Raw genomic sequence first — 56,331 nt, forward strand, 5'->3', positions numbered from 1 at the left:
TTTCCTCGCGTCGATGTTTCGCCCCCTGTCCAAGGATGGCCAGAATGACGACCGTGACGTCCCGATCCATCCCCCCGGGCTCGCGAGAGACCGTCAAGCGCAAGGAGCTCGTCGCGCGGCTGGACCCGCTGTGCCTGCGCGCCTTTTCCGACGCGGCCCGGAACGCCAAGACGCGCGGCAACCCCTATGTCGAACTCGCCCATTTCATCGCGGCGCTGGCCGACCGGCAGGACTCGGACCTGTCCCTGATCGGGGCGGCCGCGGGTCTGGATGCGGCGCGGCTCGAGGGCGATCTCGCCCGCGCGCTGGACGCACTGCCGCGCGGGGCCACGGCGGTCGAGGAATTCTCGGACCACATCTTCCATGCGATCCAGGAGGGCTGGACCCGCGCCGCGCTGGAACGCGGCACGGATCAGGTGCGATCCGGCGATATCCTGATCGCCTGCCTGAAGACCCCGGTGCTGGAAGGGCTGCTGCTGCGCATCAGCCCCGAATTCGGCCGCATCGATCCCGACCGGATGGCGCCGGACCTGCCCGACATCCTCGCGTCCTCGGCCGAGGCCGAGGCCGTGCCCGGGGCCGCCCTCGCCGCCGATGCGCCGGTCGGATCCGCCCAGGCACGGCCGGCCGACGGCGCTCTTGCGAGATACGCGACCAACCTGACTGAACGCGCGCGCGCCGGCCGGATCGACCCGGTGGTCGGCCGCGACCCGGAAATCCGGCAGATCATCGACATCCTGATGCGCCGGCGCCAGAACAACCCGATCCTCACCGGCGAGGCGGGGGTCGGCAAGACCGCAGTGGTCGAGGGGTTTGCCCTGCGGCTGGCCCAGGGGGACGTGCCGCCGCAGCTGGCGGCCGTCGACCTGTGGCTGCTGGACATCGGGCTGATGCAGGCCGGCGCCAGCGTCAAGGGCGAGTTCGAAAAGCGCCTGAAGGCGGTGATCGACGAGGTCCAGTCCTCGGCCAAGCCCGTCATCCTGTTCATCGACGAGGCCCATACCCTGATCGGCGCGGGGGGCGCGGCCGGCACCGGCGACGCCGCCAACCTGCTGAAGCCCGCGCTGGCGCGTGGCGAGCTGCGCACCGTCGCCGCGACCACCTGGGCCGAATACAAGCAGCATATCGAAAAGGACCCGGCGCTTACCCGCCGCTTTCAGGTGGTGAAGATCGAGGAACCGTCCGAGGCGGCCGCCGTCGAGATGTTGCGCGGGATGGCGGGCGTGCTGGAAAAGCACCACCGCGTCGAGATCCTCGACGAGGCGATCGGCGCCGCGGTGGCGCTGTCGCACCGCTACATCCCGGCGCGGCAGCTGCCCGACAAGGCGATCAGCCTGCTCGATACCGCCTGCGCCCGCGTCGCCGTCAGCCAGCACGCCACCCCCGCCGAGCTGGAGGATCTGCAGCGCCGCCTGCAGGCGCTGGAGATCGAGGCCGGAATCATCGGGCGGGAGGCGGCGATCGGCATCGACACCGCGAAACGGCAGGACGCCAACGACACGGCCCGCGCCGCCGCGGCGGCGGACCATGCCGCCGCGCTGGACCGGTGGGAGGCGGAAAAGACGCTTGTCGCCGAGATCCTGCAGCTGCGCGCCGAGCTGCGCGGCGAGGGCGTGGCGCTGGACGAGGCCACTGCGGATCAGGCGGCCGAGTCAGGCCCGGCACCGCCCGCGGAGGATGACGCAGCCGACCCGGCGGCAGCGACGGCGGATCTCGGCGTGGAAAGCGCGAGCGAGGATCCACCCGGGCTCGCCGCGCCAGACCCCGCCCCGCTTCTGGCGCGCCTGCGTGCGAAGATGGCCGAGCTGTCCGGAATGCAGGGCGAGCGGCCGCTGATCCTGCCGTCCGTGGACCGTCTGGCGGTGGGGGCGATCGTGCAGGACTGGACCGGGATCCCGGTCGGCCGGATGCTGGCCAGCCAGACCGAACGCGCGCTGGGCCTGGCGGCGGTGCTGGCCGAACGGGTGGTGGGCCAGGATCATGCGATGACCGCCATCGCCAGCCGCATCCAGACCGGGCTGGCGGGCCTTGGCGCCCCGGAAAAGCCGGCCGGCGTGTTCATGCTCTGCGGGCCCTCGGGCGTCGGCAAGACCGAGACCGCGCTGGCGCTGGCCGACGCGCTCTATGGCGGCGAGCAGAACCTGATCTCGATCAACATGAGCGAATTCCAAGAGGCGCATACCGTCTCGACCCTCAAGGGAGCGCCGCCCGGCTACGTGGGCTATGGCAAGGGCGGGGTGCTGACCGAGGCGGTGCGCCGCCGTCCCTACGCGGTGATCCTGCTCGACGAGGTGGAAAAGGCCCATCCCGACGTGCACGAGATCTTCTTCCAGGTGTTCGACAAGGGCACGCTGGACGACAGCGAGGGGCGCCGCATCGATTTCCGCAACACGCTGATTCTGATGACCTCGAATGTCGGGACCGACGAGATCATGGCGCTGACCGATGCGGGCCAGGTGCCGGTCGGGATCGACCGGCTGTCGGCGGCGCTGCGCCCGCCGCTGCTGAAGGTCTTTCCCCCGGCGCTGCTGGGGCGGCTGGTGACGATCCCCTATCTGCCGCTGTCGGACGCGATGATCGAGACCATTGCCAGCCACAAGCTGCGCGCCGTCGCCCGCCGCCTGTCGGCCGCGCATGGGGCCGAGCTGGTCATCGGCGACGGCGTGATGGCGCAGATCCGCGCACGCTGCACCGAGGTGGAATCGGGCGGGCGGATGATCGACGCGATCCTGACGGGAACCCTGCTGCCCGAACTCAGCCGCCGGGTGCTGGAGGCCCGGCTGGAGGGGCAGACCATCGGCCGGGTCACGGTCACCGGCGGGCCCGACGGGTTCGCCTACGCGTTCGACTGAGGCGATGCCGTGCAGGTCCTGGACCAGACCCGCTTTCCCCACCAGACGGGGGCGGGCATGGACGTGGCCGGCCGCAGCTTCGTCACCCTGACCGTCAAGGGCAGCTTCGCGTTCCCCGACCGCGAAAGCGACCCGCCGCTGCCGCTGGACGCGCCGCGGCCGCTGGTCATGGCCGACGAATATACCGGGGCGCCCGGGTTTTCCGCGCCGCTGTGGGAAAGCGATTTCGCCTTTCGCAAGCCGCTGTGCGACGTGGTGCTGAACGGTGCCGCCCATGCGCCGGGCGGCCGCGCGGTCGAGCGGCTGCGCGTGGGCCTTGCCGTCGGGGCCTGGTCCAAGCAGCTGGACGTGGTGGGCCAGCGGCAATGGCGCACCCTGGGCCCCGCGATCACCGCCACCCGGCCCTATCCCTTCACGCGGATGCCGTTTTCCTATGACACCGCCTTTGGCGGCCCCGACCGCAGCCGCCCGCCCGGCCCCGACGTGCCGGTCTATGCGGCGAACCCGGTGGGGCTGGGCTTCGCCACCCCCCGGGGCGGCGATCCCGCCGGTCTGGCGCTGCCCAACACCGAGGCGCCGGGCGAGGGGGTGACGTCGCCCTATCGCAGCTACCGGCCGGTGGCGCTGGGCCCCTATGGGCGTGGCTGGCCGCTGCGGCTGCCCTTCGGCGGCACCTATGACGACGCGTGGCTGGCCGAGACCGCGCCGTTCCTGCCCCCCGACTTCGACGAGCGCTACTACCAGATGGCGCCGCCCGATCAGCAGATCGCCCCGCCGGCGCCGTTCACCCCTGTCGTGCTGGTGCATCTGACCCCGCGCGGCCGCGAGGCGTTCCGGCTGCCCGATACCCGCCTGCCGATCCGCATCTGGCGCGGCGCCGAGGTCTGCCTCGACGCCCAGGTGCTGCCCGACACCCTGCTGTTCGACGCCGAGGCGCGCGTCTTCATGCTGGTCTGGCGCGTCTCGGTCCCGGTCCGCCGCACCCTTGCCGAATTCTCCCGCGCCTGGATCGGCGCCCCGACCGCCGCCATGCTGCGCGCCGAGCGCGAGGGCCGCGGCTATCTGCGGCTGCCCGGCCTGACCGACGACGCCCCGGAGGACGCGGAGGCCGCGCCGTGATCGGCGTCCGGGCGGCGGGGATGGTCACGGCCGTCGGGCTGGACTGGGCCGCATCCGCCGCGGCGATCCGCGCCCGTCTGGACGGTTTCGCCGAAACCCGGTTCGTCGCCGCGGGCGGCTGGCGGATCGGCGCCCCGGTGCCGCTGCCGCGCAACTGGATCGGGCCCCGCCGCATGGCGCATCTAGCCGCCGGCGCCCTGGCCGACATCCTGCGCCAGGACCCCGGCGCGCGCGACGCCGCGCTGATCCTGTGCCTGGCCGAGGACTCCCGCCCCGGCCGCCCGGTCGTCGACCCCGCCGCCCTGCTGCGCAGCCTGGCCGCGATCCTGGGCCTGCCCGAACGGAGCGCGCATGTGGTCCAGCACGGGCGTCCCTCGGGCTTTGTCGCGTTGGGCCGGGCGCGGCGGATGCTCGCGGCCGGGCAGGCCGGGCAGGTGGTGGTGCTGGGCCTCGACAGTTACCTGACCGGGCCGGCGATCGCCCGCTACGCGGGGCAGGCGCGGCTGCTGCAGGACGGCAACGCCGACGGGTTCATCCCCGGCGAGGCGGCGGCGGCGGTGCTGCTGGGCGCGGGCGGGCCGCTGCGGCTGACCGGGCTGGGCCTGGCGCGCGAGGCGGCATACCTGGGCAATGGCGCGGATGCGGGGGGCGAGGACCTGCCGCTGCGCGGCGACGGCATGGCGGCCGCCTATCGCACCGCGCTGGCCGAGGCGGAAACCGACCTCGCCCATGTCGAGTACCGCATCTCGGACCTGCCCGGCGAACAGCATTTCTTCCGGCAGGCCGCGCTGATGACGCTGCGGCTGGAACGCGGCCGCACCGCCTTCCAGGACCTGTGGAGCCCGGCCGAGAGCTTGGGCAACATCGGCGCGGCGGTGGTGCCGGCGATGCTGGGCATGGCGCTGGCCGCCGCGCGCAAGGGCTATGCGCCGGGCTCGCCGGTGCTGATCGAGGCCTCGGGTGACGACGGGGCCTGCGGGGCGGCGGTCCTGCACGAGGCCCGCGGCCCGGCGCGGCGTGTCTCGGTCGAGGACCGCTTCCGCGCGGAGGCGGCGCGATGAGCAACGTGTTCGCCAACGGCCTCGAGATCAGCGGCAAGGCCGTGGACGCGAAGACCATTGCCGCCTTCCCCGACACCTGCTTCACCCCGCCCGAGAACCCGGCGACCCCACCGGGCGTGCCGGTGCCCTACCCGAGCTTCGGCTTCGCCTCCGACACCGAGGACGGGACCGGAACGGTCTTCATCGGCGGCAAGACAGTCAACATCAAGAACAAGTCCGACCTGACGAAGACGTCGGGGACCGAGGCGGGCTGCGCGGCCAAGAAGGGCGTCATCACCTCGAAGAACACCGGGAAGGAGTATTTCAACTCCTGGTCCAACGACGTGAAGTTCGACGGCGAGCCGGTGATCCGGATGTCGGACCTCGCGACGAACAACCATGCCTCTCCGGCGGGTAATACTTGCCCTTGGCCGCACTTAGCCAAGGTCGATGTCGTTTGGGCGCGCTGCGAGCAGATTTTCATTGACCTTAAGGTTCATAAGCACGGTGACAAGACAAGCGCCTGTAGCGCGAACGAAGAGTCGGACCACATCATGCAGAACGCGTACTTCACCACTGGACAACGGATCGAACGCATTTCGGCCACGACCGGGCTGCCGAAGGTCGTTCCGGGCTCGCGCAATCACTACCGACGCGGCTGGGGCTCAAACGACTCGCGCGAGGGCTACCGCTGCGGCGCGGCTCCCGCGATCTGCCTTGAGGAGCAGACAGGCAACGGCACCGCGCACGACCTCAAGACCACAAAGCAGAAGCAGCAGGCCGCGGCACATCAGGCGGCCGGCCGGCGAAGCCTCACGTTCGCGGAAGCCAAGCAAGATTCGATGGACGCGATGGTGGCGAGTGGCAAGATTGACAATCCGTCCACCGAATACGACTGCATCAGTGACTTGATTGACGCCGTGTTCGAGAGCCAGATGGGGATCGGCCCCGCCGCGCTTGAGAAGAAGACCTGCCGTGTTCCGGGCGTCGTGCCCAAAGCCATATTGGACAGGACATGATACACAGCTGCATCGGGCTCGAGTTCCTGAACGACCGCGAGCTTTACGTACTAACCACGCACAAGGAAGGCGAGGAGTTCGAATCGCGCATCTTCGGTTACGATATCGAAACCGGCGCGATCAGCCTGATGTTCATTTTTGAGAACTGGATCAAGCGGTTCGCGATTATCGGAAAGGAGGCCGTTTGGGCGTCGCAGTGGGACGATTCGATTTATATGACCAGCGCCGACGCTGACGAGCATTACCATTTGACCGTCGGCTGCATCACCGATTTCAAGCTGCTGCCAGACGGGGGGATCGTCGTCGTCGGCTTGGACGGCGCCGTCGCGCTTCTCTCTGCCGATCGCCGACCCTCTAGCGTGCCCACCCGCATCGACCGCGACATCCTTTATTGCCTGCCCGGCGCGGGCGGGATCGTCCATGGCTGCGGCGCGCGCGGCTTATACTTTGAGATGAATTCCGACCGGCGCGTCGATGTCACCGACCTGCAAACGAACTGCTTCCTGACATCGCTCTGCCTGTCACCCTCGGGCGACCTCCTCGTCAGCGGCCGTGGCATCCTGATGAAGAAGAAAGGCGCGGTCGTCGAGGTGATCGCCGAGGGCACCGACTTCTACGACGCGATCTGGCGTAACGACAGCTTCTACGTCTGCGCGGGCACAAAGGGTATCAAGCGCATCGGCGCGGCTGCGCTGACCGACATCTCGGATGTGCCCAGCTATTGCATCGCCCAGACTGAGTCCGCCATCGCCGCAGGCGGCCTCGACGCCTTCACCATTTATCGCGATGGCGAGCGGCGCAGGGTGCCTTTCGACCGCGACTTCCTCACGCAGATCCAGGTCTGACAGGCCGGTCCGACCGCCAGAGGTCGGCCCAACATGCCGGACAGAAGCGGATCATCACGATCGTGGCGCCGCTTTACGCGTTCGAACAGGCCGACATCCGTGACCGCGCCGCGCTGGACCGCGTGTTTGCCATGCACCAGCCCGACGCGGTAATGCATGTGGCAGCGGAAAGCCATGTTGACCGGTCGATCGACGGCCCCGGTGCGTTCATCGAAACGAACGTCACCGGTACCTACAACCTGCTTGAGCCGTTCCCGGCGCGACTTGTACCAACGCGTTCCAGAAACTTTCCTACGATTGCCCCACTCCGCTTCGTGGCCGGTCTCAAGCCGAAGCCGACGCCAAATACGCCCGCACCCGGTCTAGATCCAACCCCGCCACCCGCAGCCCCTCGGCCCCGGGCTGCAGCATCCGCACCACGAACAGCTCCCCCGCCTCCGGGTACTCCGCCCAGCGTTCCTCCGCCACCCGCAGCCCCTCGGCACCCGCCACCCGCAGCCCGTCCAGATGCGCCTCCAGCCGCTCCAGCAGCCGGGCGATGCGCAGCGCGTCCATTTCCGGGTTCTCCTCGGGGAACAGCATCGCGCGGTCATAGACCGTCCACAGGAATGCCGCCTGCTCGGCGTGCTGGCGCAGGATCTCGGGCAGGACGGGGGCGGGCGGATACATCAGTTCAGGTTGATCGAGCCGCCCCGGATCCGGTTCGAGGCCGAGGCATGGCTGACCAGATACGTCCCGCGGATGGTGACGTGGCCGTCCGCCTCCATCACGATCGACGCCTTGCCGCAGCGCAGTTCCAGCCGCTGCCCTGCGGTGATCCGCAGCGGCTCGCCATCGCGGACCACGGACGGACCCTGCGGGACGGGGCCGACGATGCGGCCGATCACCAACGGCCGGGCCATGTCGCCGTCCTCGAACAGCAGCGCCAGCTCGGCCCCGATATCCGCGGGCTCGAAGCGCACCAGGCTGCGGGCGGGGATCGCCTGGGCCGAGGGGTTGCCGGCAAAGACGACCAGCGGGCGGCCGTCCTCCAGCCCCAGCAGCATCCCGATCACCACACCGTCCCGGATCGCCTCGCCGATCATGCCGCGCCCTCCCCGTCCGGCGAATGCAATCATAGCACGAGGCGGGGCGGTTTTCACGCGCGATGCGGCGCGGTGGAGGATGCCCGTCGACAATCGCACCGGCAGGAGCGTTCGCCGCGAAGCGGCGTCGCGGCGATCCGACTGCGGCTCGAAGACGCCCCCCGTCCTGCCGGTGCCGGCCCATCGACAAATGCCTGCGGGAGACAGGGCTGCCGGCGCAGCCAGTTGCACGCTGGCCGCCCGCCATCGTCGACCACGCCGCCCGGCGGTAGACCTTCGCGCCGGAATTCCATCGCGGCGGTCCTTTCGCCCGGTCCGGGAAGCGTGGCACATACGTCCGGTATCCACCCCTCACCCGTTCCCACGCCCGTATCCGGCTGGAAAGGAGAATCCCCTTTGACACCCCGCCTGTTCACCCCCTTCGACGTGGGCCGCCTCAGGCTCGCCAACCGGATCGTCATCGCGCCGATGTGCCAGTATTCGGCCGTCGATGGCTGCATGAACGACTGGCACCTCATCCATCTCGGCCATCTCGCGCTCTCCGGCGCCGGGCTGCTGACGATCGAGGCGACCGCCGTGGTCCCCGAGGGCCGGATCACCTTCGCCGATGTCGGGCTCTGGTCCGACGAGACCGAGGCGGCGATGGCGCGCACCCTGGACGGCGTCCGCCGCTGGTCCGACATGCCGATCGCCATCCAGCTGGCCCATGCCGGCCGCAAGGCCTCCTGCGACGTCCCCTGGAAGGGTGGCCGGCAGATCCCGCCGCAGAGCGCGCATGGCTGGCAGACCGTCGCGCCCAGCCCGGCCGCCTTCCAAGACGGCGAGAACGCGCCGGCGGCGCTGGACAAGGCGGGGCTCGACCGGATCCGGACCGGCTTTGCCGAGGCGGCGCGACGGGCGGCCCGGCTGGGCATCGACGCGGTGCAGATCCACGCCGCGCACGGCTACCTGCTGCACCAGTTCCTGTCGCCGCTGTCGAACCGGCGCGACGATGCCTATGGCGGCAGCCTGGACAACCGGATGCGCCTGACGCTGGAGGTGTTCGACGCGGTGCGCGACGCCTTTCCCGCCGATCGCCCGGTCACGGTGCGGGTGTCGGGAACCGACTGGGTGGAGGGCGGCTGGGACATCGACCAGACCATCGCGCTCGCCCAGGCCCTGCAGGCGCGGGGCTGCGACGCGCTCAACGTGTCCAGCGGCGGGCTGGACCCGCGCCAGCAGATCCCGCTCGGGCCCAGCTATCAGGTGCCGCTCGCGCGCGCCGTCAGGCAGGCGACGGGGATGCCGGTGGTCGCGGTCGGGCTGATCACCGACTATGAGCAGGCCGAGGCGATCGTGGGCACCGGGGACGCCGACTTCGTCGGGCTGGCCCGGACCATCCTCTATGATCCGCGCTGGCCGTGGCACGCCGCGGCGCATCTGGGCGGCAGCGTCCGGGCGCCGGACCAGTACCTGCGCTCGCAGCCGCGCCAGTACAAGGCGCTGTTCGACATCGCGGGCAGCGCCGAGAGCTGAGCGCCCCCTCGCCCGGCGCCGCCGGTCCGGGGCGGCGCCGGGCCTAGCCCCCTCTCGACGCAGCGGCCCGTTGATGCATGATGGCAGCGGATCGCGGCAGGGGAGGGCCAGGCACATGAAGGTCGATGTCATACAGGGGCGGGGCTTCGGCGGCCCGGACGTGCTCGAGCTGTCGTCCGAGGACCTGCCGCAACCCGGGCCGGGCGAGGTCCTGGTGCGCCACGCCGCGATCGGCGTGAACTTCATCGACATCCTGCAGCGCCGGGGCGAGCTGGGGCGCGATCTGCCCTATCGCCTCGGGCTCGAGGCGGCTGGCGAGGTGCTGGCGACCGGCCCGGACGTCACTGACCTCGCCGAGGGCGACCGGATCGCCTACGCGGGCGGCCCGATGGGGGCCTATGCCGGGGCCCGGCTGCTGCCCGCCGCGCGGGCGGTGCGCCTGCCGGACGGCATCGACGCGGACACGGCGGCGGCGACCTTCTTCAAGGGGCTGACGGCGGATTACCTGGTCCACCGGATGCGCCCGATCGCGGCCGGCGACGCGGTGCTGTTCACCGCCGCCGCGGGCGGGGTCGGGCAGCTGGCCGTGCCGATGCTCAAGGTGGCCGGCGCCACCGTGATCGGCACCGTCGGCAGCGCCGACAAGGTCCAGGCGGCGCGCGACGCCGGCTGCGACCATGTGCTGGTGCTTGGGACGGGCCAGGACGCAGGGCAGGCCGCCGACCGGATCCGCGACTGGACCGGCGGCCGCGGCGTCGCCATCGCCTATGATTCGATCGGCCGCGCGACCTTCGACCTGTCGCTGTCCGCCCTGGCGCGGTTCGGGCTGCTGGTCAGCTATGGCTGGGCGTCGGGCGATGTCGACCCGGTGCCGCTGGCCCGGCTGCGCGAGATGGGGTCGCTGTTCGTCACCCGGCCCACCATCGCCCACTACACCGAACGGCGTGAGGATCTGACCGCGGGGGCCGCGCGGGTCTTCGCGGCGCTGCAGGACGGCACCATCCGCCCCCATGTCCACGCGACCCTGCCGCTGGCGCAGGCCGGCGCCGCGCAGGCGCTGATCGAGAGCCGCGCGACCCGCGGCTCGGTGATCCTGAAGCCGGACTGAGAACCCACCCGGCGCGCCCGCGCCACCCGCGGGGCACGGCGGCGGCCGAGCGAGCTCACCCCCCGCCGCGCCGGGACCGCGTGATGCCGTCCTGCCGCCTCGTCCGTCCGCAACGACGCGATGCCGCGCGGCATCACTGCGCCGCGCGGCCTCCTTTCGCTTCGCTGCTGCGCGCTGCCGGCGCGCCAGTCCGTCAGTGCCGCGGCCCAGCGACCTCCAGGAAGAACCGGACCATCTCGGCGCTGGCATCCGGCCCGACGGGGTCGGTGTAGGACCCGGCCGGACTGCCGCCAGACCAGGCGTGGCCCAGCCCGTCCACCTGCCAGTATTCGACCGCGGCCCGCCCGTCGGGCGCCGCGATGACCGCGCGGGAATAGCTGCGCCCGTTCCGCTCGCCCTTGTCGATGATCTCGGGCCCCGCGGTACCGGGCTGGTCGGCGATGCGGCGGCCGTTCACCGGGGCGACGGTGCGGTCGGCGGTGCCGTGGAACACGATGGTGGGGATGTCCCGCACGGTGCCGGGCTGGTCCTGCCCCGGCGCCGGCGTGCCGGCCATTGCCGCAAAGGCCGACGGCACGTCGGTCGCGGCCCGATAGGGCAGCCCCGAATGCGCCCCCACCGCCGCGAACAGGTCGCCATGGCTCTGGCCCAGGATCACCGCCATCGCGGCCCCGGCCGACAACCCGGCGACGAACACCCGGTCCCGCGGCACGTCGTGCTGCGCCACGAATTTTTCGGTCAGGCCGGCCAGGATCGCCGGTTCCCCGGCGCCCCGTGCCTGATCGCCCGGCGCAAACCAGTTCCAGCAGGACTTCATGTTCGCCCCCCGCGACTGGGCGGGATAAAGGACGATCAGGCGCTGTTCCTCGGCCAGCCGGTTCATGTCGGTGCCGGCGGCGAAATCGACCGGCGACTGGGTGCAGCCATGCAGCATCAGGATCAGCCCCGCCGGCGGCGCGTCGCCCAGGTCGGGAACATAGGCCCGATAGTCGCGGCTGCCCGCCGCGCAGGTAAAGGTGCCGCTGTCGAACCGGGCGCCCTCGGGCAGCGGCGGCAGCCGTGCCTCGTCGGTCCGCCCCGGCTGCGGCTTCGCCCGGGCCAGCCCGGCCAGCGTGTCGCGCAAGTTCCGGCCGATCTTTCCGCGCCGCCGCTTGCGGTCGGGCTTTTCGGCGCGCGCGGGCGAGGGGGTAGGCGTGGGCCCGGTCAGGTCCGTCGGCACCGACACATAGGTGGGCAACGATGCGAAGGCGGGCCGAGCCATCGGCTGCGCCCCGGTCGTGCCGGATGTCTGGCCGCCCAGCGAGGCGAGGATCAGGTCGGTTGCGGCGGCGGCATTTCCGGCGCGCACAAGATCGGTCGCCTGGCGCATGGCCAGTGCGAAGTCATGGTTCATGGTGTGGTCCTTGGGTTTTGGGTGAGTGGTCGGCGTCGTTACCGGATGCGGTCGCCAAGCGCCTTCTTGACCTCGGAACTGGCCTGCAATGCGCCCAGCACGGTGATCGACCCGATGGTGGCCAGGGCCAGCTCGGGCGTCACGTCCGACGCGATCCGGGCCAGCCCCACGACCTTGATGTGCAGGACCTCGCCCGCGGCCTGCACCGCCTCCAGGTCGCGGGCGGTATAGTCGCGCAGGCCCAGGTCCATCGTGTGCCGTTCGATGGATTTGGTGACGGCGTCGGCATGGCCGTCCAGCAGGCTGCGGATGGCGCTGCGGATGAAATCGCTGCGGTTGGAATAGAACCCTTCCTGCACCAGCAGGTCGATGCGCCCCAGATCCACGTAGCCGAGGTTGATGGTGATCTTTTCACTGTCGGGCTGCTTGCCCCGGAGCGGCGTGACGTTGCTCATTATGCGTTTCTCCATCCGTGTGGATGGTATATGGATGGACTTGCGGTGATCCGCAAGGGCGTCTCCGCTCTTTCCCGCCGGTGAGCTCTGTCCCGGGCCGCCGCCCGGATTACCCGCCTGCCCGCACCGTGCCCGTTCGGATGGGTTGACCCGCTGCGCCGGGTTCCGCATCACGGCGCAGACCGTTGCATGAGCAATGGTCGCGCGGGGTGCAGGGCAGGGGCAGGACAGGGCCGATGCAGATCGAATCGTTTTTCCCCTATCGGCTGGCGGTCACGGCCGAGGCGTTCTCGCGACAGCTGGTCGCCGTCTACGGCCGCGGCCACGGGCTCAGCCGCGAGGAATGGCGGCTGCTGTTCCTGCTCGAGGAATCGGGCGGGCTGAACTCGCTGGAACTCGCGCAGCGCACCTCGCTGGACAAGGTGCAGGTCAGCCGCGCCGCGTCGCGCCTGGAACGCAAGGGCCTGATCACCCGCAGCGTGCTGGGCTCCGACCGGCGGCTGCGCGACTACCGCATCACCGGCCAGGGCGCCGACCTGTTCCGCCGCGCCTTCCGCGAGGTCGAGGCGCGCGCCGCCGAGATCATGGAGGCGATGTCCGACGCCGACCGCGCCGCCCTGGACCGCGGCATCCGGGCGCTGGACCAGGCGATCGCCAGCGTCACCCGGCCCGAGGCCGGCCACGGCGCCTCCTTCCCCCGCCCTGGCCGCGGCGAGGACGGCGCGTAGCCAACCCGTTCCGTCGCTTGTATCCCGCTGCACGGGCGCATGCCGGTGCCGTCAGCGCAGCGGCTCGGGGCCCCCGGAAAGAACAAGGATCGCCTCTGCCAGACGCTCTTGCTGTGCCTGATCGAACTGCGTGAGAAGCGCCGCAAGTCGGGGCGAGAGAGACTGCTGCGGTTCCAGGCCCACCATTCCATCCCAGCCCGACACCTAGGGCGACAGCAAGGGCATGGGCCGTCGAGAGCTTGGGGCTTTGCGCGCGACCTTCCAGCAGATCGGTCACGGCGCGACGATTGAGATTGGCTTTCCGGGAGAGGCCCGCAGGGTTCAGCCCCTGCGCATCCATCTCGGCCTGCAGGCGCAGGCGGAATGTCGCGTTTACGTCCATCGTGCCAGTCCAGTAGATCGAGATGACAGGAACGATGCATGAAAACTGCATGAACCATGCGTGAACGTCGCATGATCTGCGCGGACGCCCGGCGAGATCGTCGCTTGACATCGTTGCCGTTGCAACGGATGCTCGCCCCATCGCTGACAGGTGACCTGGGGAGGACGCCAGAATGACACACCATGATCTGCCCAGGGGCATGATCCGCGCCGCGACCGTCGCCGGCACGCAGGCACACGAGGGCTACATGCCCGGTTTTGCAAACGATTTCGAAACCGAGGCGCTGCCCGGCGCGCTGCCGCAGGGCCAGAACAGCCCGCAGAAATGCGCGTACGGGCTCTACGCCGAGCAGCTCTCCGGCACCGCCTTCACCGCCGATCCGCCGGAACGGACCTGGTGCTACCGCATCCGCCCCTCGGTCAAGCATGTCGGCCGCTTCACCCGGATCGACGTCCCGCACTGGAAATCCGCCCCCAACGTCCTGCCCGACGTCATCAGCCTGGGCCAGTACCGCTGGGACCCGGTGCCCCATTCGGACCAGCCCCTCTCCTGGATCACCGGCATGTGCACGGTGACCACGGCGGGTGACGTGAACACCCAGGTCGGTATGGCCAGCCACATCTACCTGGTGACCGAGTCGATGACCGACGAATACTTCTTCTCGGCCGACAGCGAACTGCTGGTGGTCCCGCAGGAAGGGCGGCTGCGGTTCTGCACGGAACTCGGCATCATCGACCTGGAACCACAGGAAATCGCGATCATTCCGCGCGGCATGGTCTATCGGGTCGAGCTGCTCGACGGGCCGGCGCGCGGGTTCGTGTGCGAGAATTACGGGCAGAAATTCCAGATGCCGGGCCGAGGGCCGATCGGCGCCAACTGCCTGGCGAACCCCCGCGACTTCAAGTGCCCGGTGGCCGCGTTCGAGGATCGGGACGCGCGCTCGCGCGTCGTCATCAAGTGGTGCGGGCAGTTCCACGAGACCTGGATCGACCACAGCCCGCTGGACGTGGTGGCGTGGCACGGCAACTACTGCGCGTTCAAGTACGACCTGCGCACCTATTCCCCGGTCGGCGCGATCCTGTTCGACCACCCCGATCCGTCGATCTTCACCGTGCTGACCGCACCGTCGGGCCAGCCGGGCACCGCCAACATCGACTTCGTCCTGTTCCGGGATCGCTGGATGGTGGCGGAAAACACCTTCCGTCCGCCGTGGTACCACAAGAACATCATGTCCGAGATGATGGGCAACATCCACGGCATCTACGACGCCAAGCCGCAGGGCTTCGTGCCGGGCGGGGTCAGCCTGCACAACATGATGCTGCCCCACGGTCCCGACCGCGAGGCGTTCGAACACGCGTCGAACGAGCCGATGGTGCCGGTGCGCCAGCGCGACACGATGCAGTTCATGTTCGAGACCCGCTTTCCCCAGCATCTGACCCAGTGGGCCGCGACGGAAATGCCGCTGCAGCAGGACTATGCCGATTGCTGGCAGAGCATGGACAAGAAGTTCGACGGAACCCCCGGGGAGAAATGACGCGCCGCGCAGGATGAACGACGGGGGAAAGGGCCACCATGACGGACTCGCCAATGCCGATGAAAAGCTGGATCGCCGCCGCGAATGATCCGGCTTGCGACTTTCCCATCCAGAACCTGCCCTATGGCGTGTTCTCAATCGATGGCGGCGCGCCGCGCTGCGGCGTCGCCATCGGGGACCGGATCGTCGATCTGGCCGAGTGTGAATCCCGGGGTCTGCTGGACGCCGGCGGCAGCTTTGCACGGCCCGCGCTGAACGACTTCATCGCGCGGGGCCGCGCTGCCTGGGACGAGACACGGGCGCGGCTGACCGCGCTGCTCACCGAGGATGGGGACCGGACACTGCCGACCGTCGCGATGGCCGAGGCGACGCTGCACCTGCCCATCCGGGTGACCGAGTTCACCGATTTCTACGCCTCCACGAACCACGCCTTCAATGTCGGCGTGCTGTTCCGCGGGCCGGAAAACGCCCTGCCGCCGCAATGGACCCACATGCCGATCGGCTATAACGGCCGCGCCTCGTCGGTGGTGGTGTCGGGGACCGACATCCGACGCCCGATGGGGCAGTTGAAGGGTGACAACGGGCCGGTCTGGGGGCCCAGCCGGCGGCTGGATCTGGAACTGGAATTGGGCGCGATCGTCGGCGCGGACTCGACGATGGGCGAGCGGGTCGGCGTCGAGCAGGCCGAAGCGATGATCTTCGGCTATGTGCTGCTGAACGACTGGTCGGCGCGCGACGTGCAGGCTTGGGAATACCAGCCGCTGGGCCCGTTCCAGGCCAAGGCACTGGGCACCACGATCAGCCCGTGGATCGTGACCACCGCGGCGCTGGAGCCGTTCCGCTGCGCCGGCGCCGAACGGGTCAATCCGCTGCTGCCCTATCTGCAGGAAAGCCGCCCCGGGTTCTTCGACATCGACCTGTCCTGGTCGATGAACGGGCAGGTGATGGGGCGCACCAACTACAACGTCATGTATTACTCGTCGGCACAGCAACTGGCGCATCACACCGAAAGCGGCTGCCCGATGCGGGTCGGCGATCTGCTGGGCACCGGCACGATCTCCGGCCCCGCGCCCGACCAGACCGGCGCCCTGCTGGAAATGACACAAGGCGGCAAGACCCCCGTGACCGTCAACGGCGAGGCCCGGACCTTCATCGAGGACGGCGACACCATCGCCCTGCACGGCCAAGCCCGTGGCGAGGGGTACCGCATCGGCTTTGGCCCCTGTACCGGCACCATCCTTCCGGCCCGCCCATGACGATGACCGAAACAGAAGTATCGCGGCCTGCGCCGGTGGCGGGTCAGGACGGGGCGGGTCAGGAGATCGTGCTGCACGATTACTGGCGGTCATCCGCAGCCTACCGGGTGCGCATCGCAATGGGCATCAAGGGCCTGTCGTGGCGGACGGTCCCGGTCGACCTCGTCGCCGGCGAACAGCGCGGCGCCCGCCACATGGCGCTGAACCCGCAGGGGCTGGTGCCGGCCCTGGAGATCGACGGACTGGTGCTGACCCAGTCGCTGGCGATGCTGGAGTATCTGGAGCAGACCCGGCCCGGACCGGCCCTGCTGCCACCGGCAGCCGGGGAGCGGGCGCGGGTGCGGGCCATCGCCCTGGCCATCGCCTGCGACATCCATCCCCTGTCCAATCTGGCGGTGCTGAACCGGGTCGAACGGCTGGGGGGCGCAGAGGCCCGGGCCGACTGGAACCGCGCGAACATCGGTTCGGGGCTGCAGGTGGTCGAGCGGTTGCTGGACCATCCGGGGTTCACCGGCCGCTTCTGCCACGGCGACAGCCCGGGCCTCGCCGATTGCACGCTGATCCCGCAGCTTTACAACGCGACGCGCTGGGGCGTCGATTTCAACGGCCTCGGCCGGATCAGCGCCGTGGCGCGCGCCTGTGCGGACGTGCCGGCCTTTGTGGCCGCGCATCCCGACCGGGCGGCCGCGGCCGCAGCCGGGTCGCAGAGCCCGGACCCTGCGGCAGGTGACCGGTGACCCGGCGCGCGGCTGTTGCGCCGGCACTGATGGGCGGTGATGGCTGATGCCGTGCGCGGAGGACAGAGGTGAAGGGGGGCGAGATGACCAGACTGGCCGACAGGAATGACACCGCCCCGCCGCCGGTGCAGCCCGCTGGCTGCCCGTTTTCGGCCCGCGCCCGGTCCTTCGATCCGTTCGGTCCCGAATACCAGGCCGACCCGGCCGAGGCGCTGCGTTGGTCGCGCGAGGCCGAGCCGGTGTTCTTCAGCGAGACGCTGGGCTACTGGGTGGTGTCGCGCTATGACGACATCAAGGCGATCTTCCGCGATCCGATCACATTTTCCCCCGCGGTTGCGCTGGAAAAGATCACGCCGCCCACGCCCGAGGCGGTCGCGGTGCTGGCCCGTGCCGGCTATGCGATGAACCGGACCCTGGTGAACGAGGACGAGCCCGCGCACATGGCGCGCCGGCGGGTCCTCATGGACGCCTTCACCCCCGAGGCGCTGGCCGCGCATGTCCCGATGGTCCGGGACCTCGTCCGCGCGCGGCTGGACGCGATCATCGATGCCGGGCAGTCCGATCTGGTGGCCGACCTGCTGTGGGACGTGCCGCTGACCGTGGCGCTGAAATTCCTGGGCGTACCCCCCGACGACATGGAGAAGCTGCGGCAGTTTTCGGTGGCGCACACGGTAAACACATGGGGGCGCCCGTCACCCGACCAGCAGATCGCGGTCGCCGAGGGCGTCGCCCGGTTCTGGCAGTATTCGGGCGAGGTGCTGGCGCGCATGTCGGCGGAGGTGGACGCGGGCGAGCCCGTCCACGGCTGGATGTACGACATGATCGCCAAGAACCGCGTCATGCCCGACATCGTGACCGACAGCTATCTGCACTCGATGATGATGGCGATCATCGTCGCTGCGCATGAGACGACCGCGCTGGCCGCGGCCAACGCATTCCGCCGGCTGCTTGCGGACCGACCCCAGTGGGACGCGATCTGTGCCGATCCCGCCCTGATCCCGGCCGCGATCGAGGAGTGTCTGCGCCATTCCGGCAGCGTGGTCGCCTGGCGGCGCATCGCCACGGCCGACGCCACCGTCGCGGGCGTCACCATCCCGAAAGGCGGCCGGATCCTGATGGTGACCGCATCCGCCAACCACGACCCGCGGCATTTCGACAACCCGGACGTGCTGGACATCTGGCGCGACAATGCGGCCGACCACCTGACCTTCGGCTATGGTGCGCATCAGTGCATGGGCAAGAATCTGGGCCGGATGGAACTTGCGATCATGGTCGAGGAGGTGTCGCGCCGCCTGCCGCATCTGCAGCTTGAACCGCAGGCGTTCAGTTATCTGCCCAACACCTCGTTCCGCGGCCCCGAGGCGGTCCGGGTGCGGTGGGACCCCGCGCTGAACCCTGAGCGGGGCGACCCGTCCCGCCGGTCCGACGCAACGGCGTTCCCGATCGGCGCGCCGGATCGCAAGGCGATCGTCCGCCGCCTGACGGTCACGCAGGCCGAGACGCTGGCGGACGGCGTGCTGGGCATCACAATGGCGGACCCCTCGGGGCGCGCCCTTCCGGACTGGACCCCCGGGGGCCATCTGGACATCGTCCTGCCGGACGGCGACAGCCGCCGCTATTCGCTGTGCGGGCATCCCGGCGGCGACTGGCAGATCGCCGTCCTGCGCGAGCAGGGTGGGCGCGGCGGATCGCGCTGGATGCATGAACATGCCCGACCCGGGGCGACCCTGTCGGTCCGCGGCCCGCGCAACCATTTCCGGCTGGACGAACAGGCCGCCGGCCACCTGCTGATCGCGGGCGGAATCGGCATCACCCCGATCCTCGCGATGGCCGATCGGCTCAAGGCGGGCGGGCGCCCCTACGCGCTGCATTATGCCGGGCGATCGCGTCGCAACATGGCCTTTCTGGACCGCGCCCGGGCCGATCACGGCGACGCGCTGACCCTGCATGTCGCCGCCGATGGCGGTCGCGCCGACCTGCCGGCCCTGATCGCCGTCGCGGCGCCGGGTACCCGCATCTCCGCCTGCGGCCCGGGCCGGCTGCTGGACGAGCTGGACCGGCTGGTCGCCGACCGACCCGACCTGACGCTGGCGTTCGAACACTTCGCCACCAGTGAAACCGCAGACGCGCTTGGCCAGGGGGATCCGTTCACCGTGATCTGCGCGGACAGCGAGCTGACGCTGGAGGTTCCGGGCGACCGGACATTGCTGCAGGTCCTGCGCAGTGTCGGTCTAGACGTGCCGTCCGATTGCGAGGAGGGTCTGTGCGGCAGTTGCGAACTGTCGGTGCGCCAGGGCGAGATCGATCACCGCGACCGGGTCCTGACCGCCGCCGAACGGGCCGCGGGGGATCGGATCATCACCTGCTGTTCGCGAGGACGCGGGCAGCTGGTCGTCACCATCTGACAAGACCAACGGGAGAGAACATGACACGGATTTCGACGCTTGCGGCCGCTGCCGCCCTGGCCGCCACCGCGGCACCCGCCTTTGCGGAAACGACGCTGAAGGTCTCGCACTACCTGCCCGCGGTGCACGGCATCCACACTGATTTCATCGGCCCCTGGACCGAACAGGTCAGCCAGTGCGCGGGCGGCGAGGTGAATTTCGAGATTTCGCCCGGCGGCACGCAGCTGGGCAACGTTGCCAAGCAGCAGGAACAGGTGCTGGCCGGGGTCGTGGATATCGCCCATGGACTGACCGGGGCGCCCCGCGGCCGGTTCCCGCGCACCTCGCTGGTCGAAATGCCGTTCCTCAGCCAGGATGCCGGGGCCGCGACCCAGGCGCTGTGGTCGCTGTACCCCACGCATCTGGCCGAGGAATACAAGGGGCTGAAGGTTCTGGCTCTGCACGCCCACAACGGCGGGCTGCTGCACACCAACGGCAAGCATGTCGAGACGATGGAGGATCTGAACGGGCTGCGAATCCGCACCCCGTCGCCGGCGGTGTCCGAGATGCTCAGCTTTCTGGGCGCCACCCCCCAGGGTCTGCCGCCCGGCGAGGTGTACGAGAACCTGCAGCGCAACGTGATCGATGGCACCGTGTTCCCGTGGGACCCGGTCAAGAGCTTCGGGCTGAACGAGGTGCTGACCGACCACCTGGACGCGGGCTTCTATACCGTGTCGTTCTTCTTCGTGATGAATCAGGACAAGTACGACAGCCTTCCCGAAAACGTCCGCACCTGCATCGACCAGGCATCGGGCGACAATCTTGTGCCGAAATTCGGCGACTGGTGGGACAAGTGGGACGCCGCCGGCCGGGAGGAGGCCGAGCAGGCCGGCCACACGATCACCGTCCTGTCCGACGAGGAACGCGCCCGCTGGCGCGAGGCCCTGCAGCCGATGATCACCAAGTACCTCGAGACGGTCGAGGGCGAGGGGGTGTCCGACGCCGCCGCGCTCTACCAGGCGTTCGCCGACAAGATCGCGGAATACGAAGCGGCCGGCGCGGCGCAATAACGGCAGCAGGCGCGGGGCGATCCCCCGCGCCCTGCAGGCGAGCAGGGGACAGTGATGGACGCTTGGCTGCGCCGGATCGACGGCGCGATAGAAATTCTTGCGGCCTGCGGGGTGCTGGTCTATTGCGCCGCCGCCGCGATCAGCGTCGCCGATGTCGTCGGCCGGCGTCTGGGCATGCCCATCGTCGGGGTCGTCGACCTGGTGCAGCTGTGCGTGCTGTCCGGGGCATGGCTGTGCATCCCTTGGGCCTTCACGGCCGGGGCGCATGTCGGCGTCGATTTCGTGCTGGACCGTATCCCGCCCGGCGCGGCACGCGCATTCCACCTGCTGGCCGCCGCCGCCGCGATCGCGCTGATGGCACTGATCCTGTGGAAATCCTGGGGCGCCTGGCGGATGCAGGCCCTGCTCGGGGATCGGTCGCAGCAGCTGGGCATCCCGATGGGGTTCTTCTGGATCCCGCTGCTAATCGGCGCCGCGGCGTCGCTGATCGCCGCCGCGACCATCGTGATCCGGCTGCTAACCGGGCGCGCAACCGCCACATCGCAGGCGCATTGAGGGGTGTCGATGTCTTCTCCGATGTTGGGACTGGCGGGCTTTCTGCTGACTCTGGCGCTGATCGGCCTCGGCTTTCCGGTGGCGATCGCCATGGCGGTCGTGGGCCTGGGCGGGGTGATGCTGGTCCAGGGCTGGGGCCAGGCCGCCTATGTGCTGTCCACCTCGCCGTTCGAATCGATCTTTCCCTATTCCTTCAGCGTCATCCCGCTGTTCGTGCTGATGGGCGTGTTTGCCGCCCGTGCCGGCCTGTCGCGGTCCCTGTTCGAGCTGGTGAACGCCTTTGTCGGCCACTGGCGGGGCGGGCTGGCCGTGTCGACCGTGGGCGCCTGCGCCATCTTCGGGGCGATCTGCGGATCATCGCTGGCGACCGTCGCCACGATCGGCCGCGTCGCGATGCCGGAAATGCGACGTTACGGGTACGACGACAGCCTGTCCTCGGCTGCGGTGGCGGCGGGGGGCACGCTGGGGGTGCTGATCCCGCCCTCGATCATCCTGGTGATCTTCGGCCTGCTGACCCAGACCTCGATCGGGCAGCTGTTCGTGGGGGCGATCATCCCCGGCCTTCTCGGGACCGTGCTCTACGCTCTGGCGGTCATGATCCGGGCCCGGATGCGGCCGGACCTCGCGCCGCGCGCCGACCGGGTGGGATGGCGCAGCCGGGTTTCGCTGTTTGGGCGGGTGTGGCCGGTGCTGCTGCTGTTCTTCGTGGTGGTCGGCGGGATCCAGCTGGGCTGGTTTTCCCCGACCGAGGCGGCGGGCGTGGGTGCCGTGGGCGCCTTTCTGCTGGCCCTCATCGCCGGCAGCATCACCGGGCCGACCCTGCGCGAGATCGTGCGCGAGACGGCCGGACTGACCGGCATGATCTTCCTGATCCTGATCGGGGCCTCGTTCTTCAACTTCTTCCTGGAAACCACCGGGCTGCCGCGGATGCTGGCCGAGTCGATCGGCGGGTCGGACCTGCATCCGACGATGATCATGGTCCTGATCCTGCTGTTCTACATCGTGCTGGGCTGCTTCATGGATTCGATGTCCATGGTGCTGCTGACGGTGCCCTTGCTGGCGCCGGTGGCGCTGGCCCTGGACTATGACATGGTCTGGTTCGGGGTGCTGGTGGTGACGGTGGCCGAAATCGGTCTGATCACCCCGCCGGTCGGCATGAACCTGTTCGTCGTGCAGGGCACGGTCCCGGGGCTGAAGCAGGCGACCGTGGTGCGCGGCATCCTGCCCTTCGTCCTGGCCGACATCGTGCGGCTGGCGCTGCTGGTCGCCTTCCCGGTGCTGACCTTGTGGCTGGCCGGTCGCTGACAGACGGCCGCCGTATCCCCGCGGGTCCCGAACCGGCTTTACCATCGGCGACGAATGGGCATGCTGTGGCGCGATCCCCCTCGCCTCGGAGAGTTCAGATCATGCTGCGCCGCCGCCAACTGGGAACCGCAGGCCCCCAGGTCTCGGAACTGTGCCTTGGCACGATGATGTTCGGGGACCAGACCGACGAGGCGGAGGCCCGCGAGATCGTCGGCCGGTTCGTCGCCGCGGGCGGCAATTTCATCGACACCGCCGACACCTATGCCGCGGGTGACAGCGAGAAGATGCTGGGCCGCATCCTGCCCGATCTGCCGACCCCACCCATCGTGGCGACCAAGGTCGGCAACAAGGTCGGCGGCAACGGCGGCGGGCTGTCTCCCGACTGGATCGCCCAGGCGCTGGCCGACAGCCGCGACCGGCTGGGGATCGCCCGCATCGACCTGTATTACCTGCACCGCGACGACGAGGACATGCCCCTGGACGCGGTGATCGGCGCCATGGGACAGGCGCTGGCCGACGGCCATATCGGCGCCTGGGGCTTTTCCAACTTCCGCGGGTGGAAGATCGCCGAGATGATCCGCATCGCCGACCGGCTGGGCGTCGCCCGTCCGATCGCCGCGCAGCCCTATTACCACGCGCTCTACCGCGCGATGGAGGTGGACTACATCCCCGCCTGCCGGCATTTCGGGATCGGCGTGGTGCCGTATTCGCCGCTGGCGCGCGGTGTCCTCACCGGCAAATACGCCGAAGGGGCGCCGGCGGGATCGCGCGCGGCCCGCGGCGACCGCCGCATCGGCGAAACCGAGATGCGGCCGGATCTGATCGAGGCCGCCCGCAGCTTCGACGCCCATGTCCGCGCCACCGGCCGCAGCAGCGCCGATGTCGCGCTGCGCTGGGTTCTGGAAAACAGCGCGGTCAGCAGCGTGCTGATCGGCCCGCGCACGGTGGCGCAGCTGGACGCCTATCTTGCCGGTCCCGACACGGCCTATGATGATGCCGACGAGGCCGCGTTCGACCGGATCGTGCCGACCGGGGCGGTGGTCGGGACCTATGCGGATCCGGCCTATCCGATCCGGGGCCGCTCTCGCGCGGGCTGAGCCGACCACGACACCACAGAAAGGAACACCGACATGACCCACTGGTCCGTCATGACCCTGGCCGCTGCGGCGGTCGCGCTGGCCGGCACCGCCCAGGCCGAGAACCGGCTGACCTACAAGTCTGCCAAGACCGGCACCTCCTATTACCAGATGGGCGTCGAGCTGTCCGAGGCGGTCAGGGAGGCGTCGCAGGGCGAGATCGTCATGACCGTCGAGGAGAGCCAGGGCTCGGTCCAGAACGTCATGGAAATGCGGGCCCGCGGCGCCGATTACGTGTTCACCGCGCCGCCGTCGCTGGTGGCGGACGCGCAGGCGGGCACCGGCGCGTTCCAGGACAAGGCGGCGCCGCAATTCGCCGAGATCCGGGCGCTGTTCCCGATCCCGACGCTGACCATGCACTTCGTGATGGGCGGCACCGAGGGGTCGACCGGTCTGGATGCGCTGGAGGGGCGGTCGATCCTGCTGGGCAAGGGCAGCTTCGGCGCGACCGAGGGTCAGAAATACCTCGAGCTGTTCGGGCTGACCGACAAGGTGACAATCGCCGACGCCGAGCTGTCGAATGCCGGCGATGCCCTGACCAACGGCCAGATCGACGGCTTCGTCACCGCCGGCAGCTTTCCGGCCCCGAACGTGATCGAGGCCGCCGCGGGCGAGGGCGTCCGCATCCTGTCGCTGACCGAGGACCAGGTGGCCCAGACCGGGCAGGCACAGGTGGTGATACCGGCCGGCACCTATCCCGGCCAGGATCAGGACGTGCGGACCACCGGCCTGCCGGTGGTGGCCTACGCCTCGACCGCGATGGATGAGGAGACCGCCTATCAGCTGACCCGCGCGTTCTGGGAGGAGCGCGACCGGCTGGCCGAGACGGCCCGCTGGTGGGCGGGCGTCACCCCCGACCAGGTCGCCGGTATCGGCACGCTGCATCCGGGTGCTGCGCGCTATTACGAGGAAGCCGGGGTCGCGACCGCGGAATGATCGACGTCGCGCCGGCCGGGGATGACCCCCGGCCTGTCCCTGCGGTCCCGCGGCTGCTGCTGATCGGCGCGGCGGTCGCCCTGACCGGATTCCACCTCGCGCTCGTGTTTTCCGGTCTGGTGCCGAATCTCGTCGCCAGGCCGCTGCACCTGGCGCTGATCCTGCCATGGATCCTGATCTGGCCGGAACGGACCTCGGCCGGCTGGTCGCGGATCGTCGGCATCGTGCTGGGGCTGGCCGGCATCGCGGCGGCCATATGGGTCGCTCTGAATGCGGATCGGCTGGCCGACCAGTACGGGTTCGTCGAGACCCCGGCCCAGTACGTGGTGGGCGCGATCCTGCTGCTGTCGGTGATCGTCGCCGCGCAGCGGGCGATCGGGTGGCCGCTGCCGATGGTGGCACTGGCGGCGCTGGCCTATGCGGCGTGGGGGCAACATGTGCCGGGGCAATTCGGCCACGCCCCGCTGCCGCCGGCCAGCCTGATGGGAACGCTGACCCTGGCCGAAGGCGGGATCTTCGGCCAGCTGACCGGGGTGTCGGTCGGGGTGGTCGCGGTATTCGTGATCTTTGGCGCCGTCCTGAACGCCGGCGAGGCGGGGCAGGGGTTCATGAACCTGGCCACCGCGGCGGCCGGCCGGCTGCGGGGTGGCGCGGGCAAGGTATCGGTTCTGGCCTCGGCGCTGTTCGGGTCCATCAGCGGATCTGCCTCGGCCAATGTCGCCTCGACCGGTGCGGTCACGATCCCGGCGATGATCCGGCTGGGCTATCCCCGGCGGATCGCCGCGGCGTGCGAGGCGGTGGCGTCGTCCGGCGGCCAGATCATGCCGCCCCTGATGGGCGCCGGCGCCTTTGTCATGGTCGAACTCACCGGGGTTCCCTATTCGGGGATCATGGCCGCGGCGCTGCTGCCGGCGCTGCTCTATTTCATCGTCGTGTGGTTCGGCATCGATGCCTATGCGCGGCGGTTCGACCTGCAGGGGCTGCCCGCCGACCAGCACCCTGCGCGCCGGGACGTCATCGTCACCTCGCTGTTTTTCCTCGTGCCCTTCACGGTGCTACTGGGGGCGATGTTCGGGGCGGGTTTCACGCCGCAATATGCCGCGGCCCTAGCGATCATCTCGGCGGCGCTGCTGCTGCTGACCGGCGCCGATCTGCGCTTCGATCCGGCCCGCACCGCGATGCGACTGGACCAGGCGCTGATCGGCGCGGCGCGTCAGGTGTCGGTCATCGCCGCGATCATCCTGTGCGCCTCGATCATCGTGGGGGTGCTGGCGATCACCGGCCTGGGGGTCAAGATCACCTCGCTGATCCTGTCGGTGTCCGGCGACATGCTGTGGCCTGCCTTGCTGCTGACCGCGCTGGCCTGCCTCATCCTGGGGATGGAGGTGCCGACGACCGCCGCCTACGTGATCTGCGTCTCGGTCGCAGGGCCCGCCCTGACCGGCATGGGGCTGGGCACGCTGCAGGCGCATCTGTTCGTCTTCTGGTTCGCCCTGCTCTCGACCATCACGCCGCCGGTCTGCGGGGCGGTGTTCATCGCCGCGGGCATGGCGGCGGAAAACTGGCTGCGCGTGGCACTGACCGCGATGGCCCTGGGGATCGGCCTGTACCTGATCCCGCTGGGGCTGATCGCGCATCCGGCCCTGATCGCCGTGGCGGCGGAACCGGGCGCGGCCCTGGCCGCGGCCCTGTGGGTCGGCGCGGGCTGCGTCACGATCTCCTATGCGCTGATCGGGGCCCGCACCGCGCTTCGTACCTCGATGCTGCTGCTGCTAGGCGGGGGGCTGATCTTCTGGCCCGCTGTTCTCGCGGCCTTCTGACCGGATCCGGCGTAGGGCGCGTTTGCTTGCGGACGGAATGAAGGCCGCGGCGAAACCCTGCACGGGCGGGTGCGTTGGCCTGCGATCCCATCGTGGAAAGGACCCCTGACATGTCGGACACATCCAAGACCGATCCGGTCATTCCCCCGTATCGCAGCGGCGCGATCGAGTCGCCGCGCCTGCCGCTCAATCCCTATTCGGATGATCAGCAGCCCTGGCCCGGCCTGGCCGAAAAGATGGACCCCCGGCCAGACCACGGCGAGACCAGCTACAAGGGCAATGATCGGCTCGCCGGCAAGCGGGCGCTGGTCACCGGCGGCGACAGCGGCCTGGGGCGGGCGACGGCGATCGCCTTTGCCCGCGAAGGCGCCGACGTGGCGATCTGCTACCACCCCGACGAGGAAAGCGACGCCAGCACGGTGATCGAGTTGATCCGGGCCGAGGGCCGCAAGGCCGTGGCGCTGCCGGCCGACCTGCGCGACGAACAGACCGCCCGCAAGGTGGTGGACGACGCCATTGCCCAGCTGGGCGGGCTGGAAGTGCTGGTCCTGAACGCGGGCCGGCAACAGTCGCAGGACTCGATCGCCGACATCACCTCAGACGCCTTCGACGCGACCATGAAGACCAACATCTACGCGCCGTTCTGGATGACCCAGCAGGCGCTGCCGTCGCTGGAAAAGGGCGCGTCGATCATCCTGACCTCGTCGGTGCAGGCATTCTCGCCGTCGGCGCATCTCTTCGACTATGCGCAGACCAAGGCGGCCAACCGCGCCTTTGCCCAAGCACTGGCCAAGCAGCTTGCGCCCAAGGGGATCCGCGTCAACGCGGTCGCGCCGGGGCCGTTCTGGACGGCGCTGCAGGTCAGCGGCGGCCAGCCCAAGGAGAAGCTGCCGGATTTCGGCGCCGACTCGCCGCTGGGCCGGGCCGGACAGCCGGTCGAGATCGCCCCGATCTATGTGCTGCTGGCCAGCGACGAGGCGAGCTACATCACCGGCGAGGTCTATGCCGCGACCGGCGGCAGCGGCACCTGACCGTCTGGCCCGGTATCCCCCACCGGGGCAAACGGCGAATGAGGGGACATGCGGACCAGCTTGCTGGACAGGATGCTGTTCGGGGTGAATCTTGTGGGCAGGCGGCTGCACGCCATTGCCGTCTGTTCCGTCGCGATCGGCACACTGATTTCCATGCTCGATGCGGGGTATCACTGATGGGCAGAAACTGGGCCTGGTCTGTCGCGCTACATCTGGGTGGCGGCATTTCCGATGATGTGGATCGGCTCCTGAATCCGGCCCCACCGCAGTGTGATCGCCGTCGATGTCCCGCCCGTTGACGGCAGCCCGGCGGCGGGGCTACCCCGGCGCAATCGCGAAAGGACGGCCATGACGATCCATCTCCACCGCAACGATCTGCCGGACGGGGTGGATCTGGGTCCCGTCGTCGCCATCGACACAGAAACCATGGGGCTGGACCCCCGTCGCGACCGGCTGTGCCTGGTGCAGCTGTCGGCGGGGGACGGGACGGCGCATCTGGTGCAGATCACGCGGGGCCAGCAACAGGCGCCGAACCTGGCGCGGGTGCTGGCCGACCCGGCGGTGCTGAAGCTGTTCCACTTCGGGCGGTTCGACATCGCGACGCTGTATCAGGCGTTCGGCGTTCTGACCCGTCCGGTCTGGTGCACCAAGATCGCCTCGCGCATGGTGCGGACCTTCACCGACCGGCACGGGCTGCGCTACCTGCTGACCGATCTGGTCGGGGTCGACATTTCCAAGCAGCAGCAGACCAGCGACTGGGGCGCCGAGGTGCTGACCCAGGCGCAGCTGGATTATGCCGCGTCCGACGTCCTGCACCTGCACGCGCTGAAGGCCGAACTGGAACATCGCCTCGCGCGCGAGGGGCGCACCGAGCTGGCGCAGGCGTGTTTCGACTTTCTGCCGGCCCGGGCGCAGCTGGACCTGCTGGGCTGGGGGGATGAAAACGACATCTTCCATCACTAGGTCGCCCGCATGACCGCCTATCTCGACACCGCCCGCCGCGTGATCCGCATCGAAGCCGAGGCGCTGAAGCTGCTGGAGGCAAGCCTCGGCGCCCCGTTTGAGGAGGCGGTCCGCCTGATCTTGGCGGCGCGCGGCCGTGTCGTGGTGTCGGGCATGGGCAAGTCGGGCCATGTGGGGCGCAAGATCGCCGCCACCCTCGCCAGCACCGGCACGCCCGCGCAGTTCGTCCATCCCGCCGAGGCAAGCCACGGCGATCTGGGGATGGTGACGCAGGGCGACGTGGTGATCGTCCTGTCGAACAGCGGCGAGACGCCCGAGATCGCGGACATCGTCGCCCACACGCGGCGCTTTGCCATCCCCCTGATCGGCGTGGCGGGGCGTGCGGCGTCGACGCTGGTGCGGCAGGCGGATGTCGCGCTGCTGCTGCCGCAGGCGCCCGAGGCCTGTGGCACCGGGATCGTGCCGACCAGTTCCACGACCATGACGCTCGCGCTGGGGGATGCGCTGGCCGTCGCGCTGATGGAACATCGCCGCTTCACCCCCGAACATTTCCGCACCTTTCACCCCGGCGGCAAGCTGGGCGCCCGGCTGGCGCGGGTTGGGGACCTGATGCATGCCGACATGCCGCTGGTTGCCGAGGACACGCCGATGACCGAGGCGCTGCTGACGATCAGCAGCAAGGGGTTCGGCGTGACGGGGGTCACCGGCCGTGACGGGCGGCTGACCGGCGTCATTACCGACGGTGACCTGCGGCGACACATGGACGGTCTGCTGGCCCGCACCGCCGCCGAGGTGATGACCCGCGACCCGCGCACCATCGCCCCGGACGCCCTGGCCGAGGCTGCGCTGGCCCAGATGCAGGACCGCAAGATCACGACCCTGTTCGCGGTCGAGGACGATCGGCCGGTGGGCATCCTGCACGTCCACGACTGCCTGCGCGCCGGGATGATCTGATGCCCGACGGGCCGACCCTGCGCAGCAGGATCGTGCGGGGGCTGCGCGTGGTGTTTCCCCTGGCGGCGCTGGGAATCCTGTCGCTGCTGTTCCTGCTGGCCCGCCAGCCCTCCGGCGACCGGGCGATCCCCTATGTCGAGGCGGATGCCGAGGCGCTGGCCCAGAAGACCGGAATGACCGCGCCGCGCTTTGCCGGGGTGACCCGGGACGGCGCGCAGCTGGCCCTGCGGGCCGCGCAGGCGGTGCCCGAGGGAGAGGGGGGCGACGGCGAGGGCAGCGCCCGCGACGTGGTGCTCGACTGGCAGGCGCGGGACGGGCTGACCGCCCGGCTGGTTGCGGCCGATGGCAGCGTGGCGGACGGGCTGATCCACCTGTCGGGCGGCGTGACGATGACGACCTCGACCGGGTGGAAGGTGACCGCCCCGGTGGTCGAGGCGTCGACCGGGGCCGACCGGATCGTGGCCCCGGCCCGGGTCAGTGCCGAGGCGCCGTTCGGCACCGTCGATGCGGCCGCGATGGACCTGCGCCGCCAGCCCGACGGCACCCATGTTCTTGATTTGAACGGCGGGGTGCGTCTGCTATACCGCCCCTGACCAAGGGAGAAGGCGCCGATGCCGCTTGACCGTCCGCGCGCACTGACCGTGCCAGCCCTGCTGGCGGCGCTGTCCCTGGGGGCGCTGTCACTGGCGGCTGCCCTGCCTGCGCCGGCGGCGGCGCAGACCGTGGCATTCGGCGGGATTACCGCGGATGTCACCGCGCCTGTCGAGATCGCAGCCGACAGCCTGCAGGTGGACCAGTCGACCGGCGAGGCGGTGTTCAGCGGCAACGTCGTGATCGGCCAGGGCGAGATGCGGCTGTCGGCGGAACAGGTCACCGTGATCTATGCCCCCGACACCAACCAGAAGATCAGCCGCCTGCACGCCACGGGAAAGGTAACACTGGTCAACGGCCCGGACGCCGCCGAGGCGCAGGACGCCGTCTATGACGTGGCCAGCGGCAACGTCACCCTGACCGGCGATGTCATGCTGACGCAGGGGCAGAGCGTGCTGTCGGGCGAAAAGATGGACGTGAACCTGTCCACCGGGACCGCCAGCGTGTCGGGACGGGTGCGCAGCGTCCTGCAGCCCGGCGGGAACTGATGAACGGCCCGCCCGCGTCGCTGGACGCCGCCGCGCCGATCGCGGCGCCGGTCGGGGCGGCGCAGGCCGGACCGAGCCCCGGGCAGGGTCTGCAGATCACCGGACTGCGCAAGTCCTATCGCAACCGCCCGGTGATCCGCGACGTGTCGCTCGATCTCGATCGGGGCGAGGTGGTGGCCTTGCTGGGGCCGAACGGGTCGGGCAAGACCACGTGTTTCTACTGCATCGCCGGGCTGATCCTGCCGGACGCCGGGCAGGTCCTGATCGAAGGGCGCGACGCCACCGTGCTGCCGATGTATCGTCGTGCCCGGATGGGGATCGGCTATCTGCCGCAGGAGATGTCGATCTTTCGCGGTCTCACGGTCGAGCAGAACATCATGGCCGTGCTGGAGGTCGCCGAGCGGTCCGGCCACCGCCGCCGCGACCGGCTGGAAGAGCTGCTGGGCGACTTTTCCATCGCGCATCTTCGCAAGGCCCCCGCGCTGGCGCTGTCGGGCGGCGAGCGCCGCCGGGTCGAGATCGCGCGCTGCCTGGCGTCGGACCCCCGCTATCTGCTGCTGGACGAACCCTTCGCCGGCGTAGACCCGATCGCCGTCGGCGAGATCCGTGGACTGGTCCACGATCTGAAGGCGCGCGGAATCGGGGTGCTAATCACCGATCACAACGTCCGTGAAACCCTGGGCATCGTCGATCGGGCCTACATCCTGCACGACGGTCATGTCCTGAAATCCGGCAGTACCGCGGACATCGTGGCCGATCCCCAGGTGCGCGAGGTTTACCTGGGAGCAGGGTTCCGATTGGCCTGACGCGACGCAACCGCGGCGTGCGTTGCGGCGCGGGCCGCGCGGCCCGTTGACAGGCGCCCCGGGCTGTTACCAAATCAAGGGGCGGGCAGCATCCCGCAGCCCGCGGGATGCGCCGCGCAGACGATCCGTCGTCGGCCGGACCCCCGCACTGCGGGATCGGTGTCCGGCCGCGAAGACCGCAGAAAGGACGCGAAAATGCGCTATCAGATCAGTGGCAAGCAGATCGACATCGGGGACGCACTGCAGACTCATGTCCGGACCGAGCTGGGCGAGACGATCGCCAAGTACGCCCAGCGGCCGACCGATGCCAACGTGATCTTTTCCCGGGATGCGCATCAGTTCCAGTGCGAGGCGGTGGTGCACCTGTCGACGGGTCTGACCGCGCAGGCCAGTGCCCAGGCCACTGAAATCTACGCGGCCTTCGAGGCCTGTCGCGAGAAGATGGACAAGCAGCTGCGCCGCTACAAGCGCCGGCTGAAGGATCACCACAAGGATCGCGACCAGCAGCCTGTTGTCTATGCGGCCGAGCCCAGCTATGTGCTCGCGGCTGACGAGGATACGTGGGAATCGCAGGACGAAGGTGGCCTGCAGCCCATCATCATCGCGGAAATGGAAACCCGCGTCCCGACCCTGTCGGTGGGTGACGCGGTGATGCAGATGGAACTGTCCGGCACCCCGATGCTGGTGTTCCGGAACGAGAAACACGGAGGGGTCAACGTGGTGCATCGCCGCGACGACGGCAATGTCGGCTGGATCGACCCCCGGACCGCGGAATGACGATGCGCCTGCGACCCTGACCCGACCGCTGCCGGCAACCCGCTGCAGACGGGTTGCGCGGGGCGGGACCAAACGATGGGTGAAAGATGCAGATCAGCGAAATCCTGAAACCGGCCGCGGTGCGGTCGGTTTCACACGTCGCCAGCAAGAAACGGCTGTTCCAGGATCTGTCGGACCTGGCCCACAGCGTCTATGGCGTGAACGAGGCGGCCACCCTGGATGCCCTGCAGGAACGTGAAAGCCTGGGGCCCACCGGCGTGGGCAACGGGGTGGCGCTGCCGCATGCCCGGCTGCACGGGCTGGACCGGGTCGTGGCGCTGTTCATGCGGCTGGAAAAGCCGATGGACTTCGACGCCGTCGACAAGCTGCCCGTCGATCTGGTGTTCGCCCTGCTGGCGCCGCAAAGCTCGGGCGTCGATCACCTGAAGGCGTTGGCGCTGGTGTCGCGCACGTTGCGGGACGCCGACCTGCGCGCCAAGCTGCGCGCCAACGACGATCCGGTGGCGCTGCACGCGGTGCTGGCGGCGGCGCAGGACATCAAGGCGGCCTGAGCCGGCCGCCTTCGGACGGATCCGCGCCGGGCGACTGCCGGGTCAGCGGCCGCCGGCAATGTCCAGGTGGGCGCCGGTGACATAGCTGGCCTCGGATGACAGCAGCCACAGGATCGCGGCCGCGACCTCCTCGGGGCGGCCGGCGCGGCCCATCGGCGTCGCCGGTCCGACCCGCGCGGCGCGGTCCGGCTCGCCCCCATCAGCGTGGATGTCCGTCTCGATCACGCCGGGGCGCACGGCGTTCACCCGGATTCCGGTGGGACCGAGTTCCTTGGACAGCCCGACGGTGAGGGTGTCGAGCGCCCCCTTGGTCGCGGCGTAGTCGACGTATTCGCCGGGTGATCCCAGCCGGGCGGCGGCCGAGGACACGAACACGATGGCGCCGCCCGGCTGCAGCCGGCGCACCGCTTCGCGCGCCACGTACAGCGCGCCGGTCACGTTGGTGCGGACCACCCGATCCAGACGGTCGGGGGTCATGTCGGCCAGGGTCGATGCCTGCGCCACGATGCCCGCGTTGACCACGACCCCGTCCAGCCCGCCCAGATGCGCCACGGCCGCGTCGAACAGGGCCGCAACCTGACCGGCGTCGCCGACATCCGCGCCGAACGCGGCGGGCCGCGGCCCTTCGGTCGCGACCTGCTCCACCGCCAGACGTGCCGCGTCCTCGTTGCCCCGGTAGCCGAGCGCGACCTCCCACCCGCGCCGTGCGGCGCCAACTGCGGTCGCCAGACCGATCCCGCGTGTGCCGCCCGTGATCAGAAGCTTCATGGCCTGTATCCTTCAAAGGTGATGTTGTCGGCGTGCCGTCGTGCGGCGGTTTCCTGGTCGCGGGACCGGATCGTCCAGCAGAATACCGGAACGCCCCGCGCCCGCAGCGCCGCCACGGCAGGGTTCGCGAGGTCCAGGTGATGGTGCGAGACAAAGGACGCCCCGACCCCGTCGAAATCGGCAATGCGGGCCAGATCGGCGCGGCGCGCGGCCGGCAGCGCGGGCCAGTCGTCGGGCGCAAAGCCGCAGGTCGTCAGGCCGACGGTCAGCTGCGGCGCGATGTCGTGGACCGCGGCCACCATGTGGGGGTTGAACGACATCACGGCGACATGGTCCGCATGATCGGCCAGCAGCAGTGCAACTCGTTCCGGCAGCGGGCCAATATCCGGGCCAAGCTGCCCGTCCTGGTCCTTGATTTCCACCAGCAGGGGGACTCGGGCGTCGATCTCGTCCAGCACGGCCTGCAGCGTGGGGATGGTGTCGTCGCTGCCCAGCAGCCGGCGCTGACCCGCCCCGTCCATGGAAAGGGTCGAAATCGTCCCCGGCTGGCCGGTCAGCCGTTGCAGGTCATGGTCGTGAAAGACCAGCGGGGTGCCGTCCGACGCGGGCTGGAGGTCCAGCTCGATGGCGTAACCTGCCGCCACGGCCGCCCGAAACGCCGAGCGGGTGTTTTCCGGAACGCCGGGCCCGTGCAGGCCGCGATGCGCGATTGGACGACACAGCAGGTCGGGCGGCATCACCCGATCTCGAACACGGCGTCGATCTCGACGGCCACGCCGCGGGGCAGGGCAGGGGCGCTAACCGCCACGCGGGCGTGCCGGCCCTTGGCGCCGAATACCTCGACCATCAGGTCCGAACAGCCGTTGATGACCTCCGGCTGGTCGGTGAAGCCGGGGGCAGAGTTCACGAAGCCGGTCAGCTTGACCACACGGGCGACCCTTTCCAGCGACCCGAGCGCCGCCTGCGCCTGGGCCAACAGCGCCAGACCGCAGCTGCGGGCCGCCGCCGCGCCGTCCGCCACGTCCAGATCGTCGCCCACGCGACCGCAGATCAGCCCGTCCGCCCCGCTGGAAATCTGGCCGGACACGAACAGCAGGTTGCCGGACTGCACGTAGGGCACGTAATTGGCAGCCGGCGCGGGCGCCGCGGGCAGGGTGATGTTCAGTTCGGACAGGCGGGCATCGATGGACATGAATTTCTCCTGGTGTCGTGCGCCCGGATCCTACCCACCGGTGACGACATTTGTCCCGCGCAATCTGGTGCGGCGGTGCGTGACCGGGATCAGGCCACCAGCGCCTCGGCCCGGCGCAGATCGACGCTGACCATCTGGCTGACCCCCTGTTCGCCCATCGTGACCCCGAACAGCCGGTCCATCCGCCCCATGGTCACGGCGTGATGGGTGATGATCAGGAAGCGGGTGTCGGTGCGCCGCGTCATCTCGTCCAGCAGGTCGCAGAAACGGCCCACATTGGCGTCGTCCAGCGGGGCGTCGACCTCGTCCAGCACGCAGATCGGGGCGGGGTTCGCGAGGAACACCGCAAAGATCAGCGCCAGCGCCGTCAGGGTCTGTTCGCCCCCCGACAGCAGCGAAAGCGTCGCCAGTTTCTTGCCGGGCGGCTGGCACAGGATTTCCAGGCCGGCGTCCAGCGGGTCGTCGGATTCGACCATCACCAGCCGCGCCTCGCCGCCGCCGAAAAGATGCGTGAACAGCGTCCCGAAACTCGCGTTGACGGCGTCGAAGGCCGACAGGATCCGCTGGCGCCCCTCGCGATTCAGGCTGCCGATGGCGGCGCGCAGCTTGTGGATGGCGGCGGTCAGATCGTCGTTTTCGGCCAGCAGGGTCGTCCGCTCGTCCTCCAGCGCGCGCTTGTCCTCGTCGGCGCGCAGGTTCACCGGGCCGATGGCATCGCGCTGACTGCGCAGGCGCAGCAGCCGGCTTTCCAGCTCAGCAAGGTCCGGTGCCGGATCGGCGGTCGCGTCCAGGCGGCTCTCCAGCTCTCGTGGCCCGGCGCCGGTTTCCGCGGTGATACGGGCCAGTGCTGCCGCTTCCGCAGCCTGCGCCGCCTCGGCCCGCGCCGCACAGGCGGCCCGTTCCTCGCGGGCAGCCGAGGCGGCGCGCTCCGCCTCGCGGGCGTGGCCGGTGGCCTGCAGCAGGGCCGCGCCGGCTTTGGCCAGCGCAGCGCGGGCGCGGTCGAGGCGCTGCTGCGCCGCATCCTCTCGCGCCGCGATCTCGGCGCGGCGTGCCGCCAGTCGGGCGGGCTGGTCCTGCGCAGCGGTCAGCTCGGCCACGGCGGCGCGGTGCCGATCCTGCAGTTCCGCGGTGCGACGGTCGGCTTGGTCCAGCCGGGTGCGCCAGCCGGCGTGCTCGCGGGCGATCTCCTGCAAGCGGCGGGCACGACTGGTGTCGTCGCGGGTCAGCTGGTCCAGCGTGGCGCGGCGGGCGACCGTGTCGGCGCGTGCCGCCTGCGCCGCCTCCCGCGCGTCGGTCAGCGCGCGGGTTGTGGCCTCGGGGTCGGGCAGTTCCGCGCGGGACCGCTGCGCCGCGTCAAGGCGGGTGCGGGCGTCGGCGGCGTCGGCGGCATGACGCGTCAGTTCGGCGCGGGCGGCCTCGATCTGCCCGGTGGCGAGCGACAGGTCGGATTCCGCGCGGGTCGCGGCGCGGCTGTGCTCGGCCAGCGCTCGTTCGGCCGCACGGTGTCTGTCACGGGCATCGGCCTCTGCCCTCGCGGCCTCGGCCAGCCGGTTCTTAGTGGCAGAATGCGCGGCGGCGGCCTGATCGGCGCGTTGGCGCGCCGCGTCGGCTCGGTGGGCAAGATCGGCCAGGCGGTTGACCTGTTGCAGATGCAGCGCGGCGGTGGAGACGGCGTCGCCGGCCGGAACCGTCAGCCCGTCCCACCGGAACAGGTCGCCCTGCCGCGTGACCAGGCGCTGTCCGGGGTGCAGCGCCGGTTGCAAGGCCGCACCCGTGGCCGCGTCCGGAACCAGCCCGGTCTGTTCCAGCCGCCGCGCCAGCATCGCGGGTCCGGTCACGTGATCGCCCAGCGGTGCCGCCCCGGCAGGTAGCTCAGGCGCGGCGGCATAGGCAGGCAGGTCCCGCCATCCGCTTGCGCCGGGGTCGGGTGCCGGCGGCGCGGCCAGATCATCCCCCAGTGCCGCACCGAACGCCGCCTCGAACCCCGGCGCTACGGTGACCAGGTCCAGCAGCCGCGGTCCTGCGGTCCGGCCACGCGCCACCAGCCGGGTGAGGGCATGCCGCTCGGCGTCGAGGGTGCCCGCCTCGCCTTCGGCCGCGGCGCGCGCGGCGCGGGTCGACGTCTCCTCGGTTTCCGCAGCCGTGCGGGCGGTCTCGGCAGCGGCCAGGGTTTCCTCTGCGGCGCGGGCGTTTTCGCCGGCGGTGGTTCGGGCCGCCTCTGCCCCGGTCAGCGCCGCTTCGGCCGCACGACCCTGGGCGCTGGCGCGATCGGCGGTTGCGGTCGCCGCGGCCGCGGCCGCTTCGGCCCGGCGCAGCATCGATTCCAGATCGGTGACCAGCCGATCGGCCGACTGGTGGCGTGCCGCCAGCCGCGCGGCCTCGTCCGTGAGCTCGGCAAGTTGGACCTCGATATCGCGCAACGCGTCGGCGGCAGATGCTGCCGCCGCTTCGGCCGCGGCCACCCGATCCTCGTGGCCAAGGCCCGCGGTCTCCAGTTCGTCCCGCTCCCGGTCGAGCCGCTGGACCACTTCGGTCGCGTCGCGGTTCAGCGCCGCTTCGCGTTCGATGTCGCGATCCAGCTGCACAACGCGGGCACGCAGGGTGGTGACTGCCTGGGCGGCGCGCGCTTCGGCATCATCCAGCGCCTCGCGTTCGGCCTGCGCGCGGGCCAGGATCGCGGCGGCGATCGCCTCCTCTTCACGCAACGGGGGCAGGGCGGTTTCTGCGGCAGTGCAGGTGGCGGCCGCCTGTCGTGCCGCCGCCTCGGCGCGGGCGACTTGGGCCCCGGCCCGGTCCAGCGCTGCCGCCGCGTCGTTGCGGGCGCGGTCCGCCTGGGCCCAGCGGTGATACAGAAGCGCCGACTCGACGTGGCGCAGTAGGGTTCCGATCTCGCGGTAGCGGGCCGCCGCCCGCGCCTGGCGGGTCAGCGCCGCCGCCTGCGCCGCCAGTTGCTGCAGCGTGTCGTCGACCCGGGTCAGGTTGGCTTCTGCGCCGTTCAGCTTCAGCTCGGCTTCGTGCCGGCGCTGGTACAGGCCGCTGATCCCGGCCGCCTCTTCCAGGATGCGGCGGCGTGCCTTGGGACGGGCGTTGATCAGTTCGCTGATCTGCCCCTGCCGCACCAGCGCCGGGCTGTGCGCGCCGGTCGAGGCGTCGGCGAACAGCATCTGAACGTCGCGCGCCCGCACCTCGCGGCCGTTGACCCGGTAGGCGCTGCCGGCGTCCCGGACGATCCGCCGCGATATCTCCAGCACGTCCGTGTCGTTGAACCCGGCCGGAGCCAGCCGGGCGCGGTTGTCGACGGTCAGCACCACCTCGGCGTGGCCCCGGGCAGGGCGGCGGGTGGTGCCGGCAAAGATCACGTCCTCCATCCCGTCGCCGCGCATGGCGCTGGGGCGGTTTTCCCCCATCACCCAGCGCAGCGCCTCGAGCAGGTTGGACTTGCCGCAGCCGTTCGGTCCCACCACGCCGGTCAGGCCGTCGCTGATCACCAGCTCGGTCGGGTCGACGAAGCTCTTGAACCCGTTCAGGCGAAGGCGGTCAAAGCGCACGCGGGCCCCGCGAATATGGTCCTGTCCGGCAGCAGACTGGCAGAATGATGGCGCTCGGTCAACATCTTGGGGTTATACGGCAAGGCTCTACAAGATCCCCGATCTATACATCGCGCGCATGCGCGCTATCCTCGCGCGAATGATCCCCGCTTTGTCCCTGATCCTGGCTTTTCAACTGGTGGGTGAAGTCGCCTCACGCGGACTGTCCCTGCCGCTGCCGGGCCCCGTGACCGGGTTGTGCCTGCTGGTCGGCTGCTGCCTTGTCTGGCCAGGTCTGGCCGACCGTCTGCGGCCGGTGACGCAGGGGCTATTGGCCCATCTGTCGCTGTTCTTCGTGCCGGCCGGCGTGGGGGTGGTCGCGCATCTGCCGCTGTTGCGGGATCACGGGGTGGCGCTGGCCGCGGCCCTGGCCGGATCGACGCTGCTGTCCATCGCGGCTGGAGCGTGGGCCTTCGTCCTGATCGCGCGGCGACTGGGGGATCGCGATGCTGGCTGACCCCGCGCTGATCTGGGCCTATCTGACCCAGGGGCCGCTGCTGTGGCTCACGCTGACCCTGATCGCCTATCTGATCGGCGACGCCATGTTCCGGGCGGCCGGTCGGCGCAGCTTTGCCAATCCGGTGCTGATCGCGATGATCCTGCTGGGGCTGATCCTGATCGCGACGGACACCAGCTATGCGACCTATTTCGAGGGCGCGCAGTTCGTGCATTTCATGCTGGGGCCGGCGACCGTCGCCCTGGCGATGCCGCTCTACGACAACCTGCCGCGGGTGCGCCGCGCGGCGCTGCCGATCTTGGCGGGGCTGTTTGCGGGATCCCTGGTCGCGATCCTGTCCGCGCTGGCGATCGCCTGGGGGTTCGGGCTGAAACCCGAGGTGCTGGCATCGCTGGCGCCCAAGTCGACCACCGCCCCGGTCGCGATCGGGATCGCGGAGCGGCTGGGGGGACAGCCAACGCTGACCGCCGTGCTGGTGCTGCTGACCGGCGTGTTCGGGGCGATGGTCGCGACGCCGTGGCTGAATCTGATCGGGGTGCGCGACTGGCGCGCCCGCGGCCTGGCGGTGGGAACCGCCGCGCACGGGATCGGCACCGCCCGGGCCTTTCAGGTCGACCCGACCGCGGGCGCGTTTGCGGGGATCGGCATGGGCCTGAACGCCGTGTTGACGGCAATCATCGCGCCACTGGTGCTGCGGCTGTTCCTGTGACCGGTGTTTCCGGGGTCGCCACGCAAAAAAAAAGCCGCCCGAAAGGGCGGCTTCGCAACGCGGAGCGACCGGCCTCAGGCGGCTTCGGCTTCTTCCGCCTCGGCGGCCATGCGCCGTTCGCTTTCCTCGCGCGACAGCGCCACCGAGGTCCGCACGCCCTTGCTGACGAATTCGACCAGCCCGTTGACGACGCGTTCGTTCGGGTCGATGCCGGCGCAGCTCAGCACCTCGCGGCCGTCGCGGGACCGCGCCCAGCGGGCGATCTGCTCGGCGCCGTTGCCGTATTTCTTGTCATCCGCGATCGCATCGTCCAGGGCGGCGAGCACAACCGCAGCAAACAGCTTGCGAGCCCGCTGCCCCTGTTCGAAGTTGAAGGCAGACCCATCCACGAAATCGCGCATATGAAAACTTCCTGTTCCTGCTGTCCGCGCCTCGGCGCGGGCGGGCAATGGCCCCGCTCAACTGTCCCCTGGCTGGTCGGATGGCAGTAACCCTTCCGACCGTGATTCGATATTCCACCAGCCGCATTGCAGCCATGCACGTGATGCAACCCACAGTGCACACTGGCCTTCTGCGCCGCTTCGCCCGTTAACCGTGATCGTCCCGGGCGCTTGACAACGCGTGAAGGCTTATTCGGTTGCGCAGAATTCCGACTTCATATAGGCAACGTGCCCAACCGATCAAGCATTACGTGCTGCGACGCAGCATTTGCACGTCTGCGCGGCACTGGTGCGCGCCTTCCGTGCGTCGGGTCTCTGTAGACAACGCTTCGCGCCGCGCGATAGCCTGCCGCCTCGACAGCAGGAGCATCGCGATGACGACAGGATGGCCGGAAACGCTGTGGATCGTTCGGCACGGCGAAAGCGCGGGGAATGTCGCGCGGGACGCCGCCTATCAGCAGGGCCTTGCCCGGATCGAGCTGAGCGGTCGTGACGTCGACGTGCCGCTGTCGGATCTGGGGCGCCGGCAGGCGGAGTCGCTGGGACACTGGTTCTCGCAGGGCAAAGAGGGCGGTCAACCGAATGTCCTGCTGAGTTCGCCCTATCTGCGGGCCCAGGACACGGCGCGCCTGTTCCGCGACGCCGGCGGCTGTCCGCCGGACACCCGCATCCACCTGGACGAGCGACTGCGGGAAAAGGAATTCGGCATTCTCGACGGGCTGACGGGCCGCGGGATCCGCGCGGAATTCCCCCACCAGTCCGAGCTGCGCGCCACGCTGGGCAAGTTCTATCACCGCCCGCCGGGGGGTGAGAGCTGGTGCGACGTCATCTTCCGCCTGCGGGCGATGCTGGACACGGTCGGGCTGCATCACAGCGGCTGCCGGGTGATGATCGTGGCCCATCAGGTCGTGGTCCTGTGCCTGCGCTACATCATCGAGGAGATGACCGAGCAGGAGATCCTGGCCATCGACGCGCAGAAGGATGTCGCGAACTGCTCGATCACCGAATATCGCCACCATCCCGGCCCGGAGGGAACCGACGGAGAGATGCGGCTGGTTCGCTACAACGTCACCGCCCCGATGGAGGTCGAGCATACCCCGGTCACGCGCGAACCCGACGCCATCGTGGGCAACCGGGGATGAGCGATCCGGTCACGCTGGACGCCGCCTGGCTGCGTGGTCACCCTTTGCCGGTCCATCCCGAACAGACCGACAAGAACAGCCGCGGCCGGGTCATGCTGGTCGGCGGCTCCAGTCTCGTGCCCGGCGGGCTGATCCTGACCGCCACCGCCGCGTTCCGTGCGGGCGCCGGCAAGGTGCAAGTGGCGTTGCCCGCGCCGCTGGCCATTCCGACCGGCATCGCCCTGCCCGAGGCCGGCATCTACGCGCTACCCGCCGACGAGAACGGCGAGATCGCGGACGCCGCCCCGGTGACCGACAAGATCGGGTCCTGTGGTTGCCTTGCGCTGGGACCGGCCATTGCGACGCCCAAGGCGGCCGGGTTCGTTCTGGACGCGCTGTTGCCCGCGGCGGCCGACAACCCCGTGATCCTCGACGCGGCGTGCGTAGCGGCTGCGGCCGACCGGCTGGATGCCATCGCCGCACTGGCGGGCGGCAGCGTGCTGACGCCCCATGCGGGCGAAATGGCGCAGCTGACGGGGCTGGATGCCGATGACATCGAGGCGCGCCGCGACGAGATCGCGGTGGAATGGGCTGCCCGGTTGCGCGCGGTGCTGCTGATCAAGGGGGCGACCACGCTGATTGCCAGTCCCGATGGCGAGCTGACGGTCTATGGTGGCGGCGGGGTCGGGCTGGCCACCGGCGGCTCGGGCGACGTGCTGACCGGCCTGATCGCCGGCCTGATCGCGCGTGGCATGCCCGCGTGGGAGGCCGCCTGCTGGGGCGTCTGGCTGCACGGCGAGGCCGGCCGCCGGCTGGCCGAACGGCTGGGTGCGATGGGGTACATGGCGCGCGAACTGCCGGGCGAGGTGCCCAGTCTGATGCGGGGGATCTGACCGGCAGCGACAGAGGTGGCCGGTTGCCGCCCCCGTGCAGATCAAACGGCCGCATCACACGGGCGCAGGCACGACGATGCGGCGCCACGACCGGCTGGCGATCAGCACCCCGACGATCACCAGCCCGCCGGCGGCCAGCTCCGTCGCGGACGGCATGTCGCCGAACGCGGCCCAGGACGACAGCACCCCCACCACCGGCACCAGCAGCGACCATGGCGCGACGACGCTGGCCGGGTGCCGGGTCATCAGCGTGTTCCAGATCCCGAAGCCGATCACCGACGAGCAGACGACGATGTAGAGCAGTCCCAGATTGGCGGGCAGCGCCGCGCGCGTGAACGCCCCGGCCAGCGCCGGACCGACCTGCGGCCCTTCGAGCAGCAGCGACAGCGCCAGCAGCGGCAGCGGCGGGATCACGGACATCCACATGGTCAGGTGCAGCGGACGGGACGGGCGGGCCAGCCGCGAACACAGGTTGCCGATCGCCCAGCCCAGCGCCGCCAGCAGCGTCAGCACGACCGGCAGCCAGCTGGCCGTCTGCGCCCGCGCGGCGCCCACGATCATCAGCCCCGCGACGGCGATCGCCACGCCCATGCCGGCCCGTGCCGACAGCCGTTCCCCCAGCAGCAGGACAGCCAGCAGCATCGTGAACGGGGCCTGCGCCTGCAGCACCAGCGACGCCAGCCCCGGCGGCATGCCCACCGCCATGCCGGTATACAGGAACGCGAACTGCATGAGGCCGAGACCCAGCCCGGTCCCGACCAGCCAGATCAGGCGGACCTGCGGGCGGGGGACCAGCAGGATCGTCGGTATCGACAGGAGGATGAAGCGCAGCGCCGCCGTCAGCAGCGGCGGGTAATGCTGCAGCGCATAAGCGGTCGCGGGAAAGTTCAGCCCCCACAGCACCGGGACCAGCATCGCCAGCAGGGTGTCGCGTCGGTTCATCTGGGGTCCCCTGCCACGGTCGGGCCACACAGTGCGATCCGGCCGCGGCCGGCGCAAGTTCAGCCGAACAGCGGCAGTTGCGGATCGGCCTGCGGCGGCTCTGCCGGGCACAGCGCCGACAGGGTGATGCCCAGCAGCCGGACCCCGCGCGGATCGGGCAGCACCTGGGGCAGCAGCGCGGTCGCCTGCGCCAGAAGCTCGGCCTGCGACGCAACCGGTCGGGGGTCGCTGTGGGCCCGCGTGACGATCCGGAAATCGGTGTACTTGGCCTTCAGCGTTACAGTGCGTCCGGTCACCCCGCGCGGCGCGGCGTGGCGCCACACCTTGTCGGCCAGCGGCACCAGTGCCTGGGCCGCCGCGTCGAGGTCGTGGATGTCCGTGAAGAAGGTGGTCTCGGCGCCGATCGACTTGCGTTCGCGGTTCGGGCGAACCTCGCGGTGGTCGATGGCGCGGGCGATGTTCCAGTAATACTGCCCCGCCTTGCCGAACCGCGCGGTCAGGAACTCCAGGCTCTGCCGGTGCAGGTCGGCGCCTGTGCGGATGCCATGCCGCTCCATCTTTGCAGCCGTCGCCGGACCAACGCCGTGAAACCGCGCGATGGGCAGCGACAGGACGAAATCGGGCCCGTCCTCGGGGCGGATAACGAACAGCCCGTCCGGCTTGCGCTGGTCCGAGGCGAGCTTGGCCAGGAACTTGTTGTAGCTGACCCCGGCGGACGCGGTCAGCCCGGTTTCGGCGCGGATCAATGCCCTGATCTCGCGCGCGATCTGCGTGGCGGTGCGGCCATCGAGCCGGTCGGTCAGGTCCAGATAGGCCTCGTCCAGCGACAGCGGTTCGATGGCCGGGGTGAAGCGGGCGAAAATGTCGCGGATCTGGGCGCTGACCGCCTTGTAGACCTCGAAGCGCGGCTTCACGAAGACCAGGTCGGGGCACAGGCGCGCCGCCCGGACCGATGGCATCGCGGACCGCACGCCGAAGCGACGGGCCTCGTAGCTGGCGGCGGCAACGACGCCACGCGCCGACGATCCGCCCACCGCGACCGGCCGGCCGCGCAGGTCGGGGTTGTCGCGCTGCTCGACCGACGCGAAGAAGGCGTCCATGTCGACATGGACGATGCGGCGGGACGGCGGTTCGGTCATGGCGGCACCCTGGCGACGGTCGGCGCGGGCCGCTGCCGTCGCGTGCCGCATCCACGGCAGGGGGGACCCGCCCGGCGCAAAGCCTAGCCGGGAACGGTGATGCGCGCGTCGCCCGCGCGCAGCGGACCCCTGGCGCGATCGAAGCGCAGATGCGCGATCGCCTGTCCGCCGGACTGGGTGAACAGCGTGCCGGCCTCGCGCCCGTCCTCGGTCAGGATTGCCGTGCCGACCGGGGCCTCGCCCTCGATCCGGACCGTGCGCAGGCCCTTTCGAAGCTCGGTCTTGTGCTTCATCCGGGCGGTGACCTCCTGCCCGACATAGCAGCCTTTGCGAAAATCGACGCCATGCAGGTCCTCGAACCCGGATTCCAGAATGAAGCTCTCGTTCGGGATCAGCTCGACCAGCGTTTCGGGGATGGTGTGGGCGACCCGGATCGCATCCCAGTCGGTGCCATCATCGGGCGGCGGGGCATCCGCGCCAGCGTCGGTCCGGTACAGCCGCCAGCCCATGTCGGCATGCCGCGGGTCCGCGATCGCGCCGGCGGGCGCCGGACCGGTGCCGCGGCTGACGGTCACCGCAGCGGTGTCGAGCGTCACCTTGGCGCGCAGCCGGTACATCGTCAGCCGGCGCAGCAGGTCGTCGGCCAGGCGCTGATCGACGTCGACCAGCAGCGCGTCGTCACCGGGGACGACGAAGAAATCGGCCAGATACTTCCCCTGCGGCGTCAGCAGCGCGGCCCAGACCGGCGCCTTCGTGACGTCGTTGGTCACCAGGCCTTGCAGGAAATCCACCCGGTCATCGCCGCCCACGCGCAGGATCGTCCGCATCACTCGCCCCCGAATTGCAGCCGGACCAGCGCCGCATAGGCGCCGTCCCGTTCCATCAACTGGTCATGGCTGCCCTGTTCGACAACCCGCCCGGCATCGATCACCACGATCCGGTCGGCGGCGCGGACGGTGGACAGCCGGTGGGCGATGATCAGCGTGGTCCGGCCGACCGAGAGCTCGGTCAGCGCGGCCTGCACCAGCCGTTCGGATGCGGCGTCCAGGGCGCTGGTCGCCTCGTCCAGCAGCAGCACGGGACGGTCGCGCAGGATCGCCCGGGCGATGCCGATGCGCTGGCGCTGCCCGCCCGACAGGGCCGATCCCCGGGGACCGGCGGCGGTGTCCAGGCCCTGCGGCAGCGGGTCGGTGAAGTCGGCCACGTGGGCGGCGACCACCGCGCGCCGCAACGCCTGCGCCTCGGCGCCGATCCCGGGGTCGATGTTCTCGCGCAGCGTCTCGTCGAACAGCGCGCTGTCCTGCGTCACCACCGAGAACTGGTCCCGCAGCACCTGCAGGTCGAACTCGTCCAGCGCCACGCCGCCCAGGGTGATCTGTCCGGCATCCGGGTCGACCATGCGGGTCAGCAGGTTGAAGACGGTGGATTTGCCCGCGCCCGAGGGCCCGACCAGGGCGGTGGTCTGGCCCGCCTCGGCGGCAAAGGTCAGGCCGCGCAGCACCGGCGTGTCGCCATAGGACAGCCTGACGTCGTGGAACCGGATCGCGGTGTCGGGCGGCGGGTCGCGCCGCTGGCCCGACCGGATGGTCGGGTGGGTGTCGAAGATCGCGTAGATGCGTTCCAGCGACGTCGCGGCCACCTGCCAGGCGCCCGCCAGCCCGCCCAGCCGACGCAGCGGCTGGAACGCCAGGGACAGGGCGGTGAAGAACGACATGAAGTCGCCGACGCTGCGTTCGCCGCGGGTGACCTGGGCGCCGCCAAGCGCCAGAACGCCCACGAAGCCCAGCCCGGTGACGATGTCGATCAGCGCCGGGATCATCGCCTTCATCGCGCTGATCTTGGTTTCACGCTGGCGCAGGCCCTCGACGATGCGGGCAAAGCGGGCGGTCTGATAGGCCTCCATCCCGTTCAGGCGGATCGCGGTAATCCCGTGCAGCACCTCGTCCAGCCGGGTGGCGCGGCGCGAGGCCTCGGCTCGCGTCTGGCGGGTCTTGCGGCGGATGTAGCGCTGCACGAAGAACGTCGGAAAGATCAGGATCGGCGCCCCCACCAGTGCCGCCAGCGTCCATAGCGGGTCGATGGCGATGGCGACGCCGAACAGCCCGATCAGCGAGATGACGTCGCGGCCGGCGCCGCTGATGAAGGTGGTCCAGATGCCCTGGATCGCCTGGGTGTCGCCCTGGATGCGTTCGATCAGGGCCCCGGGCGAGTTCGCCTGGTAGAAGCTGCCGTCCAGCGTCAGGACGTGGCGCAGCAGGTCGGTCTGCAGCGCCACGGCGACCCCCTGCTGGACCGAGGTCAGCAGCGCCCGGGTGGTGACCAGGGTCACCGCGCGGACCACGAACAGGCCGAAGATGATCCCGCCCACCCACCAGATCGCGTCGCTGTCGCCGCCCACGAAAACCCGGTCGAACAAGGGCTTGAGCATCCAGGACAGGATCGCGAGGGTCGATCCCTCGATCACCATCAGCGCCATGGCGACGCCCATGCGCGGGGCATAGGGACGCAGATAGTCGCGCCACAGCCGGCCCGGCAGGCCGGACGGTCGATCGGCGCGTCGCGTCGTCATCCCGGCCTCGTTCCCTGGTTCCCCCGGGGATAGCCCGGCGAGGCGGGGCGCGGCAAGCCTGACCCGAGGGCCGGGGCCGGACCGGGCGCTGGGCCTGCGGAAAGATCGTCACGGAAAAGGCGATGTTCATGCAGGGTTCATGCAGCTTTCATGAAATGTTCCGGGGTGGGCCGCAGCTGCCCTCGCCGCGGCCCGATTGACGGCGTGGCGGGCCGGTCCTACCGATGCGGCGTCTGCATCCCGAGGTGATCATGAGCTTTGCCGCCGGCCGTCCCGTTCTTGCCATTCCGGGCCCGTCGCCCGTGCCCGACCGGGTGCTGCGGGCGATGCACCGGTCGTCGCCGGACATCTATGGCGGCGAGCTGGTCGACCTGAACCTGCGGGTGATGGCCGACCTGAAGCGGCTGGCCGGCACCCGGCATCATCTGGCCCCCTATATCGGCAACGGCCATGCGGCGTGGGAGGCGGCGAACGCCAACCTGTTTTCACCGGGCGACCGGGCGCTGGTCCTGGCCTCGGGCCATTTCGGGCGCGGCTGGGCGCAGGCGGCGCGGGCCGTGGGGGTCGAGGTCGAGGTGCTGGATTTCGGCAACGCCGCACCGCCCGACCCGCAGCGCCTGACCGAGCGGCTGGCGCAGGACCGCGCGGGCAAGATCCGGGCGGTGATGGTCTGCCACGTGGACACCGCGTCGGGCGTCCGGGCCGACCTGCCGGCCCTGCGCGCGGCGATGGGCGATCACCCGGCGGTATTCGCCGTCGACGCGATCGCCAGCCTGGGATGCGAGCGGCTGCTGATGGACGAATGGGGCATCGACGTGCTGCTGTCGGCCAGCCAGAAGGGGGTGATGGTGCCGCCGGGGCTGGCCTTCGTCTGGTTCTCGGACCGGGTCGCCGCGCCGCGCGCGGGCGTCGGGCCGTACTGGGACTGGGCGGTGCGCGCCCAGGCGGCCGAGCTGTGGCGGTTCTGGGGCGGCACCCCGCCGGTCCAGCATATCTACGGCCTGGCCGAGGCGCTGGCGATGCTGCTGGACGAGGAAGGGCTGGAGGTCGCCTGGGCCCGGCACGAGGGGCTGGCCCGCGCCGTCTGGGCGGCGCTGGACGCCTGGGGCGCCGATGGGTCGGGGATCGGCGCCAATGTCGCCGCGGTCGCGGCGCGGGCCAGGTCGGTGACCGCGGTGGCGCTGCCCGGCGCCGAGCGGCTGCGCGGCTGGACCGTCGACAAGGCGGGGGTGACGCTGGGGCTGGGGCTGGGCGCGGACCGGCCCGGCGACGCGCTGCGGATTGCTCATATGGGCCATGCCAACGCGCATATGCTGCTGGGCGTGCTTGGGGTCATGCAGGCGGGGATGACGGCGCTGTCGATCCGCCACGGCGCGGGCGGGCTGGACGCGGCGGCGGCGGAGATCGGCCGGCTGGCGTGAGCGGCACGGGTCTGCGGAGGGCGCCTGACACAGGGTGATGGCTAAGGGGCAGGGGCCGGGCCTGTGGCTGCTTGGATGACGGTTCCGTTTGGGTTTTCCGTAGCGGTCGGCAGCAAGTAAGCGTCGCCTGTGCCGGTCCCGGGTCGAATGTCGATCCGAACCGCGGCGCCTCTGCAGTCCGCCGTTCGGCGGGGCGGGCCTCGCCCGCGAGGGCGGGACGGGGTGGGCGCGATCGGCCGGAGATCCGGCCGACCGCTTTGGGAGGTCAGTTCGACGGGCTGGTAGTTCCGGTTGGCGACGGGGTTGTCGGTGTGACGGCCCCCGTGCCGGTGTCGGATGTGCCCGTGTCGCCTGTGTCCGAGGCGCCTGCGTCCGACGTGCCCCTGTCCGGCATACTCGTGTCAGATGCGCCGGTGGTGGGCGAGTCGGATGGGGAGGTGCCGGTCGGCGAGGTGCCCGCAGCGGTGGACCCTGTCGCGGCGCCGGTCGATGCGGCACCGCTGTCGGTGTCGCTATCTGTGTCGGTCGCCGAGGCGGCGGGCTCGTCGTCCGTCGCGCTGCTGTCCGCCGCGTCCGGGGCAGAGCCGCCGGCGGCCGTGCCGGACATCGACGCGGCACCGCTGTCCGCGGCCCCCGAGGGCGCGTCGGCGGCGCCGCCGCCCGCCATGCCGTCACCCGACATGTCGTGGTCCGCCATGCCGCCATCCGGCGGGGTGGCACCGGCTTCGCCTGCGCCTGCCGCGCCGGCGTTCCGGTCCAGCCAGGCCTGCATGAAGTCGATTTCCTTCTCCTGCGCCTCGATGACCTCTTCGGCCAGGGCGCGCAGTTCCGGGTCGTCACCGTGTTCCAGCACGAGGCGCGCCATGTCCACCGCGCCCCGATGGTGCGGGATCATGCCGCGCGCGAAATCGACATCGGGATCGCCGGAAAACTCGATCATCATGTCTTCGTGCATCTTCGACATCGCGGCCGCAAAGGCCCGGTCGTGTTCGGACATCGCGGTCGGGTCGGCGGCGGCGGGCGCGCCGGCGCGGGGGGCGGGCATGCCCGGTCCGCCCATCTGCCCGTGCTGCATCATCTGCCCGTGCTGCATCATCGGGCCCCGCATGCCGTCACCTCGCATGCCGTCACCCCGCATGCCGTCGCGGTGTCCGTCGCCCCGCTGGCCATCGCGGTGCATGCCGCCGCCATGCATGCCGCCGCCATGCATGCCGCCGCCGTGCATGCCGTCCATCCCGTGGGCGTGCATCATCGCGTGCAGCATCTCGTGCATGTAGTGGTGCATGGCGTGGTTCATGGCGGGGCCATGCATGCCCATCCCCATGCCCTGACCCATGCCGTGACCGCCGCCGTGATCCATGCCATGGCGCTGCATCGACTTGCCGCCCTGCCCGGGCATCCCCTGGCCCATCATCCCCTGGCGGTCCATGCCCATCATGCCCTGGCCTGCCATGCCCTGACCCGGCATCCCGTGACCGCGCATTCCCTGGCCCGGTGTTCCCTGGCCCGGCATGGTGTCGCCCATCATGCCAGCCCCGGGCATTCCCTGCATCGGCATCCCGGGCCGCGGCTGGCCCTGCAGGTTCTGGCCGTACATTCCGCCCGGCCGGTCGGTGGCGCCGGGGCTCTGGCTCCGGTTCGGGCCGGGCGCCGGGTCGCTGCCGGTGCTGGCGCCGGGCGTGCCCGTGTCTGGCCCGGTCTGGGCCCCGGTCTGGGCCGTCGTCTGGGCGGCGGCGGGCAGGGCGCTGATCGCCAGCACCGCGGCGATGCGGCAGGCGGTCGTCATCAGGTCGAATCGGGTCATGTCTCGCTCCACTCGAAAGGGTTCGGAGAGGGAAACGCGCCATGCCGCCCGCTAGTTGCGGCGGATCAGGCGGAACGCGGCCGAGGCGAGCCAGCCGGCGGCCACGGCGAAGGCCAGCGACATCAGCCCGTACCAGAACGGCTGTTCCAGGGCGAGCTGGTAGAGCCAGCGTTCCAGCCCGACCTTCTTGACTGCGATCGGGGCGCTGTAGGCGCTGACCACCTGGCCGTCGCGGACCAGGAAGATGCTGGTCTTGTACTGCCCCTCGATCAGGTTGGCGGGCAGCGTCACCTCGGCCCGGAACAGGGTCTGGTCGATGACGCTGACGGCCCCTTCTTCCAGCGCGTAGCGGCCCGCCTCGGTGCGCAGGCGCAGCAGCGCGGCGGTGAATTCGGTGGTGTCGGCGACCTGCACCGGCACCGCGAAGGAGCGGATCGCCAGCGGGATCGAGATACGGTGCTGCACGTCCTCGGCCGGGGAGAGCAGCTGCCCGAGCGGCGCGCTGGTCGCCACGACGTAGAAATCGGGGGCGGCGCCGACGGTCAGCGAGTCGGTGTTCACCCAGATCCCGAAGCGGCGTTCCTTGCGCCGGATCTTGACCGACTGGGACGGGCCCTGGACGGTGACGATGACCCCGATCGGCGGGCCCGGCGGCAGCGGCGCGTCGCGCTTGACCGCGCCGAAGATCAGGATCTCGGACCCGGTGAAGGTGGTGGTGATCGACACCGCGTCCTGGGACAGCCCGGCGACGACCTGTTCGCCGGCGGTCGTCTCGACCGCGACGGGGGCGGCATCGCCCGCGGCGGTCGGGCCCGGCGTGGTCAGCGGCGCGACCGGGGCGTCCGGCGGTGGCGGGTCCTGGGCGCGGCCGGGGGCGATGAGGGTGGCGGCGACCAGCAGCCCGGCCAGCAGCGTCGCGGCGAGGGTGGCGGACAGGGGGGCGGGCGGCCGGATCGCGCGGCGCGGCCGGCTCATCTCGGGGCCACCGGGGCCAGGGAATAGATGTCGTCGGGGCGCAGGAACAGGTCCAGCGCCAGCTTGGCGCAGACCACAAGCACCAGCGCCGCCAGCAGGATCCGCAGCTGTTCGGCGCGCAGCTTGGCGCCGAGCTGCGCGCCGAGCTGCGCGCCCACCACGCCGCCGACGATCAGCAGCACCGCCAACATGATGTCGACGGTGTTGAAGCTGACCGCGTGCATCAGCGTGGTGAAGGCGCTGACCGCGGCGATCTGGAACAGCGAGGTGCCGATCACGACCTTGGTGGGCATCCCCAGCAGGTAGATCATCGCCGGCACCATGACGAAGCCGCCGCCGACCCCCATGATCGCGGCGAGGACCCCGACCGCGACCCCTACCGCCAGCGGCGGCAGCACGCTGATATAGAGCCCGGACTTGCGGAACTTCATCCGCAGCGGCAGGCCGTCCACCCAGCTGTGTTCGCGGCGGCGCGGCTTGGCGCTGCCGGGGCGACGGGAGGCGCGCAGGCTGTTCAGGCTTTCGCGTAGCATGGTCAGGCCGATGAAGCCCAGGAACACCACGTAGCTGAGCTGCACGACCAGATCGACCTGGCCCAGCCGCTGCAGCGCGGTGAACAGCCAGACGCCCAAATAGGATCCGAACACGCCGCCGACCAACAGCACCCAGCCCATGCGCATGTCCACCGTCTTGCGCTTGAGATGGGCGAACAGGGCCGAGGCCGACGAGGCGACGACCTGGTTGGCGCCGGTCGCCACGGCGATGGGCGGCGGGATGCCGATGAAGAACAGCAGCGGCGTGATCAGGAACCCGCCGCCGACGCCGAACAGCCCGCTCATCAGCCCGACGATGCCGCCCAGCCCGATCAGGACGAAGGCATTGACCGATACCTCGGCAATGGGAAGATAGATCTGCATGGCCGCCTGTTCTGCTGAGCCATCTTGCCGGGGCGTTCCGGCCGCGTCAAATCGTGATCCGCGCCGCCGCGGCCGGTTGCGCCGGCGCCGGGGCAGCGGCTAAGCAGGGCGGCGAGTGCCGGCCTCGCACCGTCCGACCCTGCCGCGACTCTGCAGCGGGCCGGGCACGGCGGGCGGGCACCGGCACCACGGCAGAACAGACCCCGGGCATCACCGGCACCACCAGACGACGCAGAGGCCGGCACCGCCGGCGGGACCACCACGGCAAACCAGAATGGGCAGGCGATGCGGATCCTGATCACCAACGACGACGGCATCAATGCCCCCGGACTGGCCGCGATGGCCGACATCGCGGCCGAGGTGGCCGGCCCGCAGGGCGAGGTCTGGGTGGTCGCCCCCGCCTTCGAACAGTCCGGCGTGGCGCACTGCATCAGCTATACCCATCCGACCATGATCGCCGAGCTGTCGCCGCGGCGCTGGGCGGCCGAGGGCAGCCCGGCCGACTGCGTGCTGGCCGGACTGGCCGACATCATGCGGGACGCGCCCCCCGACCTGGTCCTGTCGGGGGTGAACCGCGGCAACAACGCCGGCGAGAACGTGATGTATTCGGGCACCGTGGGCGGCGCGATGGAGGCCGCCCTGCAGGGCCTGCCCGCCATCGCGCTGTCGCAGTATCTGGGGCCGGGCACCGCCGGGCTGGAGGATCCGTTCGAGGCGGCGCGGGTGCACGGGCCGCAGGTGATCCGGCGGCTGCTGGATTACGGCGACTGGACCTCGGACGACGATTTCCGGCTGTTCTACAACGTCAACTTTCCGGCCACCGGCGCCGACGGGGTGCGCGGGATGCGGGTCGGCGCCCAGGGCCGGCGCCAGGGCGTGCGGTTCGGGGTGGCGCCGCATGTCTCGCCCAGCGGCCGGCGGTTCCTGTGGATCACCGGCGGATCGCAGCAGGCCCGCGCCACCGCCGACAGCGACGTCGAGATCCTGCTGGACAGCTATGTGTCGGTGACGCCGATGCGCCCGGACCTGACCTGCCACGCCTCGCTGGGCCTGCTGCAGGAGGCGCTGGACGACCGATGAGCGCGGCAGGGGGCGGGCGGGCAGGCAGCGGGACCGGACGCGGGCAGCAGGCCGGGCAGGAGAGCGGGCATCAGGCGGGGCAGGGGCCCGGGCCGGCCGACCGCGATGCCGGGTCCGGCCCCGGCTCGGCCAGCGAGCAGAAGATGCGCTTCGTCTATGCGCTGCGCTCGCGCGGGGTGACCGATCCGCGGGTGCTGGACGCCATGGAACGGATCGACCGCGGCGCCTTCGTGCGCGGCCATTTCGAGGACCGCGCCTATGACGACACGCCGCTGCCGATCGCCTGCGGGCAGACGATCAGCCAGCCGTCGGTGGTCGGGCTGATGACCCAGGCGCTGGAGGTCGGGCCGCGCGACACCGTGCTGGAAGTCGGGACCGGGTCGGGCTATCAGGCCGCGGTGCTGTCGCTGCTGTGCCGGCGGGTGATGACCGTGGACCGGCACCGGCGCCTGGTCACCGAGGCCGAGGCGCTGTTCCGGCGGCTGGGCCTGACCAACATCACCACCCGGGTGGCGGACGGGTCGCACGGGTCGCCGGAGCAGGCGCCGTTCGATCGCATCATGGTGACCGCGGCCGCCGAGGACCCGCCGGGGCCTCTGTTGTCGCAACTGAAGATCGGCGGTATCATGGTGTTGCCGGTCGGCCAATCGGATGCGGTCCAGACGCTGATCCGCGTCACCCGTGAACCGCACGGCTTCCGGTATGACGAGTTGCGGCAGGTACGGTTCGTGCCGTTGATCGAGGGGTTGGGACAGACATGACCCCCGCACAGGAATGAGGACGGGCAGATGCGAGTTTCCCTTGGGTCGGGGCTGACCCTGACGGTGCTGATGCTGGCGGCGGGCTGCGCGCCGGTGGCGGGACCCGGCGCGCCGGGCACGGCGGTGCAGACCGCACCAGCCCAGACCGCGCCGGGCCAGGCGGCGCCGGGCGCCACGCCACCGGGCACCACGGCGGCCAGGACGGTGCCGTTCCAGATCCGCATCCCGCGGCTGCAGATGCCGGTGTTCGGCGCGCCCGCCGCGACCGCGACGGCCGCCGGGCAGCCGCGCGTGACCGACCCGTTCGCCGGCCAGGGGGTCCGCACCCCCGCGATCGAGGGCGCGCCCGCAACCGGGACGGCCGCCGGCGCGCAGCCGGCCCCGGCCGCCCCGCAGAGCCACACGGTTGTCAGCGGGGACTCGGCCTGGTCGATCGCGCGCAAATACGGGATCAGCCTGCAGCAGCTGGCCGCGGCCAACAACCTGCCCGAGTCGATGACGGTGCGGCTGGGGCAGACCCTGACGATCCCCGCGGCGGGGCCGACCCGGGTCGCGGTGACCGCGCCCGGCGCAGGCTCGCCCACGCCGGCGCCGCCATCGGCCAACACACCGCTGCCGCGCGAGACGACGACGCCCGCCGCCCGCCCCCAGGCGCCCGATCTGGGCGCCACGCGGACCGCCGCGTCGGGCAGCGGCCGGCTGCTGATGCCGGTCGACGGGGCGATCATCCGTGCCTACAGCAAGGGGCAAAACGAGGGGATCGACGTCGCCGCCGCGGCCGGCACCCCGGTGCGCGCCGCCGCTGGCGGCACGGTCGCCGCGATCACCCGCGACACCGAAGGCGTGCCGATCGTCGTGATCCGCCACCAGGGCGACCTGCTGACGGTCTATGCGGGGCTGGACGGGCTGCGGGTCGACAAGGGCCAGCAGGTCAGCGCCGGGCAGACGATCGGCACCGCCCGCGGCACCGGCAGCATCCATTTCGAGGTCCGCAAGGGCTTCGACAGCGTCGATCCGGAAGGCTATCTGTGAGCGCGGCGCGCGGCTCGGCCTGATCGGGCCGGACCGGGGCGGGGCGCGCGGCGGCTAGAGCCCGAAGCTCACATGCCCCTGCGGGTCGATCGGCCAGGCAGGGTTCCACGCGATTTCCCAGGCATGTCCGTCGGGATCGGCGACATAGCCGCGATAGCCGCCATGCGGCGGGGCATCCGCAGGGCGCAGGATCGTGCCGCCCGCGCGTTCCAGCGCCGCCATCACCGGGTCCACATCGTCGCGCCGGCCGACATTGTGGGCCAGCGCCACGGCGCCCGTGCCGGCGGGGCCAGACGTCGGGCCGGGGGCGGCAGCACCGGGGCGCCGCATGTCCGCCGCAAGCGCGGATGCCAGCCAGGTGGCCAGCACGAAGCCGTTCATCTGGTAGAAGATGATCTCGGCGCTCTCGAACACCGGGGCCCAGCCGAACCCGTCGACATAGAACCGGCGCGAGCGGGCCGGATCGGCGATCCCCAGCGTCACCACCGCCATCTGCTGCTGCATGTTTTCGACCCCCGCTGCGCTGCCATGCCACGCGCAGTCTGGTCCCGCGTGGTGGGGCGACGCAAGCGCCTGCGCAGGCCGCACGCCCGAGGGTGTGGTCAGTTGCGGTCCCGGCCGATCGCGCGCAGGACGCGGTCCAGGTTGTCACCCTGCTCGCTGGTGTAGGGCGCATCGCGCACGGCGTTGTAGTAGGCCGAGGGGTCATAGGTCGGGATCCCGAGCTTGAGATCCTCGACGGTCAGAAGCCCCATCGCCGCCAGCAGCTGGTAATGGGCCAGCTGCAGATTGGCCTCGGCCGAGATCAGGTCGGCGCGGGCTTCCAGCAGGTCCTGTTCCGCGTCCAGCACGTCCAGGGTCGTGCGCGCGCCCAGCAACGCTTCCTCGCGGACCCCCTCATAGGCCTGCCGCGCGGCCGAGATCTGTTCGTTGATCGCGACGATCTGGGCTTGCGCGATATCGATGTTCGCCCAGGCGACGCCAACCGCCTGGTCGACCTGGCGCGCGGTGTTCAGCAGCGCCGACCGGGCGGCATCGCGGGACGCCATGGCGCGGCGGTGCTGCGACGACAGCCGCCCGCCGGCATAGAGCGTCTGGTTCAGTTCGATCCCGGCGCTGAGCGTGCCGGAGGTGCCGGTCTGGGTGCCGGTGGGCAGTCCCAGGGCGTTGCGGCTGGCCTCGGGCTGGCGGGTGCCGCTGACCCCGGCCTGCCCGGTGAGCATCGGCCGACGTTCGGCGGCGGCGGCGGCTACCTGCAGTTCCGACGCCGCGGTGGCGCGCTGCGCCTGCAGGATGGCGGGATGGGTGGTGCGGGCCACGGCCTGGGCGCTGGCCAGCGTGGCGGGCCGGTCCGGCCGGGGCGGCGGGGGATCGAGGTCACCCGGCACGCGGCCGACCGCGGCGCGGTAATCCTCGCGGGCGATTTCCAGGTTGCCCTGGGCGCTGGCCAGCGCGGCGCGGGTGGCGGCCAGCTGCGCCTCGGCCAGCGACACGTCGGTGGTGGTGATCTCGCCGACCTCGAAGCGGTCCCGGGCGGCCTGCAGTTCCTGGCTGAGCAGGTTGACCGAGTTTTCCTGCAGGGCGACCTGCTGCTCGGCGCTGCGCACCGCCAGAAAGGCCTGGGTCGCCTGCAGCAGCACGTCCTGTTCGATCGCCACCAGCGACTGCCGGGTAGCCAGCACGTTTTCCTTGGCGATGTCGATCGCCAGCTGCGACCGGCCCCAGTCGAACAGCGTCATCTGCGCGACCAGCTGCAGCGTGGTGGCCGCGGCCTCGACCCCCTCGACCTGCTGGAAGTTGTGCGATGCGGCCCACTGCACCACCGGCCGCAGGGCGGACATGGCGGTCGCCACGTCCTCGTCCGCGGCGCGCAGCAGGGCACGGTTCTGTTCCAGCAGCGCCGAGTGCCGGTACGCGGCGACCATCGTGTCGGCCAAGCTTTCGGCGGTGGCCGGCAGCGCCAGCGTTCCCGACAGCGCCGCCGACAGGACCATGCCCCGGATCAGCCGGCGCGCCGCGCCGATCACAG

54 protein-coding genes and 1 pseudogene (1 of these 55 cut by a window edge) are annotated in these 56,331 nt (G+C 70.6%); 36 read left to right on the forward strand and 19 right to left on the reverse strand.

The features are described from left to right. Positions 1-68: 68 nt before the first annotated feature. From tssH to Q0938_RS19420, 6 genes and pseudogenes are all read left to right on the forward strand, one after another. Positions 69-2,852, forward strand: coding sequence for a type VI secretion system ATPase TssH (gene tssH / locus Q0938_RS12835; RefSeq protein WP_299363119.1), 2,784 nt, complete (start codon positions 69-71; stop codon positions 2,850-2,852). Between the two features lie 9 nt (positions 2,853-2,861). Continuing rightward, positions 2,862-3,971, forward strand: coding sequence for a DUF2169 domain-containing protein (locus Q0938_RS12840; protein ID WP_299362947.1), 1,110 nt, complete (start codon positions 2,862-2,864; stop codon positions 3,969-3,971). Further along, positions 3,968-5,032, forward strand: coding sequence for a 3-oxoacyl-ACP synthase (locus tag Q0938_RS12845; RefSeq protein WP_299362949.1), 1,065 nt, complete (start codon positions 3,968-3,970; stop codon positions 5,030-5,032). Before Q0938_RS12840 ends, Q0938_RS12845 begins: the two co-directional genes overlap by 4 nt. After that, on the forward strand, positions 5,029-6,030 hold the full coding sequence (locus Q0938_RS12850) for a DUF4150 domain-containing protein (protein WP_299362950.1): 1,002 nt from the start codon (positions 5,029-5,031) through the stop codon (positions 6,028-6,030). Before Q0938_RS12845 ends, Q0938_RS12850 begins: the two co-directional genes overlap by 4 nt. Further along, positions 6,027-6,875 carry a hypothetical protein gene (locus Q0938_RS12855; RefSeq protein ID WP_299362952.1) on the forward strand — a complete coding sequence of 283 codons (849 nt, stop codon included), beginning with the start codon at positions 6,027-6,029 and terminating at the stop codon, positions 6,873-6,875. Before Q0938_RS12850 ends, Q0938_RS12855 begins: the two co-directional genes overlap by 4 nt. Further along, positions 6,872-7,111, forward strand: a pseudogene (locus Q0938_RS19420) (GDP-mannose 4,6-dehydratase); the annotation flags it as partial. The gene Q0938_RS12855 and the pseudogene Q0938_RS19420, both read left to right, overlap by 4 nt. An 88-nt stretch (positions 7,112-7,199) precedes the next feature. Here Q0938_RS19420 and Q0938_RS12860 read toward each other — a convergent pair. Continuing rightward, on the reverse strand, positions 7,200-7,544 hold the full coding sequence (locus Q0938_RS12860) for a hypothetical protein (RefSeq protein ID WP_299362954.1): 345 nt from the start codon (positions 7,542-7,544) through the stop codon (positions 7,200-7,202). Further along, on the reverse strand, positions 7,544-7,960 hold the full coding sequence (locus Q0938_RS12865; RefSeq protein ID WP_299362957.1) for a DUF6484 domain-containing protein: 417 nt from the start codon (positions 7,958-7,960) through the stop codon (positions 7,544-7,546). Before Q0938_RS12865 ends, Q0938_RS12860 begins: the two co-directional genes overlap by 1 nt. A gap of 396 nt (positions 7,961-8,356) precedes the next feature. Here Q0938_RS12865 and Q0938_RS12870 point away from each other — a divergent pair, with 396 nt between their 5' ends. After that, the gene (locus tag Q0938_RS12870; protein ID WP_299362959.1) at positions 8,357-9,475 is read left to right on the forward strand and encodes an NADH:flavin oxidoreductase/NADH oxidase; all 1,119 of its coding nucleotides are present in this window, start codon (positions 8,357-8,359) and stop codon (positions 9,473-9,475) included. 115 nt (positions 9,476-9,590) lie between these two features. Beyond that, positions 9,591-10,583, forward strand: a complete 993-nt coding sequence (locus Q0938_RS12875; protein ID WP_299362961.1) for a quinone oxidoreductase — start codon at positions 9,591-9,593, stop codon at positions 10,581-10,583. A gap of 193 nt (positions 10,584-10,776) precedes the next feature. On the opposite strand, the gene Q0938_RS12880 is transcribed toward Q0938_RS12875, so the two are convergent. Then, complete coding sequence (locus Q0938_RS12880; RefSeq protein WP_299362962.1) at positions 10,777-11,976, reverse strand: PHB depolymerase family esterase; 1,200 nt, start codon at positions 11,974-11,976, stop codon at positions 10,777-10,779. A gap of 38 nt (positions 11,977-12,014) precedes the next feature. Continuing rightward, complete coding sequence (locus Q0938_RS12885) at positions 12,015-12,431, reverse strand: CopG family transcriptional regulator (protein WP_299362965.1); 417 nt, start codon at positions 12,429-12,431, stop codon at positions 12,015-12,017. A 236-nt stretch (positions 12,432-12,667) separates the two neighbouring features. Here Q0938_RS12885 and Q0938_RS12890 point away from each other — a divergent pair, with 236 nt between their 5' ends. The 20 genes from Q0938_RS12890 to Q0938_RS12985 all read left to right on the forward strand — a co-directional run bounded on the left by Q0938_RS12890 (position 12,668) and on the right by Q0938_RS12985 (position 32,495). Further along, on the forward strand, positions 12,668-13,159 hold the full coding sequence (locus Q0938_RS12890) for a MarR family transcriptional regulator (protein ID WP_299362968.1): 492 nt from the start codon (positions 12,668-12,670) through the stop codon (positions 13,157-13,159). Positions 13,160-13,713: 554 nt separating this feature from the next. Then, positions 13,714-15,075 carry a homogentisate 1,2-dioxygenase gene (gene hmgA / locus Q0938_RS12895; protein WP_299362971.1) on the forward strand — a complete coding sequence of 454 codons (1,362 nt, stop codon included), beginning with the start codon at positions 13,714-13,716 and terminating at the stop codon, positions 15,073-15,075. Positions 15,076-15,128: 53 nt separating this feature from the next. Then, positions 15,129-16,331 carry a fumarylacetoacetase gene (gene fahA, locus Q0938_RS12900; protein WP_299363122.1) on the forward strand — a complete coding sequence of 401 codons (1,203 nt, stop codon included), beginning with the start codon at positions 15,129-15,131 and terminating at the stop codon, positions 16,329-16,331. Positions 16,332-16,333: 2 nt separating this feature from the next. Beyond that, positions 16,334-17,068, forward strand: a complete 735-nt coding sequence (gene maiA / locus Q0938_RS12905) for a maleylacetoacetate isomerase (protein ID WP_299363124.1) — start codon at positions 16,334-16,336, stop codon at positions 17,066-17,068. Between the two features lie 83 nt (positions 17,069-17,151). Further along, the gene (locus tag Q0938_RS12910) at positions 17,152-19,473 is read left to right on the forward strand and encodes a cytochrome P450/oxidoreductase (RefSeq protein ID WP_299362973.1); all 2,322 of its coding nucleotides are present in this window, start codon (positions 17,152-17,154) and stop codon (positions 19,471-19,473) included. A gap of 20 nt (positions 19,474-19,493) precedes the next feature. Beyond that, positions 19,494-20,522, forward strand: coding sequence for a TRAP transporter substrate-binding protein (locus Q0938_RS12915; protein ID WP_299362976.1), 1,029 nt, complete (start codon positions 19,494-19,496; stop codon positions 20,520-20,522). Positions 20,523-20,576: 54 nt separating this feature from the next. Continuing rightward, positions 20,577-21,077, forward strand: a complete 501-nt coding sequence (locus Q0938_RS12920; RefSeq protein WP_299362978.1) for a TRAP transporter small permease subunit — start codon at positions 20,577-20,579, stop codon at positions 21,075-21,077. 9 nt (positions 21,078-21,086) lie between these two features. Further along, positions 21,087-22,382, forward strand: a complete 1,296-nt coding sequence (locus Q0938_RS12925) for a TRAP transporter large permease (RefSeq protein WP_299362980.1) — start codon at positions 21,087-21,089, stop codon at positions 22,380-22,382. 101 nt (positions 22,383-22,483) lie between these two features. Further along, a complete protein-coding gene (locus Q0938_RS12930; protein ID WP_299362983.1) occupies positions 22,484-23,479 on the forward strand; it encodes an aldo/keto reductase in 996 nt (331 codons plus the stop codon). Between the two features lie 33 nt (positions 23,480-23,512). Further along, on the forward strand, positions 23,513-24,454 hold the full coding sequence (locus tag Q0938_RS12935) for a TAXI family TRAP transporter solute-binding subunit (protein WP_299362985.1): 942 nt from the start codon (positions 23,513-23,515) through the stop codon (positions 24,452-24,454). Beyond that, positions 24,451-26,274 carry a TRAP transporter fused permease subunit gene (locus Q0938_RS12940; RefSeq protein ID WP_299362988.1) on the forward strand — a complete coding sequence of 608 codons (1,824 nt, stop codon included), beginning with the start codon at positions 24,451-24,453 and terminating at the stop codon, positions 26,272-26,274. Before Q0938_RS12935 ends, Q0938_RS12940 begins: the two co-directional genes overlap by 4 nt. 110 nt (positions 26,275-26,384) lie before the next feature. Next, on the forward strand, positions 26,385-27,305 hold the full coding sequence (locus Q0938_RS12945; protein WP_299362990.1) for an SDR family oxidoreductase: 921 nt from the start codon (positions 26,385-26,387) through the stop codon (positions 27,303-27,305). A gap of 48 nt (positions 27,306-27,353) precedes the next feature. Continuing rightward, entirely contained in the window at positions 27,354-27,482 is a 129-nt protein-coding gene (locus Q0938_RS12950; protein WP_299362993.1) for a hypothetical protein, read from the forward strand. Positions 27,483-27,653: 171 nt separating this feature from the next. Continuing rightward, complete coding sequence (locus Q0938_RS12955; RefSeq protein WP_299362995.1) at positions 27,654-28,268, forward strand: ribonuclease H-like domain-containing protein; 615 nt, start codon at positions 27,654-27,656, stop codon at positions 28,266-28,268. Positions 28,269-28,277: 9 nt separating this feature from the next. Beyond that, a complete protein-coding gene (locus Q0938_RS12960; protein WP_299362997.1) occupies positions 28,278-29,222 on the forward strand; it encodes a KpsF/GutQ family sugar-phosphate isomerase in 945 nt (314 codons plus the stop codon). Continuing rightward, complete coding sequence (locus Q0938_RS12965) at positions 29,222-29,815, forward strand: hypothetical protein (protein ID WP_299362998.1); 594 nt, start codon at positions 29,222-29,224, stop codon at positions 29,813-29,815. Before Q0938_RS12960 ends, Q0938_RS12965 begins: the two co-directional genes overlap by 1 nt. 18 nt (positions 29,816-29,833) lie before the next feature. Further along, a complete protein-coding gene (lptA, locus tag Q0938_RS12970) occupies positions 29,834-30,361 on the forward strand; it encodes a lipopolysaccharide transport periplasmic protein LptA (protein ID WP_299363000.1) in 528 nt (175 codons plus the stop codon). After that, positions 30,361-31,167, forward strand: coding sequence for an LPS export ABC transporter ATP-binding protein (gene lptB, locus Q0938_RS12975; protein WP_299363003.1), 807 nt, complete (start codon positions 30,361-30,363; stop codon positions 31,165-31,167). Before lptA ends, lptB begins: the two co-directional genes overlap by 1 nt. Positions 31,168-31,362: 195 nt before the next feature. Beyond that, positions 31,363-31,944: a ribosome-associated translation inhibitor RaiA gene (gene raiA / locus Q0938_RS12980; protein ID WP_299363006.1), complete on the forward strand. Its 582-nt coding sequence runs from the start codon at positions 31,363-31,365 to the stop codon at positions 31,942-31,944. Between the two features lie 86 nt (positions 31,945-32,030). Beyond that, the gene (locus Q0938_RS12985) at positions 32,031-32,495 is read left to right on the forward strand and encodes a PTS sugar transporter subunit IIA (RefSeq protein ID WP_299363009.1); all 465 of its coding nucleotides are present in this window, start codon (positions 32,031-32,033) and stop codon (positions 32,493-32,495) included. Between the two features lie 42 nt (positions 32,496-32,537). Here the strand turns inward: Q0938_RS12985 and Q0938_RS12990 are convergent, their stop codons facing one another. From Q0938_RS12990 to Q0938_RS13005, 4 genes are all read right to left on the reverse strand, one after another. Continuing rightward, positions 32,538-33,263 (reverse strand): SDR family oxidoreductase, encoded by a 726-nt coding sequence (locus Q0938_RS12990; protein ID WP_299363012.1) that lies wholly within the window; start codon positions 33,261-33,263, stop codon positions 32,538-32,540. Next, positions 33,260-34,000: a glycerophosphodiester phosphodiesterase family protein gene (locus tag Q0938_RS12995; protein ID WP_299363014.1), complete on the reverse strand. Its 741-nt coding sequence runs from the start codon at positions 33,998-34,000 to the stop codon at positions 33,260-33,262. Before Q0938_RS12995 ends, Q0938_RS12990 begins: the two co-directional genes overlap by 4 nt. After that, positions 34,000-34,455, reverse strand: coding sequence for a RidA family protein (locus tag Q0938_RS13000; protein ID WP_299363017.1), 456 nt, complete (start codon positions 34,453-34,455; stop codon positions 34,000-34,002). The genes Q0938_RS12995 and Q0938_RS13000 overlap by 1 nt, the downstream gene beginning before the upstream one ends. Before the next feature lie 89 nt (positions 34,456-34,544). After that, entirely contained in the window at positions 34,545-38,003 is a 3,459-nt protein-coding gene (locus Q0938_RS13005) for an AAA family ATPase (RefSeq protein ID WP_299363019.1), read from the reverse strand. A 151-nt stretch (positions 38,004-38,154) separates the two neighbouring features. On the opposite strand from Q0938_RS13005, the gene Q0938_RS13010 reads away from it, so the two are divergent. Then, on the forward strand, positions 38,155-38,499 hold the full coding sequence (locus Q0938_RS13010; protein WP_366942755.1) for a CidA/LrgA family protein: 345 nt from the start codon (positions 38,155-38,157) through the stop codon (positions 38,497-38,499). Next, complete coding sequence (locus Q0938_RS13015; protein WP_299363128.1) at positions 38,492-39,208, forward strand: LrgB family protein; 717 nt, start codon at positions 38,492-38,494, stop codon at positions 39,206-39,208. The genes Q0938_RS13010 and Q0938_RS13015 overlap by 8 nt, the downstream gene beginning before the upstream one ends. Positions 39,209-39,282: 74 nt before the next feature. Here the strand turns inward: Q0938_RS13015 and Q0938_RS13020 are convergent, their stop codons facing one another. Then, positions 39,283-39,609, reverse strand: coding sequence for a DUF6280 family protein (locus tag Q0938_RS13020; protein WP_299363021.1), 327 nt, complete (start codon positions 39,607-39,609; stop codon positions 39,283-39,285). A 413-nt stretch (positions 39,610-40,022) separates the two neighbouring features. Here Q0938_RS13020 and Q0938_RS13025 point away from each other — a divergent pair, with 413 nt between their 5' ends. Further along, entirely contained in the window at positions 40,023-40,790 is a 768-nt protein-coding gene (locus Q0938_RS13025) for a histidine phosphatase family protein (protein WP_299363024.1), read from the forward strand. Further along, complete coding sequence (locus Q0938_RS13030; RefSeq protein WP_299363026.1) at positions 40,787-41,662, forward strand: NAD(P)H-hydrate dehydratase; 876 nt, start codon at positions 40,787-40,789, stop codon at positions 41,660-41,662. Before Q0938_RS13025 ends, Q0938_RS13030 begins: the two co-directional genes overlap by 4 nt. 54 nt (positions 41,663-41,716) lie before the next feature. Here the strand turns inward: Q0938_RS13030 and Q0938_RS13035 are convergent, their stop codons facing one another. From Q0938_RS13035 to Q0938_RS13050, 4 genes are all read right to left on the reverse strand, one after another. After that, entirely contained in the window at positions 41,717-42,604 is an 888-nt protein-coding gene (locus Q0938_RS13035; RefSeq protein WP_299363030.1) for an EamA family transporter, read from the reverse strand. Between the two features lie 59 nt (positions 42,605-42,663). Next, a complete protein-coding gene (gene dinB / locus Q0938_RS13040; RefSeq protein WP_299363033.1) occupies positions 42,664-43,743 on the reverse strand; it encodes a DNA polymerase IV in 1,080 nt (359 codons plus the stop codon). Positions 43,744-43,826: 83 nt separating this feature from the next. Next, positions 43,827-44,570 carry a folate-binding protein gene (locus tag Q0938_RS13045; RefSeq protein WP_299363035.1) on the reverse strand — a complete coding sequence of 248 codons (744 nt, stop codon included), beginning with the start codon at positions 44,568-44,570 and terminating at the stop codon, positions 43,827-43,829. Further along, positions 44,570-46,312 (reverse strand): ABC transporter ATP-binding protein, encoded by a 1,743-nt coding sequence (locus tag Q0938_RS13050; RefSeq protein WP_299363038.1) that lies wholly within the window; start codon positions 46,310-46,312, stop codon positions 44,570-44,572. Before Q0938_RS13050 ends, Q0938_RS13045 begins: the two co-directional genes overlap by 1 nt. 251 nt (positions 46,313-46,563) lie before the next feature. On the opposite strand from Q0938_RS13050, the gene Q0938_RS13055 reads away from it, so the two are divergent. Continuing rightward, positions 46,564-47,733 (forward strand): aminotransferase class V-fold PLP-dependent enzyme, encoded by a 1,170-nt coding sequence (locus Q0938_RS13055; protein ID WP_299363129.1) that lies wholly within the window; start codon positions 46,564-46,566, stop codon positions 47,731-47,733. A 265-nt stretch (positions 47,734-47,998) separates the two neighbouring features. Here Q0938_RS13055 and Q0938_RS13060 read toward each other — a convergent pair whose 3' ends face one another. Genes Q0938_RS13060 through Q0938_RS13070 form a run of 3 tightly spaced genes read right to left on the reverse strand, consistent with a single transcriptional unit; the run spans position 47,999 to position 51,429 of the window. Next, positions 47,999-49,537, reverse strand: a complete 1,539-nt coding sequence (locus Q0938_RS13060) for a DUF305 domain-containing protein (RefSeq protein ID WP_299363041.1) — start codon at positions 49,535-49,537, stop codon at positions 47,999-48,001. 51 nt (positions 49,538-49,588) lie between these two features. After that, on the reverse strand, positions 49,589-50,512 hold the full coding sequence (locus Q0938_RS13065; RefSeq protein ID WP_299363043.1) for a TIGR02186 family protein: 924 nt from the start codon (positions 50,510-50,512) through the stop codon (positions 49,589-49,591). Next, positions 50,509-51,429 (reverse strand): sulfite exporter TauE/SafE family protein, encoded by a 921-nt coding sequence (locus tag Q0938_RS13070; protein ID WP_299363045.1) that lies wholly within the window; start codon positions 51,427-51,429, stop codon positions 50,509-50,511. Before Q0938_RS13070 ends, Q0938_RS13065 begins: the two co-directional genes overlap by 4 nt. Positions 51,430-51,714: 285 nt before the next feature. Between Q0938_RS13070 and surE the strand changes: the two genes are divergently transcribed. The 3 genes from surE to Q0938_RS13085 all read left to right on the forward strand — a co-directional run bounded on the left by surE (position 51,715) and on the right by Q0938_RS13085 (position 54,302). Further along, positions 51,715-52,509, forward strand: a complete 795-nt coding sequence (surE, locus tag Q0938_RS13075) for a 5'/3'-nucleotidase SurE (protein ID WP_299363047.1) — start codon at positions 51,715-51,717, stop codon at positions 52,507-52,509. A gap of 143 nt (positions 52,510-52,652) precedes the next feature. After that, positions 52,653-53,270 (forward strand): protein-L-isoaspartate(D-aspartate) O-methyltransferase, encoded by a 618-nt coding sequence (locus Q0938_RS13080; RefSeq protein ID WP_299363130.1) that lies wholly within the window; start codon positions 52,653-52,655, stop codon positions 53,268-53,270. A gap of 27 nt (positions 53,271-53,297) precedes the next feature. Next, positions 53,298-54,302 (forward strand): M23 family metallopeptidase, encoded by a 1,005-nt coding sequence (locus Q0938_RS13085; protein ID WP_299363050.1) that lies wholly within the window; start codon positions 53,298-53,300, stop codon positions 54,300-54,302. 54 nt (positions 54,303-54,356) lie between these two features. On the opposite strand, the gene Q0938_RS13090 is transcribed toward Q0938_RS13085, so the two are convergent. The 3 genes from Q0938_RS13090 to Q0938_RS13100 all read right to left on the reverse strand — a co-directional run. After that, positions 54,357-54,806, reverse strand: a complete 450-nt coding sequence (locus tag Q0938_RS13090; RefSeq protein ID WP_299363053.1) for a VOC family protein — start codon at positions 54,804-54,806, stop codon at positions 54,357-54,359. 98 nt (positions 54,807-54,904) lie between these two features. After that, a complete protein-coding gene (locus Q0938_RS13095; RefSeq protein ID WP_299363131.1) occupies positions 54,905-56,296 on the reverse strand; it encodes a TolC family outer membrane protein in 1,392 nt (463 codons plus the stop codon). Positions 56,297-56,325: 29 nt separating this feature from the next. After that, a protein-coding gene (locus Q0938_RS13100; protein ID WP_299363056.1) for a protein-L-isoaspartate O-methyltransferase crosses the window boundary here: on the reverse strand, positions 56,326-56,331 show its end. It continues 660 nt past the right edge of the window; 6 of the gene's 666 nt are visible here — the last part of the coding sequence; its start codon lies off the right edge, out of view; it ends in the stop codon at positions 56,326-56,328.

It is taken from the genome of uncultured Paracoccus sp. (assembly GCF_947496875.1).
GTDB lineage: Bacteria > Pseudomonadota > Alphaproteobacteria > Rhodobacterales > Rhodobacteraceae > Paracoccus.

Coding starts and splice junctions, on each gene's coding strand:
- Q0938_RS12850 (WP_299362950.1), top strand. CDS start 5,029: ATGAGCAACGTGTTCGCCAACGGCCTCGAGATCAGCGGCAAGGCCGTG.
- Q0938_RS12855 (WP_299362952.1), top strand. CDS start 6,027: ATGATACACAGCTGCATCGGGCTCGAGTTCCTGAACGACCGCGAGCTT.
- Q0938_RS12860 (WP_299362954.1), bottom strand. CDS start 7,544: ATGTATCCGCCCGCCCCCGTCCTGCCCGAGATCCTGCGCCAGCACGCC.
- Q0938_RS12865 (WP_299362957.1), bottom strand. CDS start 7,960: ATGATCGGCGAGGCGATCCGGGACGGTGTGGTGATCGGGATGCTGCTG.
- Q0938_RS12875 (WP_299362961.1), top strand. CDS start 9,591: ATGAAGGTCGATGTCATACAGGGGCGGGGCTTCGGCGGCCCGGACGTG.
- Q0938_RS12880 (WP_299362962.1), bottom strand. CDS start 11,976: ATGAACCATGACTTCGCACTGGCCATGCGCCAGGCGACCGATCTTGTG.
- Q0938_RS12885 (WP_299362965.1), bottom strand. CDS start 12,431: ATGAGCAACGTCACGCCGCTCCGGGGCAAGCAGCCCGACAGTGAAAAG.
- Q0938_RS12890 (WP_299362968.1), top strand. CDS start 12,668: ATGCAGATCGAATCGTTTTTCCCCTATCGGCTGGCGGTCACGGCCGAG.
- hmgA (WP_299362971.1), top strand. CDS start 13,714: ATGACACACCATGATCTGCCCAGGGGCATGATCCGCGCCGCGACCGTC.
- fahA (WP_299363122.1), top strand. CDS start 15,129: ATGCCGATGAAAAGCTGGATCGCCGCCGCGAATGATCCGGCTTGCGAC.
- maiA (WP_299363124.1), top strand. CDS start 16,334: ATGACCGAAACAGAAGTATCGCGGCCTGCGCCGGTGGCGGGTCAGGAC.
- Q0938_RS12910 (WP_299362973.1), top strand. CDS start 17,152: ATGACCAGACTGGCCGACAGGAATGACACCGCCCCGCCGCCGGTGCAG.
- Q0938_RS12915 (WP_299362976.1), top strand. CDS start 19,494: ATGACACGGATTTCGACGCTTGCGGCCGCTGCCGCCCTGGCCGCCACC.
- Q0938_RS12920 (WP_299362978.1), top strand. CDS start 20,577: ATGGACGCTTGGCTGCGCCGGATCGACGGCGCGATAGAAATTCTTGCG.
- Q0938_RS12925 (WP_299362980.1), top strand. CDS start 21,087: ATGTCTTCTCCGATGTTGGGACTGGCGGGCTTTCTGCTGACTCTGGCG.
- Q0938_RS12930 (WP_299362983.1), top strand. CDS start 22,484: ATGCTGCGCCGCCGCCAACTGGGAACCGCAGGCCCCCAGGTCTCGGAA.
- Q0938_RS12935 (WP_299362985.1), top strand. CDS start 23,513: ATGACCCACTGGTCCGTCATGACCCTGGCCGCTGCGGCGGTCGCGCTG.
- Q0938_RS12940 (WP_299362988.1), top strand. CDS start 24,451: ATGATCGACGTCGCGCCGGCCGGGGATGACCCCCGGCCTGTCCCTGCG.
- Q0938_RS12945 (WP_299362990.1), top strand. CDS start 26,385: ATGTCGGACACATCCAAGACCGATCCGGTCATTCCCCCGTATCGCAGC.
- Q0938_RS12950 (WP_299362993.1), top strand. CDS start 27,354: ATGCGGACCAGCTTGCTGGACAGGATGCTGTTCGGGGTGAATCTTGTG.
- Q0938_RS12955 (WP_299362995.1), top strand. CDS start 27,654: ATGACGATCCATCTCCACCGCAACGATCTGCCGGACGGGGTGGATCTG.
- Q0938_RS12960 (WP_299362997.1), top strand. CDS start 28,278: ATGACCGCCTATCTCGACACCGCCCGCCGCGTGATCCGCATCGAAGCC.
- Q0938_RS12965 (WP_299362998.1), top strand. CDS start 29,222: ATGCCCGACGGGCCGACCCTGCGCAGCAGGATCGTGCGGGGGCTGCGC.
- lptA (WP_299363000.1), top strand. CDS start 29,834: ATGCCGCTTGACCGTCCGCGCGCACTGACCGTGCCAGCCCTGCTGGCG.
- lptB (WP_299363003.1), top strand. CDS start 30,361: ATGAACGGCCCGCCCGCGTCGCTGGACGCCGCCGCGCCGATCGCGGCG.
- raiA (WP_299363006.1), top strand. CDS start 31,363: ATGCGCTATCAGATCAGTGGCAAGCAGATCGACATCGGGGACGCACTG.
- Q0938_RS12985 (WP_299363009.1), top strand. CDS start 32,031: ATGCAGATCAGCGAAATCCTGAAACCGGCCGCGGTGCGGTCGGTTTCA.
- Q0938_RS12990 (WP_299363012.1), bottom strand. CDS start 33,263: ATGAAGCTTCTGATCACGGGCGGCACACGCGGGATCGGTCTGGCGACC.
- Q0938_RS12995 (WP_299363014.1), bottom strand. CDS start 34,000: ATGCCGCCCGACCTGCTGTGTCGTCCAATCGCGCATCGCGGCCTGCAC.
- Q0938_RS13000 (WP_299363017.1), bottom strand. CDS start 34,455: ATGTCCATCGATGCCCGCCTGTCCGAACTGAACATCACCCTGCCCGCG.
- Q0938_RS13020 (WP_299363021.1), bottom strand. CDS start 39,609: ATGCGCGATTTCGTGGATGGGTCTGCCTTCAACTTCGAACAGGGGCAG.
- Q0938_RS13025 (WP_299363024.1), top strand. CDS start 40,023: ATGACGACAGGATGGCCGGAAACGCTGTGGATCGTTCGGCACGGCGAA.
- Q0938_RS13030 (WP_299363026.1), top strand. CDS start 40,787: ATGAGCGATCCGGTCACGCTGGACGCCGCCTGGCTGCGTGGTCACCCT.
- Q0938_RS13035 (WP_299363030.1), bottom strand. CDS start 42,604: ATGAACCGACGCGACACCCTGCTGGCGATGCTGGTCCCGGTGCTGTGG.
- dinB (WP_299363033.1), bottom strand. CDS start 43,743: ATGACCGAACCGCCGTCCCGCCGCATCGTCCATGTCGACATGGACGCC.
- Q0938_RS13045 (WP_299363035.1), bottom strand. CDS start 44,570: ATGCGGACGATCCTGCGCGTGGGCGGCGATGACCGGGTGGATTTCCTG.
- Q0938_RS13050 (WP_299363038.1), bottom strand. CDS start 46,312: ATGACGACGCGACGCGCCGATCGACCGTCCGGCCTGCCGGGCCGGCTG.
- Q0938_RS13055 (WP_299363129.1), top strand. CDS start 46,564: ATGAGCTTTGCCGCCGGCCGTCCCGTTCTTGCCATTCCGGGCCCGTCG.
- Q0938_RS13060 (WP_299363041.1), bottom strand. CDS start 49,537: ATGACCCGATTCGACCTGATGACGACCGCCTGCCGCATCGCCGCGGTG.
- Q0938_RS13065 (WP_299363043.1), bottom strand. CDS start 50,512: ATGAGCCGGCCGCGCCGCGCGATCCGGCCGCCCGCCCCCCTGTCCGCC.
- Q0938_RS13070 (WP_299363045.1), bottom strand. CDS start 51,429: ATGCAGATCTATCTTCCCATTGCCGAGGTATCGGTCAATGCCTTCGTC.
- surE (WP_299363047.1), top strand. CDS start 51,715: ATGCGGATCCTGATCACCAACGACGACGGCATCAATGCCCCCGGACTG.
- Q0938_RS13080 (WP_299363130.1), top strand. CDS start 52,653: ATGCGCTTCGTCTATGCGCTGCGCTCGCGCGGGGTGACCGATCCGCGG.
- Q0938_RS13085 (WP_299363050.1), top strand. CDS start 53,298: ATGCGAGTTTCCCTTGGGTCGGGGCTGACCCTGACGGTGCTGATGCTG.
- Q0938_RS13090 (WP_299363053.1), bottom strand. CDS start 54,806: ATGCAGCAGCAGATGGCGGTGGTGACGCTGGGGATCGCCGATCCGGCC.
- Q0938_RS13095 (WP_299363131.1), bottom strand. CDS start 56,296: ATGGTCCTGTCGGCGGCGCTGTCGGGAACGCTGGCGCTGCCGGCCACC.